This is a genomic window from Bifidobacterium sp. ESL1130, assembly GCF_058507935.1.
The window spans coordinates 1,672,473-1,730,143 of sequence record NZ_CP196379.1 but is presented as its reverse complement, the minus strand read 5'-3'; the positions used below and the strand labels follow the sequence as shown (position 1 = coordinate 1,730,143).

Sequence of the window (57,671 nt, the reverse complement as noted above, 5' to 3'; positions counted from 1 at the left end):
CACTGATTCCTTCGGTGAGGATGGCCGTGGCTTCATGAATGCCGACAATGCCTTCCCGCGCGGCGTCGACATCATGCTGTCCACCTACGGCAAGGGCCCCAACGTGGTGAAGGACAAGAAGAACGCCACGTCGGTCAAGTCGCTGCGCCAAGCCAGCCGTCACATCCTCTACGCCGTCGTCAACAGCGGCGCCTACGCGGAGGACAGCTCGGCGATGAAGACCCCGGCATGGAAGATCGCCTTGGTCGTCGTCGACGTCATCCTCGTACTGCTGCTGGCAGGCGTGGAGATTGTATCCATCCAGCGCTACCTGCGTCGTCGTCGCGGATAGCGGCAGAGACGAAGGTATGACGGCATAGTGCCGTTCTGTGGGCGAGTGCTTCGGTGCTCGCCCACTTGCGTTATAGCAGGTGCTTACGTTTGCGCGCGTTTGCTTATGGCAATGGTGACAGGCAGCGGGGCCGAGTCTAATGTCGCTTCGTTCCGCCGATTATGCGCAGGCCATGCCCGTGCAACGCCGTGCTGTGAAGGACGACCCAGATGCGGTGCTTGGTAGTTCGCAGACCGGGGACACTATGCGCTGTGAGTGAAGGCTTGGGCGTTGTCTGGCGTCTCCTCTTCGATTCATGCGTGCAAACCGACAAGTTGAGTATGGCGGTTCTGTGCGCTGCGTGCAAGCTGATTTAATAGCGTTGAGACATAGTAGTAGTGAAGCGCAAAGTGGCACTGAGTGGCGCATGCGCAGCGATTCGCGGAGGGTGCAATGGAACTTGAGCAACTTTCTGTAGCAGAGAAAGCGGCGATGCTTTCTGGTGCTTCCGAATGGGATTCTCGTGGCAACGAGCGAGCAGGTATTCCCAGTTTCGTGATGAGCGACGGGCCGCACGGCGTTCGTCGTCAGCTCGGAGCTGGCGACCACCTCGGTCTGGGTGGCTCCAAGCCTGCCACATGCTTCCCCACGGCAGGCACCGTGGCCAACTCTTGGGACCCCGAACTGGCTGAGACCATGGGCGAGGCGTTGGGACGCGAGGCGCACGACCTGGATGTGAACGTGCTGCTTGGCCCTGGCATGAACATGAAGCGCAACCCTTTGTGTGGCCGTAACTTTGAATACTATTCCGAAGACCCTCAGGTGGCCGGGCATATGGCCAGCGGTCTCATTCGAGGCATCCAGAGCAATGGTGTGGCATCCTGCCCGAAGCACTTCGCGGTCAACAGCCAGGAGCTGCGCCGTCAGGCGTCGAACTCGATCATCGACGAGCGTACACTGCGTGAACTGTACTTGACTGCCTTCGAGATTGCGGTCAAGCAGGCTCACCCATGGGTCATCATGACTTCCTACAACCAGGTCAATGGCGTCTACGCCCACGAGAACAAGCACCTGCTCACCGACATCCTGCGCAAGGAGTGGGGCTTCGACGGCATGGTGGTCTCTGATTGGGGCGGGTCGAACTCGGCCGTTGCCGCGGTCAAGGCCGGCGGTTCTCTGGAGATGCCGGCTCCCGGCTACACTTCGGTGCGAGAGCTCACTGCCGCGGTCAAAGCCGGCACGCTTTCCGAAGACGATATCAACGCCCGTGCCCGCGAGGTGGCGAAAACCGCCGAGCGCACCCGCTTCGAGGGTGTGGGTCGTGATGACCTGCTCTCGGACGAGGTGGCGAAAGCTCATCACGACGTGGCTCGCAAGGTTGCAGAAGGCACGAGCGTTCTGCTCAAGAACGACGGTACGCTGCCCCTCAAGCCTGGTGCGCGTGTGGCGGTGATCGGCGACATGGCCAAGACCGCACGCTATCAGGGCTCCGGCTCTTCCAAGGTGAACGCCACGAAGGAAGAGAACCTGCTCGACGAGCTCAAGGCGATTGACGGAGTAGAGGTCGCCGGCTATCAGCAGGGCTATGACCGCCAAGGTGAGCCGAACCGCGCACTCATTGAGGATGCTGTGGCATTGGCTGCCGCTGATACCACCGATGTGGTGGTGGCTGTGGTCGGCTTGGATGAGCGCAGCGAATCTGAAGGCCTCGACCGCTCCACCATGGCCATTCCCCAGGTGCAGAATGATTTAGTCAAGGCGTTGGCGGCCACCGGCAAGCCTGTCGTCATCGTGCTCGTAGCCGGTTCTCCGGTGGAGCTTCCCTGGTTCGATAGCGTGTCCTCCATGCTGTACATCGGTCTGTCGGGTCAGGCCGGTGCTTCGGCCACCGCACGTGTGCTCACCGGCAAGGTGAACCCGTCCGGTCATTTGGCGGAGACTTGGCCTCTCAAGTATGAAGACTGCCCAAGCGCCGAGTTTTATCCGGCCGCAGATCGCGATTCGGTATACCGCGAAGGCCTGTTCATGGGCTATCGCTACTACGAGACCGCCGGCGTTCCGGTGCGTTTCCCCTTCGGCTTTGGTCTGAGCTACAGCTCGTTCTCCTATTCCGATTTAAGCGTGGACGACAAGGGTGCCACCGTTTCGGTGACCAACGATTCCGCAGTGGCCGGCGCTACGGTGGTGCAGCTGTACGTCTCAGGACCTACCGGTGGCATGATTCGCCCGGCGCGCGAGCTCAAGGGCTTCAAGAAGATTTTCCTCGAAGCGAGGGAAACGCAGAGCGTGCGCATCGATTTCGATGAGACCACGTTCCGCAACTTTGATACGGCTTCCGACTCGTGGTGCACCGAGTCTGGCGCTTGGACCGTGATGGTGGGCGGCGACGTCGAACATCTTCCGCTGTCGGCTTCTCTCGATGTGCGTGGCGACAAAGAGCTGACCCCGGCTGATCCGGCCTTGGGGCACTATGCGACCGGTCAGGTCAAGCAGGTCACCGACCAAGAAGTGAACGCCCTGTTTGGGGGAGCGCTTCCTGAGCCATACCAGCCTGAGGTGTTGGGTGAAAACGATCCGATTTCCTCTTGGGTCACATCGAAGGGCTTTGTGGCACGACATGTGGCGCAGTTCCTGACAAACCGCGAGAAGAAGGTGCGTCAAAAGACAGGTTCGCCTGATCTGAACACGCTGTTTATTCTCAACATGCCTCCGCGCGCCATGTGCAAGATGACGCAGGGCATGATCGACCAAGACATGGTGCAGGCAGTTGTCAAGATCGCCAACGGTCACACCTTCCGCGGAGCAGGTTCGTTCATTGCGGGATTCTTCCGCAATTCCTCAGCCAACAAGCGCATGGCCAAGGAGCTGGGCGAGAAGTGAGACTCTCGGCTGCAAGCCGACCCGAACGCACAATTTTGATAAGAATGGAGCAATGACGTGAGCAACGAGAACAGCAACAACGCTGGCAGCGCAGACACCGAGAACGAGGGAACCGGCTTCATGGCCGCGTGCCGTCGTCTCATCGCAAAGTACCCGAACCTGTGGGAGTTCATCAAGTTCAATGTGCTTTCCAACATTTCCACCATCACCCGCTTTGTGGTGGTGTGGATCTTCACGGCCGTCTTCGTGACCGCCATGCACATGACGCAGCCCTTCCAATTCCTCATCTTCAACTATTCCACGCCTGATACCAACGGTTTGGGCGGATTCCTCACCTTCCTCATCGCCGAGGTGGCGGCTCAGGCCGTCAACTTCGTGGTGCAGATGAAGTGGGTGTTCAAGTCCGACTCCAGCTTCAAGGACGCTGCGTGGAAGTACGTGATTCTGGCCATCATCATCGTGATCTGCAACCTGGTGCTGCCGGGTTACGTCACCAAGCTGTGCACCAGCTGGGGCTGGAACAATGCCATCTCCTCCACCATCTCCTCGGTGGTCAACACCTTGCTGGCCGTCATCATCAGCTACCCGCTGCTCAAGTGGTGGATTATGCCGAAGAACAAGGAAGAGAAGAAGGACTGAACGTCTAACTGACACGTTGCCCTGTTGTGGCAGTGGTTGCTATTGAAGAGCCTGTGGAATGTGTATCGACATTCCACAGGCTCTTTGTTTTGCGAGGATGTAATGTCCGCTGCAGTTGGAATGGTTGGAAGCGCGCCTCTGATAGGCAGAATATGTGATGTATAACACACCTTGTAGAGTGAGATTTGACTTCGCTGCGTCATGACAATGAATTTCAGTGTGAGTGGCATATGTGCAGTGAAGCGTTGTAATCCTTGCTCTAGGAGGTAGAGATGGAAGGTCGTTTAGACGGTAAAGTAGTGATTATCACCGGGTCGGGTTCGGGGATGGGTGCCGCTATGGCGCGTCTGTTCGCGAAGGAAGGTGCCAAGATTGTCGGCGCTGACATCAACCTGGAACGTGCAGACGAGGTAGCGCACGACGTGCGTGAAGCTGGCGGAAGCATTGAAACCATCCGTACCGATGTGTCCAAGCTCGAGGATATTCAGGCCGTGTTTGCTTTGGCCAAGGAGAAATTTGGCGGTGTGGATGCCGTTGTCAACAATGCCGGCATTATGGACGACATGTCGCCGGTGGGGGAGATGAGTGACGAGATGTGGCGCCGTGTCTTCGCCATCAACACCGATAGCGTTATGTATGCGACTCGAGAGGCAATCAAGGAGTTCCTGCCTAAGAAGAGTGGCGTCATCCTTAATATTGCCTCGGTGGGTGGTACCAACGGCGGTCGTGCCGGTGCGGCCTACACGGCGGCTAAGCATGCAGTGGTTGGATTGACAGAAAACACCGCTTTCATGTATGAGAGGGAAGGGATTCGCGCCAATGCCATCGCCCCAGGCGGCATCAACACCAACATCTCGGAGTCGATGAAGAATGTCAATGAGTTTGGCATGAATCGGCAAAAGGCAGGCATGGCACTTATGCCTGGTGTGGGGTCGTCACAGTCCATTGCACAGGCTGCGTTGTTCCTGGTGAGTGACGAATCCGAGTTTGTCAATGGTGCCGTTGTGCCGGTAGACGGAGGATGGACCACATTCTAACGCGTCTCAACTGGTGAGCGCGTTACATCCCCTTAATCGAATTTATGTATGCTGTATCACATAGTGCTTGTTTATCCAGCGGAACCGTTTTGTCTGTTGGTCTCAGGGCACACCCATACCAACCCCAGCGAAAGTGGGCTTTATGAAGGAAGAACAAACCAAGACCGGTGAGTTGTCTCGGACGGCGCGCAGCAGTGCTCCGCTCATTGTGGCATTGATGGCCGGTTATTCGGTGGTGTACATGGATAAGAACATGATCTCCACCGCCATCATCCCTATTTCCAAGCAGTTCGGCCTCGACTCGAGCAAGACCGGCCTGATCATGTCGCTGTTCTTCCTGGGTTACTCGATCATGCAGATTCCGTGCGGCTGGCTGGCTGACCGGTTCGGCGCCAAGCGCGTGCTGATGACCTCCATGGTGGTCATCGCCGTATTCTCCTACTGCTTCGGCGCGGTGGGTAGTATTGCCGGGCTCGGAGCCGCAGGCAGCCTGGCCATGTTCATTGTTATTCGCTTCTTTGCCGGAATGGGGCATGGCGGCTACCCGCCAAGCTGCACCAAAGCGGTTTCGGAGAACTTCGAGCCCAGGCGCCGCACGTTCGTGCAGTCACTCATCCTTTCCACCTCCGGTATCGGCGGCATCCTGGCCTTCACCTTGGGCGCTCAGCTCATTTCCTACAACTGGCAGCTGGCCTATGTGTTGCTCGGCAGCCTCTACTTGGTCTCGTTCGTACTCATTGCGTTCTTCGTTCCCAAGGATTGTGGCACCAAGCCGGCTGTGAAGGCTGAAACACAGGATGCCCCCGCCAAGCTCGGGTTCCGTGACGTCATCACTAACCGCAATGTCATCGTGCTCTTCGTGGTCATGCTTCTGCTCAACGTGGTGCTTTATGGCAACATGTCTTGGCTGCCCAGCTACATCACCGCAACGTTCAAGCTGAGCGTGGGGCAGGCAGGATGGATCTTGGCCGGCAACTCGGTGTTCTCCACCATCGCCACCATCTTCTCCGGCTCTCTGCTCTCCAAGTTCTTCTTGGGGCGTGAGAAGAAGGCCATCACGTGGTCCGTCCTCATCGTGGCAGTGCTGCTGGTGCTCTTTGTCACCTCGCACAATTTGGTGCTCACCATCGTGCTCATGGTGTGCATCAGCATGCTCAGTACCCTTGCTTTCACCGGTGTGTTTACATGGCCTCACAAGATCATGGACGCGCAGGTCATCGGTTCGTCAATCGGCATCATCAACACCGGTGGCACCTTGGGAGGCTTCCTGGCTCCCATGATTATCGGTGCCTTGGTGACGGGGGGCAACTTCACTCCCGGGTTCCTGTTCATGGCGGGTGTCGGTGTGGCGGCTGCAGTCGTGGTGCAGCTCGTGCGCATCGAGAAATAACATGACGGGCTCGCCCTTGCGGCGGGCCCGCACTGATATGTGTGGTAATCAATCATTCACAACCCATTGACTCGTCGGGCCAATGGTATGAAAGGTGGCGGCCATGGCTGCAACACAAGACAAACAACGTATTATCGACATCGTCGATGAGAAAAAAGGCGAGTTCATCGAGGCTTCGGACCGCATCTGGGAAACCCCGGAGACCCGGTTCACTGTCCCCAAGTCGGTCGAGCAGCATTACAAAGTGCTGGAGAACGAAGGGTTCGAGATCACCAAGGGCGTGGCCGGTATGGATTACGCCTACATCGCCACGTACGGTTCGGGCAAGCCGGTCATCGGCATCACCGCGGAATACGATGCGCTCGACAATCTCAGCCAGGAGGCCGGCAACCCGCAGCGCAAGCCCGTGATAGACGGCGGGGCAGGTCAGGGCTGCGGCCACAACGTGCTGGGCACCGGTGCGCTTGGTGCCGCGGTGGCGCTCAAGACCCTCATGGAAGAGCGGAACCTGAAGGGCACGCTCAAGCTCTTCGGCTGCCCGGCCGAAGAAAGCGGCTACGGCAAGGCCTTCATGGCGCGCGACGGCGTGTTTGATGACGTGGACGCGGCGTTCACCTGGCACCCAGCGGACAATACCGCGGTGTGCGGCGGTTCGGGCCTGGCCGTCATGCAGGCGAACTTCGCTTTCAAGGGCGTCGCCTCCCACGCTGCGGCAGCGCCCGACCAGGGCCGTGACGCGCTCGACGCGGCCACGCTCATGACGGTGGGTGTGCAGTTCCTGCGCGAGCACATCATCGACGAGGCTCGCGTCCACTACGCCTACACCGACGCCGGCGGCGAGTCCGCCAACGTGGTGCACCCCTCGGCCAACCTGTACTTCTTCGTGCGTGCTCCCAAGCTTGATCAGGCCAAGGAAATCTACGACCGCGTGGTCAAGATCGCTGAGGGTGCGGCCATGATGACCGACACCGAGCTGAGCATCGACTTCGACTCGGCCTGTGCCAACTATGTGCCGAACCACCCGCTCAGTGAGGCGATGGACTTGAACCTCCGCTTGGCAGGCCCGCTCGAGATCACCGATGAGGAGCAGGACTTCGCTCGTTCCATCGCGGCAAGCAACGCCCCCGGCGCTACTGAGCGCATGGCTGCCCGGGCCAGGGAAGCCTTCCCCGGCAAGAGCGACGAGGAGATTGACCAGATGGCCCGCGCCGGCATCGTCACCGAGATTTTCCCGCTGACCTACCCCACGAGCACCAAAGGTCAGGCCTCCACCGACGTTGGCGACGTAAGCTGGTGCGCGCCCACGGCGCAGTATTACGGCGGTTTCGAGCCGCAGGGGGCCAGTGCGCACTCCTGGCAGTGGGTGGCCAACGGCCAGTCCAGCATCGCCCACAAGGGCTTGGTGCAGGCAGCCAAGACCATCGCGCTGACGGCCTACGACGCGCTGACCGATGCGGATCTGTTGGCAAAGGCCAAGGAAGCGTACGCTCAGGACTTCAAGGACGAGCAGTACAAGTCTGTGATTCCCGCCGACGTGCAGCCTCACGGGTGATGTGACTACTCGTATGGCTCTTCGTTGAGGGGCCGGTTGGGAGCCGGCTGAGAAACCGAATAAAGCGGCAGGTTGACTTATTTGTCAGCCTGCCGCTTGCGTTATGTGTGACTGATACGTGACTGATGTGTGGATGATGCGCGACTGATACATGACTGATTAAACAGTGACTGATTGAATCATGACTGATCGAATCGCGTCGGGTGGGAATTGTTATGCCGTCTCCAATTGCTGTTTGGGCAGGAGCACGGTGAGGGTAAACCACTGGTTCTGTGCTTTGATGGTGAGGGTGCCGCCATACTGTTCGGCGATGTGGCGTATGGACTTCACGCCGTAGCCGTGTGAATGGTGGTCGGCCTTGGTGGTGCGCAGGTTGCCTTTCCCATCCTTCTTCAGCTCGGTACGGTAGTAGTTCTCCACGCGAATGACCGTGAAATCGCCGTATGTGTAAAGCGCCAGTTTGATGAGACGGTGCTGCGGGTCGTCAAGCTTCGATGCCGCTTCGATGGCATTGTCCAAAGCGTTGCCGAATAGGGTGGCGATGTCCATGGAGCTCAATGTGTCAAGCAGCTTGCCGTCCGCAACGGTGGTGAAGGTGATGCCTTGACGATCGCACGCCTGCATCTTGGTGGTGAGAACCACGTCGAGTACCGGGTTGCCAGTGTGCTGCTGTGCGCTGTACTGGCGTACCGAATCCTCAAGTTGTTCGAACCCAGCCGCCACATGCTCGGGGTCGACTTCGGCTCGCAGTGCCGTTATCTGGTGTTTCAGGTCGTGAGAGATTCGCCCGAGTGACTCTATGTTTTCCTTGGACTGCAGGTATTCGCGGTGCTCGCTCTCACGCTCGGCATCAATGGAAGCCAGTTCGGCGCTGACCTGCTGCGCCCGCAGCTGCTCCTGCTGGGCGTAGAGCACGGCGTAGCCGCACAGATCCACCAGTGTGCGGATGTAGAACACCTCTTGTCCCATCGTGCCGGAGAAAGGCGTGTTTGTGGAAACGAAGCTCAGGTTGCTCATGGCAAAGGTGACGATGGTGATGGCGATGGCTCCGAATGTGGCGGAGAGCGTGGGATTGGTGGGGGCGGAACCGTCGAAGTTGCGGCGTTCCAACGTCCATGCCAGGATGAAACAGGTGAGATAAGTGACCACGAGCAGCACAGTGTTGAAGCCCATCAGGCGGTGGTCATGCAGGTTCACGCCCGCGAACATGGCTAGTTGCCAATGTAGCGAGGCCACCAGTTCCGCAAGTACGAACGCCCGGGCGGTGATATAACAGCCTTCGCGCAGTGCTGTTCCGGTGGCGAGCATGATGATCGTGTACATTACGGCGAACGCCAGCAGCATGCCGAACATCCAAAAGAGCGCCGGGGCGATGCCGTTGATGTATTGTACGGCGATGATGACAGGCAGACCCAAGGCGGCCACGGCAATGGTACGTGCCTTGGAAACCCTGCGGTTGATCACCAGCAGATAGACCATGCACGCCGCCCATTCGCTGAGGGCCGTGAATACGCGGGGAATGTCTGGCAGGGCGTTGGTGATGGTTTCGTTCATGGCAGCCTACTTGTTGGCGGTACCGCTGATGTAATCGGCTAGAGCGGCGACAAAGGCTTTCTTGCGCGGCCTGCTGATGCGCAGGCGCTCACCATTGCTCATCAGGCACTCCTGGTCTTCTATGCCGGCAACGTGGCGCATGTTGACCAGGTAGCAGGAGTTGGAACGGAAGAAGTCGTGCGGGCCGAGCTGTGCCTCCAGCTCCTTGAGTGTGGAGGTGATGGAGATCTTGCTGTTGGAATTGTGGATGATGATGTTGTGGCGTATGGATTCGATATAGAGAATCTCCCGCAGTTCCAAACGGGTCTGCTTCGATCCGGTTTCCACAAGGATGGAGTGGTGGCTGCGCCGGCGTGCTGCCTCAATGGACCGTTTTAGCTCCTGGCTGAAAGCAAACCAGGGTACCGGCTTGAGCAGATAGGAGAGAGCCTGGACCTCGTAGCCGTTGATGGCGTACTGGGCGGCGGCGGTGATGAAGATGATGGCCACCTCGTTGTCCACGTTGCGGATTGCTTTGGCGGCTTCCATACCGTTCATCTGCTTCATTTCGATGTCGAAGAGCAGAATGTCGTAGATGGGGCGGTATTGTTTGACGATTTTTGCTCCGTCGTCGAAGACGGAAACCGTGAAATGTTCATCGTTCTCGCGCTGGTAGCGATTGAGGTAGTCGAGCACCTGCTGGCAGGCTGCGGGGTCGTCTTCGATCACTGCGATTCTGATGTCGTGCACCACTCCTCCTTATCTCATCCGTTCGGCGCATTGGGTATCGGCGGCATTGAGGCGTTCATGATTGGACGTGATGCTGCAACGGTACGTTTATACAGTTTATTAGTAACCGTCTATTTATAGCACGATTACTCTTTATATATACCCATTGTAGGGGAAGATGTGCGTTGTATCACGATTATGCGCTCTTGGTGGAGCGTTGCTGATGTCAACTGTGGGCAGGCAACTGTCGGTTGAGAACTCTAGTCTGGAACACATGGATATGAATGTGATTATCGGCGTGGTCGTCGTAGCAGCGGTTGTTGTGGCGCTCATCGTGGCCGGTGTTGTTGCAAGTCGTACACGCAACAAACGTGCAGCCTCTTCTGGTAGCGGTACCGGCGGTGAAGGTGGGAACCGTGTCAGTGACGATGGCGGCACCGATGGTGGCTCTGAGGGTAGTGCGGAGGGTGACGAACCTGTTCGCAGTGAAACGAACCTGAAGCCAGGGGAAGAGACTGAACAAGACGGTGATCGTCCCGAGTCTGCCGGTTCACGCGCCACACGTCTCAAAGCCAAACTCGCCAAGTCGTCCAATCCGTTCGGCAAGGCGCTGTTCAACATTCTTGCCAAAGACAAACTTTCCGAGTCCGATTGGGAGGATGTCGAAGACACGTTGCTGCTGGCCGATGTCGGCAGCGAGGCGAGTGAGACCTTGGTTCAGGGGCTGCGCACCGACGCACGCGTGACCGGTACTGCCGATGCGGCTCAGGTACGAGAGGCGCTGCGCTCCAAGCTCGTGGAACAGGTCGATGCCATTTCCGGCGAGACCGTGACTCAGGCTGAGGGTGAGAGCGCTGCATCCGGAGCGGTGATTGCTCCCGATCGCGAGCTTAACGCCAACAAGCCCCAGGCTTCTCGCCCCAGCGTCATCATGATGGTGGGAGTCAACGGCACCGGCAAGACCACGACGGCCGGCAAGCTGGCACGCCTGTTTGTGGCACAGGGCAAATCGGTGATGTTGGCGGCTGCGGACACCTTCCGTGCTGCCGCTGCCGATCAGCTCGAGACCTGGGGTGCCAAGGTGAACGTGCCGGTGGTGCGCTCGCACAAAGAGGGGGGCGATCCGGCTTCCGTGGCGTTCGAAGCGTCACAGCGAGCCAAGGAGGAGAATGTCGATGTGCTCATCATCGACACAGCCGGACGGCTGCAGAACAAGTCGAACCTCATGGACGAACTGGGCAAGATTCGCCGGGTCACCGAGAAGAACCTGCCGGTGGATGAAGTGCTGCTGGTGCTTGACGCCACCACCGGCCAGAACGGCATGACCCAAGCCAAGGTGTTCGCTGAGGCGATTGGATTGACGGGCGTGGTGCTCTCCAAGCTCGACGGCTCGGCCAAGGGTGGTATCGTCATCTCGGTGCAGCGCGAACTCGGCGTGCCGGTCAAACTCGTCGGCTTGGGCGAAGGGCCGGACGATCTGGCTCCCTTCGATGCAGCAGGGTTCGTGGACGGCATCCTGGCCTGAAACGACCGCTGTGTGGATTGCGCCATCAACGTGTCGCACCACGTTTAGGCGTATCGTTACGTGGGCGTAACGGCGGCGTAATCGTGCGTAATGTGGCGTAATGCCGTCGTCATATGAGCGGCGTTCTATGGTTCCCATCCCGTAGCCGAGACTGAAGGGGAATCATATGAACAACGGAATCGATACCGGCAACGCCGCGTGGATGCTCATGGCGGCATCCATGGTGTTCCTGATGACACCCGCCGTGGCGTTCTTCTACGGCGGCATGGTGCGCCGCAAGGCCATCCTCAACATGCTGCTGCTCTCCGCCGGTGCTCTGGCGGTTGGCTCCATCGTCTGGGTGCTGTGGGGCTGGTCCATCGCCTACGCCGGCGACGATATCGGCGGTGTGTTCGGCTCTCCGGCCTCGGGCCTGCTGCTCAAGGACGCGGTGAGTGCCCAAGGCGACAGCGGGGCGCTGGGTGCCACCGAACTCAACGCCAACGGCCACTATCCGATCACCATCGACGTGGCCTTCCAGATGGCGTTCGCCATGATTGCGGTGGCGCTTATCTCCGGGGCGCTCGCCGAACGCATCAAATACACCACATGGCTGATCTTCGTGGCCTTGTGGGTAACGTTCGAATACTCGCCCATGGCACACATGGTATGGAACGGCGGCCTGCTGTCCGCCACCGGTGCCATCTCTGAGGCGCTGGGTGCGCCAGCGCATGATTTCGCTGGCGGCACGGTCATTCATATCAATGCCGCTGTGGCAGCGCTGATGATCGTACTGCTCACCGGCAAGCGCAAGGGGTTCGGCAAGCGCACCATGCGCCCGCACAACGTGCCGTTCGTGATGCTGGGTGCGTTCCTGCTGTGGTTCGGATGGTTCGGGTTCAATGCCGGTTCGGCGTTTGCGGCGAACGGCACCGCAGGGTACGCATGGGTGAGCACGTCGGTGGCGGCCGGTGCGGCCATGCTGGCATGGGGGTTCACCGAACGTGTGCGCACCGGTCATTACACCGCCATGGGCGCTGCCACGGGAATGGTGGCGGGACTGGTCGCCATCACTCCGGCAGCCGATGTGGTGGGGCCGTTGTGGGCCATCGTCATCGGCGCTGTGGCCGGGGTGCTCACATGCCTGGCGTGCGATGTGAAGTTCCGCTTGGGCTACGATGACTCCCTCGACGTGGTGGGCGTGCACGGCGTGGGCGGACTGGTCGGCACGGTGATGGTCGGTCTGTTTGCCCAAGGCACCGGTCTGTTCACAGGCGGATCGTGGCGGCAACTTGCGGTACAGGTGCTGGTGTCGCTGGTGGCGGTGCTGTATTCGGCGGCCGTGACGTGGGTCATCGCGTTTGCGCTGGAAAAGACGGTGGGTTGGCGCGTCAGTGAGGATGAGGAGCTGCTTGGCGTGGACGAGGCTCGCCACGGAGAGTTCGCCTACGGTCTGTTCGGGGGTCAACTTGCGGATGAAGTGTGAATGAGTAGCTATCCTTCCTGTGCTGGCTGGGTAATGAATGCCAGACGTAGGTAGGAAGGTGCTGTTGGTGCCGTCGTATGCGTTGCATGCGGCGGCACTGGCGTTTGGTCGTGCGGGGGAGTGAGTAGGGGGGCTAAGGTCGGCAAGTATCCGTGTGCGGGAGACTGCATGCGGATTTTGTTTTGTCTAATTATGAAGAAGTAATTCGTTATGGGCATAGTGAGATGTATCATAAATGTGTGATTGGTAACTATGTCAATACGTAATGCGGCACCAAACTCGGCAAATTGAAGCCGTGCTTGATGTAATGACGGCATTTTGTGCAAATTTATACCTGACATTTGTCTAGTATTGCGATATTCTTATTATCTGGCGTAAAGAAGGCGAATTCTTTTCATGCTAAAGCTAGGCAAATAATAGAAAACTGTACATACTCAGTACATGCTACGTGGCGCGCGGTGTGACTTTGCCTCCGGTACATGGCCATGCTGCACAGCCTGAGGGGCGACTGCCTATTGGCGCGAAATGCCATCGTGAGTCCCCTCGTATACAAGATTTCCCAATCAGTTTCAGGGAAAAGGAGAAATATCAATGAACATGCAATCACCATTGCGCAAGCTTGCAGGAGCGGCTGTAGCGGCCGCTTCCCTGCTGGCTCTCGGTGTGCCGGCCAGCGCGTTCGCTGCCGATGTCCCCGCGACGCCCAAGCCGATCGCCATCAGCGACTCCGGCAAGGAGACCATCGCGATCACCGGTATCAGCGCCGCAGTGAAGGGCCACAGTTTCAAGGCCGTGCGCGTAGGCGAATACGCCAACGCCGAAGGCACTGCCGACGGCAACCTCACCAACGTCGCCGTCACTACGGTAAGCGACTTCAACGAGGCCGCCACTTCTGCGTTCACCAGCGTTGCCGGAGCCGGTCTTGACCCCTCCTACGCGGGTAACCCGATCGGTGCGGTGTCGTCCAAGTGGCTCGGCTACGGCACCACCGGTGATGACACCACCTCAAACAGCGGCACCGCTTCCAACGCATGGGGCAAGAACGGCAAGCTGCGTGCCTTCGTCACCAACTTCTCGAAAGAGAAGGCCCTCACCTCCGCATTTGACAGCACCTCCAACGCCGAGGTGACCTCTGCGGAATCCGGTGCCAACACCACGGTGACGCTCACTGGCCTGAACCCCGGTGTCTATGTCGTCAAGGATGTCACCCCGACCTCGGGCGCAGGCAAGGCGGCGGATTACACCAACGCCATCCCCATGCTGGTGAGCACCGGAGTCACTTCCGGCAGCACGGTCTACAACAAGATCAACGGCACGGACCTGGGCGTGATCACGATGAAGAACGACACGGTGCCGTCCATCGTCAAGACGCTCGACTCCAGCAAAAGCAACGATGCCTCCATCGGCGGCAAGCTGCACTACCAGCTGAGCAGCAAGGTGCCGCTGACCACCGGCTTCGATCACTACATCTTCACCATGACCGATACCCCGAAGCAGGCGGGCCTGAGCTACAACAACGACGCGGTCGTGACGGTCGGCTCCCAGACGCTGTCCAAGAGCCAGTACAACGTCATCGTTGATACCGATGCCGCCAACAACACCAAATACGTGGTCTTCGACCTCTCCTCGAGCATCCGCAGCTTCACTTGGCAGGATAAGATCACCGTCACATACAGCATGACGGTCAACGACAATGCGCAGGGCGGTTCGCTCGGCAACGGCGTCACGCTGTCCTTCAGCAACGACTCGGACAAGCAGCCGACCTCAGACAAGCCGACCATCAGCGACGGCAGCAACGGCAGCACGGACAACGGCCTGGTCAACCCCAGCGATCCGGGCAACGGTTCGGTTGACACGGTCACCGACAAGCCAGATGCGGAGCATCCGAACGCGAACTCCACCGCATACCTGCGCTCCTTCACGCTGGCAAACAAGGACAAGACCAGCAGCGCTCCTCTGCAAGGCACCTTCCAGGTGAGCCAGGGCGACACCAAGGCCGCCGCTCCCATCAAGTTCCTCCAGCTCTCGGACGGCTCGTACAAGAAGGCCGCCGCTCAGGGTTCCCCCTCGGCCACGGCTGATCTGAAGCCCGCACAGGACGGCACGCTGAAGGTGGACGGTCTGTCTGACGGCACGTACACGGTCAACCAGACCGCGGCTCCTGCAGGCTACTCCGACATGTTCAAGCCCAGCTTCACCGTCACGCTTTCGGGCGACTCCAGCGATCCCACCATCTCCGTGGCAACGAACACCGGCGACATCTGGGGCTTGGTCGAGGAGCGCAAGACCGCTACGAACACCAATGACGGCACGAACGCCATCGTGGTCTTCAACGTCACCTCCATCTCCTCGCTGCCGATGACCGGCGGCGCCGGCGTACTGCTTGCAGTCGTCGTGGCGCTGCTTCTGCTGGTCGTCGCTGTGGCGCTGATGATTGTCAAGCGTCGTCAGGCGGCTACTCTCGCAGGATTGCGCTGAAACTAGGCATTTGAGGGAAGCGCATGACGGTTAGGCAATAAAACCGGATGAGCTTCCTGCTCTGCTTGGCGAACTCATATAGGCGGACGGTCTACTTCACGGTAGGCCGTCCGCTTTTGTATGGAAGGGTGTGGGGGAGCGGGATGTGCGCTGTGCTTCTCATCACTCTATAAAACAGCCAAAGAACTAGAATTTGTATAGCAAAGTGCGCTCTGTGATTGCTTCCACAAAGAATCAGTGAAGCACGTAACACGGTAAATATATTAAATCATCTGATTTGTTTAATATTCCTTTCTTCTTTTATGGGTAAATAGTGATATATTCGTAATTGTCTACGCAAGAAAGCTCACTCTTTGCTGAGGACTGATATGTTTGACTAATAAAGAACGATGCTTTGCCTAAATAGCGGTCGGTATGACGCGAACGGTACACGGTAAGTCTGTGGATGCACCACAGCACGTCGCGCAATCATCTGTCGGCCTGCGATTCATGCACACGCGGGCATCGCATATTTCCCGATGAAGTGTTAGGGAAAAGGAGAAAGATGATGAGTATCCGATCAAGGTTCCGCAACATTGCGGCAGTGGCCGTAACGGCGGCCACCCTACTGGCTCTGGGGGTTCCGGCCAGTGCATATGCGGCTGATGGCGGCGAGTCCGCTTCCGCGCCCGTCGCCTTTTCGGACGACAACAAGGTGGCCATCGCCATTACCGGCACAAGCGCGGCGGTCAAAAACCACGTGTTCAAGGCTGTGCGCATCGGTGACTATGCCAGTGCCGACGGCGTTGCCTCCACCGGCACACTCAACCATGTGGCGGTCACTACCGAACCGACGCTCGTGTACGCCGCCCAAGCGGCAAGTGACGGCATTGATGCCGATGCAAGCTATGACGACAATCCGGTGGGAGCAGTGGCTGCCACATGGCTCGGTTTTGCGGCGCCCGGCAGCGAGGACACCATTTCGAACAGTGGCACGGACAAAGACGCGTGGGGCAAAGACTGTACGCAAGCCAGCGATGGCGAGGAGTGCGAGACCGGTGGCCTGCGCCGGTTCGTCACGCGGCTGATTCGGCAGCGGGACTTCAAGGCCGCCATCAAGGACACCGCCGCAGCGCCCGTGACGTTCACCGACGCCGGTGCCAACAGCACCGCCACGATCGCGGGTCTGGCTCCCGGCATCTACGTGGTGGAAGACACCACGGGGACGCAGCCCGACGAGACCCATACCAACTCGATTCCGATGCTGGTGAGCACAGGCATCACCTCCACTGCAGGGGTGAGCTACGGGAACATCAATGGGCAGCCCCTGGGCACCATCAATATGAAGAACGACGCAAAGCCCACCATCACCAAACAGCTGGACACCTCCAAACACAACGATGCCTCCATCGGCGGCACACTGCACTATGTCATCACAACCCAGGTGCCGCTGACCACCGGTTTCAGCGAGTACATCTTCGCCATCACCGATACGCCCAAGCAGCCCGGCCTGACCTACAACAGCGATGACACCACGGTGACCATCGGCGGCAAGGTCATGCAGGAGGGAATCGACTATCAAATCGATTTCGACGGTGCCGCCAATGACGGCAAGGGATATGTCACCTTCAACCTCTCGTATGGCATTTGCACCAAGGTATGGCACGATCCGATCAAGATCGAGTACAGCATGACCGTCAACGATCAGGCTCAGCCCGGTGCGCTGCAGAACGGCGTCACGCTGGCCTTCAGCAATGACAGCGCCCATCAGTCCAGCGGCACTGGCGAAATCGACGGCGAGACCGGTCAGATTAACACGGATCCAGTCAGCGAGAACGGTTCCTTTGAGACCGTCACCAACGACCCGAGTTCGACCCCCACTGCCTACTACCGCTCGTTCACCTTAGTCAACAAGGACAAGGCTACGGAAACGCCGATTCCCGGTGGCCCGCAGGGCGCCACGTTCCAAGTGAGCTCCAAGGGCGGCAAGCTCATCAGGTTCCGGCAGCTGGCTCCGGGCTCCTACCGGAAGGTCGTCGATCAGTCGGATGACAGCGGGGATGGCGAAACCTCCACCACCGTCAACCTGCAGGCTAACAGTCAGGGACAGCTCACGGTAGACGGACTGGGTGAGCAGGCCTATGATGTGGCGCAGACCGAAGTTCCGGCCGGGTACGCCGCATCGTTCAAGCCATCCTTCGAGGTCACGCTGTCCGGCAACGGCGCTGACGGGCAGGTGTCCAACACCGGCGACATATGGGGGCTGGTCGAGGCGCATCGGGTACCGGTGGCTGCCGACACCGCCATCGTGGTGCACAACGTCACCGCTGTGTCCCAGCTGCCGTTGACCGGTGGTGCCGGTGTGGCGCTCGCGGTTGCGGTCGCAGTGCTGCTGCTGATGGTCGCAGTGTCGCTCATGATGTTCAAGCGTCGTCAGGAGGCTGCGGCGGGGATACGCTGATGGCGCGACGCTTGGCTTTGATGTAGGCCTCTTTAATTGGCTGAAACAGTACAGGCTCCGTTCTGCAATCGCGGAACGGAGCCTGTAGTGTATGTGCTGGTATCAACTAGTTACTAATAACTGTCAGCTGTCAATGACGATTAGTGCAACAGCCGTCGGTGCAGCCACAATGCCAATCCCAAGAATGCAAGCGCGATGGCCGCTCCTGCAATGGCGAGGCCGAGAGCTGTGGTATTCGCTCCGGTAATCGGCAATCTGCTGAGGGGAGGTGCTGCGTAGGTGAACTGTTGGATGATCGGGGGTTGCGCGTCGCCGTTGGACCAACTTATGGTCATGTCGGTGGTGCCGCCGTGATAGGCCGGCGTGGTGACCTGCCATACCTGCTTGGCGTTGTTCCAGGCCAGGCCGACGCCTGGCTTGGCGGTGCTGCCGGTGCCGAACGTGACCGCGGTGACGGTGACGAGCGGCAGACTGACGGTGACGGGCGTGCTGCTGCTGTCGGTGGTGCCGTTGCCCAGCTGGCCGTTCCCGTTGTACCCGAAGGCATGGGTGGTGCCTTCGTCGTCGATGTAATAGGAGGCACAATCGTTGATATCTATGTCTACGGCCTTTACCGGCTGTCCCAGACTGTCGTCGACTGCGGTGGGTGTGCTGTTGGGCCGGGTGGTGCCGTTGCCCAGCTGCCCGTACTGGTTGTTGGAACCCCAGGAATACAGAGTACCGTCGGCACTGCGGGCAAGGGCGAATCCTCGGTTGGCTTTGACGGTGGTGAAGGAGGCTCCTCCGGCCTGGACCCGCACCGGAGTGGGCTGGTCAACGGTGGTGCCGTCGCCCAGGGCACCGTTGCTGGAGAAGGTGTTGCCGCTTGCGGTGGTAGTGCCGCTGTTCTTGCCCCAAGCCCATACGGTGCCGTCGCTTGCTATGGCGAAAGCGTCGTTGTAACCTGCGCTGATGGACGTGAAGGTCATCCCCGATGGTGTGTTGACTTTGGTGGGGATGAGGGCAGTGCCTGTGTATTGACCGTTGCCGAGCTGCCCGTTGGTATTCGATCCCCACGAATAGATGAGGCCGTCGTCACCCAGTCCCAAGGCGAAGTTGCCGCCGGCGCTCACCTGGGTGAACCGGACGCCGGAGGGTTGAACGACTCTGACGGGGGCTGACCGGTTGATGGTGGTGCCGTCGCCCAAGGTGCCCACGCCGCCGGCTTCATCGCTTCTTGAGGCTTGGTTGTTGTTATTGCCCCAAGCCCATGTGGCGCCGTCCGAGCTGATGGCGAGCGAATACTCGTTGTTGCAGTACGTAGGGTCGCTGATGGAGACGGTGTTGAAGTGCACTCCGGCCGGTGTGGTGACTTTGCTCGGGGTGCTGAGGTTTCCGGAAGCTCCTGAGATGCCGGTGATGCCGCCTTCGGCGTAACCCCAGCTGTAGAGGTTGCCGTCGGAGGCTTTGGCTGTGGCGCTGCATGCTCCGGCAGCAAGTTTGGTGAAGGTGGTGCCTGCTGGCGTCTTGGTGGGCGTGGGAAGTATGCTCCCGTTGGAGTCGACTTTACCGTTGCCGAGTTGGCCGAGGTGGTTGAGACCCCACCCGTAGGTTTTCCCGGTGGTGCTCCGCACCAATGAGTAGTACCCGCTGGAGCTGATTTGCAGGAACTTGCTGTTATGCGGCGGGGTGATGCCGACTCGCGTGCCGCCGCTGGCCGGGCCTCGCGTCGGGTCGGCGCTGAATGCACCCCACATGGCGGTGATGGTGATGTTCCCGGTGACGGGTTTGTTGAAGTCGTAGGGGGTGGTGCCGTCCAGGGTCCAACCGTTGAACAGGGCGTTCTCTTTGGTGGGAGTGGTGCTCGGCCATGTGGGGGTGCTGCCCTTGAGGACCTGTTGGCTGGCTGGTGGTGCGCTGCCGCCTGCGGTGTTGAATGTGACCGTATATGACGGTGTGAACGTGTAGGTGTAGGGGATGGTGACCGCGGGCTGCGGCACGTCGGCATTGGTCCAGTTGACCGTCATGGACACGGTGCCTGCCGGGTGTTTCGGGCTGTGGACGATCCAATGGCCGTCGGCCTCATGGAAGCCGAGGTCGATTCCTGCGGTGGTATCGAAGGTGACGGAGGTGACCTTTGCGTTGATGGAGTTGATCCTGAGCGGGACATTGCTGTTGGTAGTGTTCGAGGTACCGAGCTGACCGTAGCCGTTGCTGCCCCAAGCGTATAGCTCACCGTTGGTGGCGAGGGCGAGCGTATGCATGTTGCCGCCTGCCATGATGCCGGTGACGCTGAGGCTCCTTTGGACTCGCTGCGGCACGCTGCTGTTGTCGTTGGTGCCAATGCCCAGCTGCCCGGAGGTGTTGTATCCCCATGCGTAGAGGGTGCCGTCCTTGGTTCTGGCCATGGAGTGGTTGCCTCCGGCGGCGATGTCGGTGATGGTGGCTGCTCCCGGGATGGTGACCTCGACCGGCGAGTTCTGGTTGGCGGTGGTGCCGTTGCCCACTTGACCTATGGTGTTGTATCCCCACGCGTAGATGCGCCCGGTCGAGGTGAGGAGAAGATTGTGATAGTTGCCGGCTGCGATGGACTTGATGCTGGGGTTGCCGGGGATGGTGATGGGTTTGGGGCTGTTGTTGCCGTGGACGGTGCCGTTGCCGAGTTGTCCGTAGGTGTTGTCTCCCCATGTCAGGACGTTCCCGGTGTCGGTGAGGGCGAGGTTGTGGTAGAAGCCGGCTGCGATGGACTTGATGGTCTGCTTGCCGGGGATGGCGACTGCTTTGGGTCTGCTCTGAACGGCGAGGCTGGTGGTGCCGTTGCCCAATTGGCCGTAGTCGTTGTCTCCCCATGTGTACAGGGTGCCGTCGTTCGTCAGCGCCATGGACATATAGCCTTTGGCGCTGACGGCCTTGAAGGTGAGACCTGCGGGGGTGATGTCGGTGGGTCTGGTGCTGTTGCTGGTGGTGCCATTGCCCAGTTCGCCATGGGAGTTCGATCCCCACGCATAGATGTGCCCGGTGTCGGTGAGGGCGAGACTGTGGTAGAAGCCGGCTGCGATGGACTTGATGGTCGGGTTGCTTGGGATGGAGATGGGTGTGGGCGTGGTCTGATTGGCGCTGCCAGAGGTGCCGTTTCCTAGTTGCCCGTAGTTGTTGCCGCCCCACGTGTAGAGGCGGTTGTTGGCGGTGAGCGCTATGGAATGTATGGCGCCGGTGGCGAGCTGTGTGATGGTGCCGCTGATATGCGGCGTGAGGTTGATTCTGGTGCCGCCTTGGTCCGGGCCGGAGGTGTTGTCAGCGGTGAAGGCGGGTTGATCGTCGTCTTGCGCGTGTGGGGCGGGTGAAGGGTCGGTGGTGCCGTTGCTGTCGTTGTCGGCATGGCCGATTTTGGTGGAGGCGTCGATGTTGGCATCGATTGGGTCGTCGCTGCCAAGGGTGGCGTCGGTCTTGTCGTTGTGGTCTGTTGTGCTGTCCTTGCCGGTGCCATCGGTGGGTTTGCTGCCGCCAGCGGTGAGTGTGGATTCGGGCTGCGTGCCGAGTGCTGGCTGGTTGGGGGAGGTGCTGTTCTGCGGCGATGAGGGCAGGGGCTGACCGGAGGTGGTGTTGGTGGAGTCGGCATTGCCGGAGCCGTGCGTGGAAGGCATTGCGCTCTTAGTACTGTTTGACGTTGCGCTCGGTGAGGCGAGATGCGTTTCGGTGGCGTCCGCGCTGGGGGCTGTGACGGTCAGGATGGCGGTGCATATGGCCGCGGTGAAGAAGGCGGTTGCATGTGAAGAGCGGCGTGTATGCTTCGGAGAGGATGAACGATTATCGGTACTGTGTCTCATGTGCGGTTTCTGTATGGTCTTTTTCTGGTATGGAGATTTTCAACCACAGTGTCTAGTGCTTGCCAATCTTGTGTCTAGTTTCTGCGTATAGAGGCAATATAAGAGTAGTGCATAAACGTCAGATAAGATGCATTCTTCTTCGCAATAAGTGCATAGTGCGCTATTCTGTCTAAATAAATTTGCAAACAATGATGGGTGTCACAGTCAAGTGGTTTTTATTTAGTCATCCTGAAAAAGATGTTCTAATTTGCTGACTTGCAGATGTGCGGCATATAACGTTAGGTATTTCGCGCAGTGCGATATGCCCTGCGCACATTAGACTGAGCGGCATGGGCAAGAAGCATAGGGACAGAAACTGGGCGCCGCTGCCGCCGCCGCTGCCGCAGGGTGTCACGGTAGTGGACAATCACACGCATGTGGCGTCGGTGCCTCCGTTTGCAGAGGAACTCAGCCGTCAGGCCGTGGAACGCGGGCAGGGCGAGGTGACGGTGCCTACGGTGGACGAGCTGCTCGACCAAGCCGCGTCCGTGGGGGTGGAGGGCGTCATCGATGTGGGTTGCGAGCTGCCGAACCTGGGCACCGCCGTGCGCATGGCACTCGACCATCCCGGCCGGGTCCACGCCGCCTTGGCCATCCATCCCAACGAATCCGTGCTGCATGGGCACCGCGGTGCCGCCGGGCCCGACGGGCTGCCGGTGACGTACCGGCCGTGGCATGAGACCAGTTTTGACGACGCACTGGCCGAAGTTGAACGCCTGGCTCGCGCCCACCCACGCGAGGTGGTGGCCATAGGCGAGACCGGCATGGATCTGTTCCGCACAGGTGAGGCTGCCAAGGAACTGCAGCGCGAAGCGTTCCGTGCGCACATTGCTCTGGCCAAGGAACTCGACCTGCCCATGCAGATTCATGACCGTGACGCCCATGCCGAGGTCATTGAGACCTTACTGGCCGACGGCGCACCCGAGCGCACCGTGTTCCACAGCTACTCGGGAGACACCGCCATGGCGCAGGTGGCGCGGGAGCACGGATGGTACCTGAGCTTTTCCGGTACGTCCGGGTTCAAAGGCAACGGTGAGATCGCGGCATCGGCGGCCGTGGTGGGACTTGACCACATCATGGTGGAGACCGATGCCCCCTACCTCACGCCCATGCCCTACCGCGGGCGACCCAATGCCCCCTACATGATTCCCTACACGCTCCAGGCCTTGGCCGATGCGCTGGACATGCCGTTGGTGCAGGTGGCGCAGGCCACGCGCGACACCACACGTGCGGTGTATGGAGTGTAGCCTACGGACGGGCGCATGTCTGTCAATGTATTCGTGCTGCGCATGCGCCATGTTTTGTGCGGGAATCTGTCTGTGATGTGGGCGGCTGCGACTGCATGGTGACCGCGTATTTGGTGTTCTGCGGTGAATGGGTCTACACTGGCGCTTTGGTTTGAAGTTTACATGCCCGGGCACGGGCGCTAGGGAACACGACGCGGAACAGGGTTCCGCTGTGGAGGCAAGCATGGCTGGGTCAGGGAAAGCGGAACCATCATCAACCGGAGGGCAGGCGGCTCGCAAAACACAAGGTGGCGCCAACAAGGCGATGTCTGAGACCGAGGCCGAGGTTCGAGCCGCGAAGGCGGAGAAAGAGGCGCTGTTGCGCGCCGACACCTTTACCAACGCTCCCAAAGTCTCCCGGTCCACACTCACGCTCGAGGAGCGTGAGGAGCTCGACAAGCAGGAGAAGGCCGAACAGGAAGAGGCGCAGAAACTCTCCAAGGCCGCGCGCACGCCCATCAGCCGGTGGTGGCGGCGCGTGCAGTCAGGACCAGACAAGGTGAGTGCCGGCATGGCCATCGTGGCTCTTGGCGTGGTGTATGGCGACATCGGCACCTCGCCCCTGTACACGGCACAGACCTTCCTTGCTGGGCAGGGCGGCTTGGGCAACATCGACCGGCAGGCTGTGCTGGGGCTGCTCAGTCTGGTATTCTGGTCCATCACGCTCATCACCACCGTCAAATACGTGTTTGTGGCCATGCGCATCGACAACAAGGGTGAGGGTGGCATCTTCGCGCTCTTCTCGCTCATACGCCACTACGGTAAGTGGCTTGTCATCCCGGCCATGCTCGGTGGTGCAGCCTTCCTGGCGGATTCCGTGCTCACCCCTGCGGTCTCCATTTCCTCTGCGGTCGAAGGTCTGAAGACCATACCCGTCCTCGAGCCGATGTTCAGGGAGAACGGCAGCCTTTCCCTGATGATTACCGTCGTCATCATCGTCATCCTCTTCGCGGTGCAGTCGCGCGGCACCGAACGCATCGGCAAGGTCTTCGGTTCGGTCACCCTCGTCTGGTTCACCTTCCTGGCCCTCACGGGCATCGCGAACCTGCACGGTGACTGGAGCGTATTCCAGGCCATCAACCCCGTCTATGGCATCCGCTTCCTCTTCAGTGGCAACAACGTGGCCGGGATTACGCTGATGGGCACCGTCTTCCTGTCCACCACCGGCGCCGAAGCGCTCTACTCCGACATGGGGCATGTGGGTCGAGGCAACATCTACTTCACATGGCCGTTCATCTTCGTGGCGCTCGTGTTCAATTACTTCGGGCAGGGTGCGTGGATGTTGCGCAACCAAGGCAACCCGGCGCTCGTGAACATGGCGGGAGGGGTGAACCCGTTCTTCCAGATGATGGGGCCGGGACTGCGCCCCGTCGCGGTCATACTGTCCGTGGCGGCCGGTGTCATCGCCTCTCAGGCACTCATCACCGGTGCCTTCACCATGGTCTCCGAGGCCACGCGCCTGAACTGGATGCCGCACCTGCAAGTGCACTATCCCGCGCGTACCCGCGGTCAGCTCTATATCCCGGCCGTCAACCTGGTGCTGTGCGTGGCCACGCTGACGGTGCTCGCCATCTTCAAGGATTCCGAACATATCTCGGCGGCCTACGGTCTGGCGCTCACCATCACCATGATTACCACCACGGTGCTGCTCACCGTCTATCTGTGGTACTCGCGCCACAAGCTTTCCGCGGTCGTCTTCTTCGTCGTCTTCATTGCCATACAGACTATGTTCTTCGTGGCGTCCATGGCCAAATTCCTGCGCGGCGGCTGGTTCACCATGCTGCTCACCGCCATGATTCTGCTCATCATGATCACCTGGAACGACGGCACGAAGATCGAGCGCAGCCAACGCCGGCACATGAAGCAGCGGGACTTCGAGCCGGTGCTGCACAAGCTGCATGACGACTTCCGCATTCCCTATTTTGCCGACAATCTCGTCTACCTCACCTCCGATCCGGACATGCGCCGGCTCGACACCGACATCTTCTTCTCGATCTTCGCCGACCACCCCAAGCGGGCGCGCGCCTGGTGGGCGGTCTCCGTGCAGACCACGGACGAACCGTTCACCCGCGAATATTCGGTTGAGAACTTCGGTACGGATTACATTTTCCGTGTGCGCATTCGCCTCGGGTTCAAGGTGTCCCAGTCCATCCCCGCCTATATTCACCAGGTGATGCATGACTTGTCGGCCACCGGTGAGTTGCCGCAGCAGAAGTCCGTTTATCCCAAGGTCGATGCCGATCCCGACATTGGCACCGTGCGCTACGTGCTGCTGCATAAGGCGCTTATGCCTGAGTCGAAAATCAGTGCGCGTGAGGCGTTCTCCCTCAAGGCCAAATATACGATTCGCCATGTGGCCGGGTCTCCAGTCAAGTGGTTTGGTTTGGCGCCGTACAACCCGGTTATCGAAACGCAGCCGCTTTTCGTCTCCACCCGTCGTCCGCCTCGTTTGAAGCGGCGCGGTCTTAGGCAGCGTCCTGCGTCGGAGGACTGAGTGTAGCCGGGCTGGTCTGGGGACAGTGTCGGGATACCTGGCCGGCACGTGCGAGCTTGTAGCCGTGCATAGGAGATGGTGCGGTTTCCCGTGGGTGGCGAGTTTCGGCTATGCCGTGCTTGTGCTTGTGCTTGTGCTTGTGCTTGTGCTTGTGACTGCGTGCGCACAAATGGTATGTGCGTTTGCTTGACGGTTCGCACATCAGTGTTGTGTTTTCTGTTCGAATCGCTTCTGAAGGCGCTACGTAGCCTTATACTGGAGGTGAATCTGACTCCTAGGAACACGAGGAAGCATGACAACTATTCTGGTCACCGGTGGCGCTGGTTACATCGGCACGCATACCGACATCGAACTGCTGAACAAAGGGTACGACGTGGTGAGCGTCGACAACTACGGCAATTCCTCTCCCGAAGCGCTTGAACGCGTCGAGACGATTACCGGCAAGAGTGTGAAACGCTACGACGGTGATGTGCGCGACGAAGCGCTCATGAATCGCATCTTTGACGAGAACCCCATTGACTGGGTGATTCATTTTGCCGGGCTCAAGGCTGTGGGCGAGTCCGTAGCCAAGCCGATTGAGTATTATGACAACAACCTCAACAGTACATTGGTGCTCCTCAAGGTGATGAAGGCACACGATGTCAAGAAGATCATCTTCTCCTCGTCCGCCACCGTGTACGGCGATCCGGAAGAGCTGCCGCTTACCGAGGACAGCCGTACCGGAGGCACCACCAATCCTTACGGCACCTCAAAGTATTTCCAGGAGCAGATGCTGCGCGACGTGGTCGTCTCGGACCCGAGTTGGACCGTGGTGCTGCTGCGTTACTTCAACCCGGTCGGTGCCCACGAATCCGGGCTGCTCGGTGAAGATCCCAAGGGCATTCCCGCCAACCTCACCCCCTACATCGCCAAGGTGGCGCTCGGCGAGCTGAAGGAAGTGCAGGTGTACGGCACCGATTACGATACTCCGGACGGCACTGGCGTGCGTGACTATATTCACGTGGTTGACCTGGCCAAGGGGCATGTGGCGGTTATCGATCACATCGATGATTCCGGTGTGTTTGTCTATAATCTGGGCACCGGCCACGGGTATTCCGTGCTTGAGGTCATCAAGGCCTACGAAAAGGCAGCCGGCCACACGATTCCTTACGCGCTGAAGCCTCGCCGTCCTGGCGACATCGACGCTTGCTACGCCGATGCGTCCAAGGCTGAGCGCGACTTGGGCTGGAAGGCAGAGCTTGGCATCGACGATATGGCTCAGTCCTCGCTCAATTGGCAGACCAAGAACCCCAACGGATTCCGCAAGTCCTGAATCTGAGGTCTTGAGTTTGAAGTTCTGAATCTGAAGGGCTAAGCCCAAGATCATGAGTCTGAGGTCTTGAACCTGCTGTTGTGCCACTTCTCTCATGGGTGTCGCCGCTACGCGTATGTAGCGGCGACACCCATTTTCGTACTCTGCTCTTATACGGCAGCTTCCCGTAGAGCTGTTGTGGTGTGATAAGGGAGAAGTTGGTTGCTTGGTAGCCAACTCATTCGGCATGAGCTGCTGGGGTGCGTCTAAGAGACTGAGGATGGAGACAGCAGAAGACGGATACGGCAGAGGATGGTGGCCGGTGGGCTACACAATCTTCCTGCTGGCAGCCCACCGTGTGAGTTCCGACCGATTGGAGAGCTGGAGTTTGCGCAGTACCGAACTCATGTGGGTCTCGACGGTTTTGGTGGTAATGAACAGTTCGGCGGCTGTTTCCTTGTAGGTGTATCCGCGTGCGATGAGCCGCATCACGTCCTGCTCGCGGGCGGAGAGTCTGTCGAGCTCTTCGTCCTGTTGCGCGGGACTGGTGCCTTGGAATGTTGACAGTACGAATCCGGCAAGCTTGGGGGAGAAGACCGCATACCCTAGGGCAACCTGTTCGATGGAGCTGACCAGATTGGCTGTGTCGATCGTTTTGGTCACGTATCCGCGTGCACCTGCTCGGATTACGGCACCCACGTCCTGCGGGGCATCAGAGACTGAAAGCGCCAGGAATTCGGACTTTGGAGCAAGAGGCTTTGAACGGGTGAGGATTTCTGCTCCGCCGCCATCGTTCCCGCCGGGGACGTGCACGTCTAGTAGTACCACGTCGGGTTGGGTGGCCGAGATCATATTGACGGATCCGTCCACATCCGCAGCTTGACCGACGACGGTGAAGTGCGGTTGCAGAGAGGCGAGGATGCCTGCCCGGAACATGGCATGGTCGTCTACTACCGCGATGCGAATGTGCTCGTTTGCGCAATCGTTGCTTACCGAATCGCTATCTGCCGGAGCGTCATTCATAGGGCTGTTATCGCTCTGTCTGCTGTTCATCACATCCCGCTTTCCGTGGTATTGGTTGATACGTTGACATGTTCGGCATGCGGTTGTGGTGTCTTGCGTTCCGAGGCGATTGGCATGTGCATGCGGACTTCGGTTCCCCAATCGTTCTTCGAGACGATATCCACCGTGCCACCGCGCCGTTTGACGCGACCTACGATGGATTCTCTGATGCCCAGCCGGTCCGGGGGCACCGCAGCAGTGTCGAACCCGTCTCCGTGGTCTCTTACAAAGACATCCACAAAGGTTTTCCCGGCTTCACAATACACGGATATCGGTTCTTTGCCATGCTGAACGGCATTGAGCAAAGCCTGTCCCGTAGCTCCCAGCAGTGCATCGGTTTGTGCGGAAGGCTGCGCATCGCCAACGGTGATCACTTCGATGGGTTTGCTATGCTCATCCTCGATGCGTGCAGCTATTTCCTTGATGCCGGCATTCACCGAGCGCTCCGGTGCGGCCCGCTCCTGGTAGAGCCACTCTCTTAGATCCCGCTCCTGGCCGCGAGCCAAAGTGAATACGGTCTGTGGTTCATCATGATGCAATTGAATGAGTGCGAGTGTCTGCAAAACGCCATCATGAATGTGGGCGGTGATGTCTGCACGCTCCTCCTCACGTTCCTTGAGCGCACGTTGCACACCGAGGTCGTGGATAAGCCTGTTGAACCATGGAATGGTGGCTACACCTGCAAAAGCCAACAACACCAATCCGGATGCAATCGTTTTCAACGGGTTGCGCAACATTGAAGAGTTGGCAAGAATAAAGAGAGCATACGCTGCAATGATGAGCAGCAAGCTCAGCAGCATGGAGCGGAACTGGCCTTCATCCTCGCCGCCGAATCGGAACCAACCCACTGCGATGCCGCAGATTGCGATAAGTGCTGGCAGTATGGTGCGTGTTGGCAGAGGACTGAGCGCCATCACTGATGCCAGCATAATCGCAGCCAATCCGGTGAATGCGAACAAGGCCGGCTTGGATGCTCGCTCAATGGCGGCGCTGAACCCCTCCTTTGCATGCGAGTCCGAATCTGATGACGTGTGGATCGTCGGTGAGTCAGACGGCCCATAAGCAGACCCGTTCACGTGTGTATTTGTCTGTGTTTGGGCCTTCTGGCCACGGCCGGCGGTGCGGTCGGTTGGTTCCAGCGGCACAAAAATCCACAAGAACATATATGCCACCAGACCGGCTCCGAACAGGAAAGTGGTAAGGATGAAACAGATACGGATCAACCTTACAGAGATGCCTAAGTGCACGCTCAATCCGCGGCAGACACCGCACAAGATACGGTGTCGGCGCGCTCGCAGCAGCGGTGGCCGCTGGTGCTGCTCTGGTGCGTTGGGCATATGGTTCATACATATATTGTGCATGCTGATGATGATTTCAACATGGGATTTTGCAAAATTCAGGGTAAACTCAGGGTGTTCCCTGATACGTTCTGAGAGTTTCGTGTGCTGTAATGGCATTATGAGCAACACACACAATAATCGATGGCAATATGAGTCCGGTCGTTTCTTCACCTGGATCCGCAGAAGCGGATTGATGCGTGGCGGTGACCGCTGGGTCGGTGGCGTATGCAGTGGTCTCGCCTCGCGATACGGCGTCAGCCCGTCATTCGTCAGAGCGGTGGTGGGAGCCTCCTCATTGGTGTTTGGATTTGGTCTCGCATTCTATGCGGTGGCGTGGGTGCTGCTTCCCGACGTTGAAGATGGGCGTATCCTCGGCGAGGATACGATACACGGGGAATGGAGCTGGACTTTGATCGGTCCAATCATTCTTTTGATTATGGCAAGCTGGATGCCGGGGCTTGGATTGTTGATTTTCCTTACTGCTGTCATCGTGCTGTGCATTATGGTCAATACGCTTGTCCATCAAGCAAGGGAAGGCGACAACGCTCCTTATCGTGGTAATTCATCCAACGCTTCTCCACCTGCCGCAGATGCCTCGTTTGGCAGTTCCACCAGTGCTCAATACGGAGACTGGAGAGACGGTGCAGCCATGAATGGCAATGCTTCTGCCAGCGTGCGGTCTGAGTCTGAAAGCAATGGGATGCGTGACGGAACAGGGCAGCCCTATCAGTCGGGCAATGCGCAATGGAATCAATCCGGCAGTGCTGCTGGAGATCAGGGAACGCCGTACATGCCACAAGGTGGTGCGGCCACTGCACCTTTTGGTACCACTTATGTGTCGACTCCAGTGTCTGCGCCTCCACGCAAGCGCAAACCTAAACGTTTGCGTCGGCGTCCTGCAGGAGCTGTTGTCACACTCTTGTCTTTCGGTCTGGTGTTCCTGATTGCTGCCGCAGCTTGCGGGTCCATATTGTTCGGCAATGCATATTTCAGCGGCGTGCTGCAAGTCATCGGTGTCGCCGTGGCCGCGATGTGTTTGGTGGTCGGTATCGTCATCGTTATTCTTGGAGCACGTGGGCGGCGTGCCGGCGGCATGAACGTTTTGGCTGTTCTTGTGGTGTGCGCTGCAGTGCTGACATCCGCTTTTTACGGTACCCTCGTCGCCGAAGGGTACGAGTCGCTACCGTACAAGCGCAGTTATAACAGCGAAAGTGTGGACGGTTCCGTGTACAAGTCTGTGACACAAGACGGAATGCAGCGGCTGAACAACGGAGTTTCATATTATGGAACGGATTACGACAGTTCTGTGCTTAACCTTGACCTCAGTGAGTATGCCAAAACTGCCGGTACGCATAAAATGACACAGGAAAACGGGGAGACTGTTGATTCCGGCTGTCCCACAGGGCGCATCAATCTGACCGCATACAACGCGCAGATAGTGGTGACGTTGCCTCGCGGTTGTTCGTTCATGCTGACCAATGTTCGCAAGGGGCTCGTAGGTATCTACAATAGGCAGGACGGTAAGCAGGCACACCTCATCTCGGAGCATGACGGATCTCGGAAGGTCGAGGTGTATAGCAAAGACGATCATCGAGATCTTGGTGGCTTTGAATGCGGCGTAACGCCAGATGCTGACACGGACGATAGTGATGGAATAAACCTGGAGTGCAAGGACTCCGATGGGTATTACTATTTTGGCAGTGTAGACGCTGATAAGCATATTTCGATGTATGGCCGAACGGGTAGAGGGTACTGGTATGACGGGATGCCGTTGAGCACCCTGATTCCGGGCGCACGTACGCTTGGCTCGCCGTATGGCATGATGACCAGCGACGGGTTCAATATGCAGCTGCATATGAGTCAGCAGAGTGACAATCGCCCGCTTCCCAAAGAGAGCGAATACCAGTGGATGAGCGAGAACGGTACCATGCCGCAAAACGGTCCCGAACTTATTATTTCAGCCAGCGAACTGGTCCAGGCGCAAGTCCGAGTCCTGTACCCGGATCAGGCGGGTCAGCAGTGATCGTGCCTGAACACGGCAGCGAGCAATCCCGATGGGCACCTAGAACCAATATTCACCAGACCGCAGCACACTTGAAGGAAGACATCATGACAGACTCCCATAGAACAGAGCACTCTGTGCAAGAAGAACATGTGCAAGAAGAACATGAAAGCCATGACCGCGACGTTCATGATGGCACGGAAGATATGGCTACCGAACAGCTATCGACGGCAACAACTGTAGACGAGTCAGCGGATACCATGCCGATAGGAGGCGATCAATCCGAGATGGAACATGCTGACACAGACAAGGAGACAGATACAGCCGCAAACACAGCCACATCCGCAGGTACAGACGCATTCACCGACACAGCTGCAGTCGCAGGTACAGAAACATTCACCGACGCAGCTGCAGCCGCATTCATGGACACGACGAATACCACATATCAGCATCAGTATGATGGTCAGCGTCAGAATGAGAATCAGCAGCCTGACCGGCAACCGCAGCAAGTGCCTTTCTACCAGCCCAATGTCGGTCAACAGCCTGTGCAGCAACCTGTGATACCGGCAAAAACGGGACCCAGCACGGTCACCATTGTCGGGGGTGCCCTAGTGTTAGTGGTTGGTGTACTGCTGTTTGCTGTCACTATGTGGTTCCCCGACAACCAGATTCAGGGTGTCGGGCAGAGCTCCAAAGTGCTGGTCACGGCCGGACTTGCGTTGATAGGCATCCTGTTGCTGGTTATTGCGTTGTGCTGTGGCATCGTCGGCGCCATACACAATCGTGCAGCGGATAAGCAGTCACGATTCCAGCCTCAGCCTCAAACCCAAGCTCAGCCGCAGTACCAGTCCCAACCTCAGTACCAGCCTCAGCCACAACCTCAATCCCAGTATCAAACTCAGCCACAGTCGCAATCTCAGGCTCAGTCTCAATCTCAACCGCAGCCGCAGTATCAGCCCCAGTCTCCTCAATCGCAGATGCAATTCCAGCCGCAGCCGCAAACGCAACAGCCTGATGACGCCGACACTGCTGGAAACCCATCTCGGCAATCTCAGCAGTGCGACTGATCTATGGTGTTGCTGCCCGCTTGATCTCTTGCGTTGCTGCCCGCTGTCTCTTACCAGATGAATAGTCCGAAGAACGACAACAGCAGCAACGTCAGAACAGCTGCGCCGAGGGTCAATACCATCGTGCTGGTGCGCGCTACTCCCCAAGATGAAGTTCCGGTCAGTTTGTCTGCGTCTGCGGCAGCGGAATCGGCTGCAGTAAAGCCTCGATGATCAGCACTGGTCTGCTTATGGTAATGGTTGCGCCACAGCGCCACCAGCAGCCATGACAGCAGTAGCACATCGACGAGAGCTAAGACGTGCAAGCCAACCCAACCACGGTGAAGTGTCGCAGTATCTTGCGTCAGTTTCATAGCGGCACTTACCGCTATGCCCGCATAAGCGAACACTTCCAGCAAACTGGCCAATGCGGCAACGCCGGTGAGCGTGAGCGGGACCGCAATCCGCTTCGGCACCTTGTGCGGTGTGCGCTGCCGGAGGCGTGAAGAGAATAGTGCACGGATGACCTTGCAGATACCGATGCATATGGCAAGCACGATAGCCAGAACGAAGCACACCAAGGCTGCGGCGATTCCTGCAGCCAGCACGTTGATGGAGGTGATGAGCCCCGGCCGTGTGCTGGTCGGAGCGGCATATTCCTGATGAGGCTGTGACCCTGCAATCAGCGGAGTTGACCACTGGCTCGCCGTGGCGCCTGCAGTAGCGCAATTCGTCCAATCGTCCAGGTTCCTGGTGTAATGAGAATCGAGAGGAAGACCGGGTTTTGATGTTTTCGCGCCTACGCGCATCTGATGGTTGGCCGGGTAGTAGCGCAAGGTGACGTTGCTGTTGCCGGCCGTCTTGGCGGTTTCGGTAATGAGTTTGGCGCCCTGCTCAATGGGCATGGCCGGATCCTCAGTGCCATAGTTGATGAGCAATGGCATGGTGAGATGATGAAGGTACTGTTCCGAAGGAAAATCCGCATAATCCGGGCCGAACGGGGCAAGGTTCATGCTGAGAATGCTGTCCACGGTGCTTTTGAGGCCATCGGGCGCTCCAGCCAAGGACAGGTAAGAGTTAGCTGCCATGGCCATCTGATGCCTGCCGGACAAGGCCGGCGGTGAGGTGAGGATCATGAACGCGATGTTCGGGTCGATGGCCGCCATGGCCTCACTGATCCACGTGCCCTCGGACTCGGCATACAGGCCTGCCTTCGCGGGATCGACTCCCGCTTGGTGCCGCAGTACATTGAGGGATGCCTCATAGTCGTGGGCCATGTTCTGATAGTTGCGATGAGTTAGAGTGTAGGTGTCGAGGCGCTTGCTGGGCACCAAGGTGACGATGCCGGCGGTGGCCATGGACCGCGAAAGATCTTCATACACTTCAGCCGCTTTGCCGGTGCCGGCACCATGAATGAACAGGCATGCGGGTCTGCCCGATGGGGCGCCGATGGGTTCGCGAATAATGGCATCTACGCTGACCCCCTCAGTCAGCGTTACACGAGTGTTGATGGTGCGAACATCATAGGTTCCTTCTTGAACCGGGTGCATGTTCTTGGCCCGAACCTCGGTGTTGCGCTCACTGACCGCAATATGGTCCGTATACGGTTCCGCTCTCCATTGCGGGGCCATGGCCTGGCCGAGCGCACTGAATATAACCATAAGCACGGCTAGGGTGGCAAGATAGGGGAGTGTTCGTTTCAGCAATCGCATGAGTGTCACTGTAACTCACCGCCTCTAGGTGTGCGCTTACCGCGTTGCGCGAGCGTAACGAGCGGCGCCTGAACAACGATGGTTTGGCGGTGCAGATGATGGTGTGGTGGCACGGTTGTCTATATGTAGCAGCGCACCATCACTGTGCAGACATGCATGTTATTGCGCCGCCTCAGCCTCTTCCAAAGACGAAAAGCCGCCCAACAGCACCGTATTGCGAATGGTTGCCTCGCTGAGATTGGCATTGTTGGCACCATACTGTTCCACAAGGTGCTCGTACAACGCCAACGTGGCATCGGAATACGTGCCCAATTCCCCGCGCAGGTAGGTTTCGAACGACGTGGTGTCAGCGGTGTCTTCATCCGATGTCAGTACGCGCATCGATTCACCGAGGTTGTGGTAACGCTCGCGGAATTCAGATGCCCACTTCACTTGTTGCGCAATGATACGTTCCTGTTGGGCGATGCGCTGGGCCGACAGCTGCGGTATGTACGGTTCGATGTTGTGGTGGTATTCGTTCGGTGCGGTCGATTCCATCATGCGTCCGTATTTTTCGGTGACCAGGTTGCGCCCTACCCGTTCGGCCTCTTCCAGATCCGCTTCATAACTGGACAGCAGCGGCTCGTCCCACGTGAGGAATTGGCTGAGGCGCATTTGGTAGAACATGGGCCAGTTGCCTTGGCATGCCGCCCGTCCGCCCTCATTGGTGGTGTCTTGGAACTGATTCCATTCATGCTGGATAATGGATTCCCGCAGTTGGTCCATGTGGATATCCTCCTTGGTTGGCGTGGCCGCTGGGGTGGCCGCCGTCGGCGCGGTTGCCGCTGGCATGGCATGGTCTGTAGTGATGGAGTTGATGCTGTCGGTACTGGACATGGTCTTCCTTTCGTTGCCGAGGTTTCGGTCTGTCTGGGAAAGGTCGGCTCGTGACTTGCACACGGATCTTTGCAGGTCCGTGTGCTCGTTTCTGCGGGTTGTATGTGCTGTGTGGTGGATTGCAGGGCCTGCGGTTGGTCAGTTTAGTTGGTCAGTCGGTAAGTCGGTCAGTTGGTTGGTTCTTAGTGTGCCTGATATGGGCGGATATTTGGTTATATGCTGTGCAAGGTGGGGTCGTTGCTGCCGATATGTGCCTCCACGTAAGGGCGCTGCCATTCGAGGAACTGTTCGTGTGACTCGGTGAGTCCCTCATCAAGCAGCTCCTGCACGACAAGCGAGCATATTGTTTCAATGGTGCGTTGCAGCTGGTCTTGCAATTGAAGCTGACCATCGTAGTGTGTGGTTGGCCGGCGCGCGCTGTCTGACGAGGCATCGGGTTGCGAACCGGTGAGATCGGAGGTTTGGAGCGGGAACCATGCGGCGCCGCAGATTTGTATCAACGTTTCCAGCAGTTCGCAGATGCCGGGCAGGCGCGCTCCCATGCGTGAGCTGAGCTGCCTCATCGCACGGAACCGCCATTTGTAGTAGGGCAGGTAGCCGGCGCTGGCTGGCTCGTTGATAAGGAAAACCAGTGAGCACGCGCTGTTCACGAACTCGTTCAACGACAGCCAAGCCGCTTGAACGTCACCCCGCTTGATCATGCGCGGCACATTGTATTGCCCCGCTTGTGCCATCATGCCCAGCCGGCGAGAAATCAGAGAGAGGCGCACGTCTTCGGGCATGAGTTTAAATCCCTGCCGCGTCCTGGAGAAGGTGCCCAGCGGGTCTGCAAATACTGCGCCATTGGTGGCCGCTGCAAGTGTAGGCTCGTCGAGCAGCAGCCATTCATGCGGTTTGTCTGCTTGTGGGGCTTGTTGGAAGCCGGTGATCGATGCGAAGAAATCCCCTATGTCAAAGACTCCGACGCGGCGCCCGGCTCCTTGTGCCCGTGCGGTTTGCTGTTTGTGCGAGAATCCCATGAATTCGGTTGGCAGAGCGTTATAGTCGGCTTGCAGCTGTGCGCCGATGGCTTGGTAATCGTCATGTTCCAGCCACAGGCAGAAACCCGGTCCAAAATCGTGGTCCTGTGATTGCGCGTCGTCAAAACCGTAGCATTCCGACCCATGCCCCACCAGTCCTGCGGCGATGCGCCCCCGGTATTGCGGGTAGCGTTCCAGCATGGGTTTTCCGTACGCTTTCCAATATGCGCGTGACAGTTCCAAGCCGCGAATGTCTGCGGTCGCAGGTTGCGCGCTTTCCGGCCGCGCGGTTGCCGGGCTTGTGTCCACTGGTGCGGCAGCGGTTTCCTCGGCAAGCGCGATGGTGTCTTCGACGGCATCCAAATTCGCAGCAGTGGTGCGGTAGTAATCGGTGTTCTTGCCGTAGCATGTTTCGATGACCTGCAGTGCTTGGCGATAGCTGTTGGCAGCCTGCTGCAAATCTCCGGTGGCGAAGCAGGCTTGGGCGAACCCGGCAAGGGCGGAAGCGTAGTGTGCACTATGTTCAAGATGCTCGGTTTGGTAGATGTCCAAGGCAGTCGATGCGTGGCTGAGCGCTTTGCTGAGCAGTTGTTGTTGTTCTTCATGTGGGGCATCGTGGGCTTGCTCGATCAGTACCAGGGCCAGATTGGTGTGGGTTGACGCGGTGTCGATGCTGATGTTCGGTGCCGGTGTTGCAGCGGAAAGGATACGCAACGACTGTTCGAGTTCGCTGCCGGCACTGGTGAAATCGTCGGTTTCGCTGTCGAGTATGGAAATGTTGTTGTGTAAAGCGGCCAAACGTGGGTCGTTCTTTGGGAAGGTCTGTTCGGCGGATTCCAAAGCTTGGGCATAGATGGTTCTGGACTGGTCGTAGCGTTGTGCTGCACGCAATGCCGTGGCGGCGTTGATGAGGGTGGTGGTCCAGGCCTCGCTGCCTTCGATATGCATGGAACGTCCGAGCTCCAGTGCTTGCTGTGCCAGGTGCTGATTGTCTTCGTGCCGTCCACGTGAACGGTAGAATCCCATGGTTTCGTTCAGCACCGTCAACTGACCTGCTTGATCGTTGCTGCTCTGGGCATCGTGCAGTGCCTGCAGCAGGTACGGTTCGGCTTTGGTTGATGCCTCGTGCGCGGAGAAAATGGCGTCGAGCCCACTGAAGAACTGCTCGGCGTTGAAAGGTTGTGTACTGTCCATTTTGCTCATCCTGTCCGCGCTGCCTAGGTCTTCGTTCGATTGTAGACGGGTTGGACGGGTTTTGCAGTCCAAAGACTCAAAAACAGAAGGGAAAGGACTGGCAAAGGCCGGGGTTCATGAGAGGGAGGGGAGGACGGGTTGTCCGCTCGCGCGGGAAGCAAAATAAACGTTTGCCGGGCTGTAATACAGTGTGCTCGGCAAACGCGATATGCACAAAGTGTATGTTGTGTCACACTTCCACTGGCTGCATGCGTTCAAGCGCGTCGGTGTGCGTTTCGTAGCGCCACGTGTAGATGGCCAGCATGAGCACTGCTATGGCTGCGGGTGCTATACCGCCCAACGCCGGAGCATGGTAATCCATGTGGGCGGAGGAAAGCATGAAACCGCCGAGCGCTGATCCCAAGGCATTGCCCATGTTGAACGCAATCTGCACGGCTGCTCCTCCGATGAGCTCCCCGCCGCCAGCACCGGCTTCAGCCATGAGGAGCTGCTGTGGGGAGGCGATGAAGAACATGGCAAAAGCGACAACGAACGTGAGCATTGCGGTGACGACGCGGGAACCGGGGATGAATGCGATCCAGGCCAGACCGATCACTGAAATCATCTGCCCCAAGGCCGCTGTTCCGCCATGCCGCCAATGATCGGCGACACGTCCGCCACCAAGACCTCCGAACACCATGCCGAGTCCTGCCAGCATCATGAGCCACGGTACGGTTTGCGTAGCATACCCGCCAACATGGTTCAACCATGGCGAGACATAGCTCCACCAGCTGAAAATACCGGTGTTGCCGGCAAACGTGGCGGCGATGATGAACCATGGGCCCGGTTTGGTGAGGAATCGGAACTGCCCGGCGAGCCCGGTGTCGGCCACGGGATCGATGTGCGGGAGCCACATCACCATGAGCAGTGCGGTGCAGGCTGCGAGAACCGCCAGTGCCAGGAAGGGCAGGCGCCACGACATATGTTCGGCAATGAGGGTGCCGGCAGGGACTCCGAGCATATTGGCTACCGTTTGTCCCGTTACCATGATGGATACGGCCTGTGCTTCCTTGCCTTTGTCGGCAAGAAGTTTGGCTACGAGCGTGGCGGTGCCGAAGAATGCACCATGCGGCAGCCCTGAGATGAATCGTGCGGCGATGAGCATGCCTGCGGAAGGGGCGAGGAAACTCATAAGGTTGCCGGCAAGTGCAATCAGCATCAGTACGACCAGCAACTGCTTGGGACCGGCCTTTCTGCCGATGATCAGAATGAGGGTGCCCACGCACACGCCCACGGCATAAGCGGTGATGAAGTTACCGGCCGAGGGGATGCTGATATGCAGGTTATGTGCCGCCTGGGTCAGGATGCCCATCATCACGAATTCAGCTGCGCCAAACACAAAGGCGCCGCCGGCGAGTGCAAGCAGACTTTTCTTCATGAGTTCCCCAAACGCGAAAGAATCAAGTGGTGTGGATAGGACGAGTAAAGAGAAACCCCTTGGAGTGCAAGGGGTTTCAATCTGGTCGGGCTGGCGAGATTTGAACTCGCGGCCTCTTCGTCCCGAACGAAGCGCGCTACCAAGCTGCGCTACAGCCCGATTGGTAACAGAATTAGTGTACAGCAGCCCCTCGGCTTTATGCTCAGTGCGTGTCGGGAGAGCCGTGAAAAGAAAGGCGTCATCGAGATAAAACAGTACCAATTGCACGGTTTTACGTGTAGTGACGCTTCGGTACACTCGGAAGCTATGACTGAAATGAATGCTGCCGGAACTCCCGGGAATGAAGAAGAGAACCATACGCCGGCATTGTCGACGGTTGAGCGCGCGCAGCTGCGACTCAAACAGGACGAGACCATCGCGCAGCGAGTCCAGGACGGTGCGTCGCTCGAGGAGGCGATCGATCCGACCAACAAGGAGTTCGGACCGGAAGCCAACCCCGAACAGGTGCAGATGCGCGTGGCCAAACGAGCCATGATGCTCAAGAACGGTGAGCAGCCCTACCCGGTGCATCTTGACGTGACCGACACCATCGAGGCAGTGCGTTCCCGTTACGACGGCACGCTCGAGGCGGGCGAAGAAACGCAGGACGTGGTCGGCATCGCCGGCCGTGTGCTCTTCCTGCGCAACGGTGGCGGGCTGTGCTTCGTGCAGCTTTCCGCAGGCGACGGAACCAAGATTCAGGGCATGATCTCCAAGAAGGAAGTCGGTGCCGACTCGCTCAAGGAATTCAAGCAGATGGTTGACCTTGGCGACCACCTCTTCCTCGAAGGGCGCGTCATCGCTTCGAAAACAGGCGAGCTCTCAATCTTCGCCTCACGCTGGCAGATCGCGGCAAAGGCGCTCCAGCCTCTGCCCGCCCTGCACAAAGACCTGACGGACGACACTCGTATCCGTAAGCCTTACGTCGGCATGATCGCCGACGAGAAAGTGCAGCGCATGGTGCGCCGGCGCTCGCAGGCAGTCACCTCGCTGCGCAACACCTTTGCCAAGAGGGACTTCCTCGAAGTGGAAACGCCTATGCTCCAGACGGTGCATGGGGGAGCTGCGGCGCGTCCCTTCACCACGCACATGAATGCCTTCGACATCGACCTGTACCTGCGCATCGCCCCTGAACTGTTCTTGAAGCGCTGCCTGGTGGGCGGCATTGAGCGTGTGTTCGAAATCAACCGCGATTTCCGCAACGAAGGCGTGGATGGCACGCATGCCCCGGAGTTCACCATGCTTGAGGCGTATCAGGCCTACGGCACGTACGACACCATTGCCGAGCTGACGCAGAGTCTCATCCAGAACGCCGCCATCGATGCGTTCGGCTCCACCAAAGTGAAACTTGTGGACGGCAGCGAATACGACTTTGGCGGTGAATGGAAGCAAATTACGATGTATGGCTCCCTCTCCGAGGCTCTGGGCGAGGAAATCACTCCTGAAACCAGTGTGGATCACCTGGGGGCCATTGCCGACAAGCTTGGCGTGGAGCGGGACGACGTGGAAAACCACGGCAAACTTGTGGAACATCTCTGGGAGCACTTCTACGAGGACAACCTCTACGAGCCCACCTTCGTGCGCGACTTCCCGGTCGAGACCAGTCCGCTGGTCAAGGGACACCGCACCAAGCCCGGCATGGTGGAAAAGTGGGATCTCTACGTGCGCGGCTTCGAGCTTGCCACCGGTTACTCCGAGCTCAATGACCCGGTGGTGCAGCGTGAACGTTTTGTGGCGCAGGCCAAGGACGCGCTTGCCGGCGACGTGGAGGCAATGGACATCGACGAGGACTTCATCGAAGCTCTTGGCGTAGGCATGCCCCCGGCTGGCGGCATGGGCATGGGTATCGACCGTCTGCTCATCGCACTGACCGGCGCGACCATTCGCGATACCATTACCTTCCCGCTGGTCAAACCGCTGCAATAAGAATTGTGTCACGCGCCGTGCAATGTTGTGTACTTGTGTACGGCACGAATCGCAAGGTATTGCCGGATGTGGTGGGCTGTGGTTGTTCCTTCCACACTGTGCGATACGAAAGACGTAGCGTATGGAAATGTATGAGCGGTACGTGTGAACGGTAACTAGGTGAGGATTATGGCAAAACACGCACATAAACGTGGTATGACCAATCAGGTGGTCGAGTCGTCTGCGGCGGTGCCTGTACAGATAGGTGATACCGGGAATGGCCGTGACGGTGAGAGTCAGCGTCCGGCAAACCCCAATGTGAACGGCCAAGGGAGCAATCTTGCCGTGTGGCTTTCCGCCGTGCGGCCTAAAACGTTGCCTGCGTCCGTGGCGCCGGTGCTTGTCGGTGTGGCAGCGGGATACAAAGGGCTGATTACCCGCGGAACCTGTGCCACTTCGCGTCCTGGCGTCGGTGGCTGTGTGGAACGCAGCCTGGTACCTTCCCAAGGGTGGGCGATGTTTGCGGCATTGTCGGCGCTGTGCGCAGTGGTGGCTCTGTTCCTGCAGATTGCGGTCAATTTTGCCAATGACTATTCCGATGGCATTCGTGGCACTGATGCGGGGCGAGGCGATGCCGAGTCGCAAACCTCAAAACCGCAGCGCATCACCGCCTCCGGACTGGTGGCTCCCAAGCGTGTGCTGACCGCGGCGTTGGTCAACGCAGCCGTTGCCTGTGTGGCAGGTCTTGCTCTCATCGTGATGACCGGCACCTACTGGCTGCTGCTCGTCGGCGTGGCATGCCTGCTTGCGGGCTGGTTCTACACCGGTGGCAAACACCCGTACGGGTATGCCGGTTTCGGCGAAGTCGGCGTATTCGTATTCTTCGGCCTGGTGGCGGTACTAGGCACGCAATATGTGCTCAGCGGCGGCATCAGCGTCGATGGCGTGGTTGGAGCGGTACTGTGCGGACTGTTCTCCTGCTCCATTCTGATGGTCAACAACCTGCGTGATGTAAAAGAAGACGTGGTGAGCGGCAAAATGACGCTCGGCGTGCGTCTTGGAGAACATCGCGCACGTACGCTGCTGCTGGTGGTCTACTTGGCGTCGATGGCGTGCACCGTGCTGATGGCCTTTGCGCCGGTGCTGATGGCACGCGGCGAAGTGTGGACGGTTGATTTGGCGGGGCTGGTATTCACCGCCATTGGGTTTGTGGTTGCGGTGCCATGCATCAAGGTGGCGGGAGCTGCCACGCAAGCTGTAAAAAAGAACGATTTTGTCCACGCGCTGCCTGGCTGCAGTGCTTCGGTACTGCTGTTCTCGGTGATGTTCGTCGTAGTGGAACTGGCCATAGTGCTCTGAGCTCTGCCGCTTGTTCCGCATGGTGCGCAGGCATTGGTCTGCCCGTCCCATTCTCCGCTTAGAATGAACACCATGACTTACAAACTAGTTCTGCTCCGGCACGGCCAGAGCGCATGGAATAAAACAAACCAGTTCACTGGCTGGGTGGACGTTCCGCTCACCGAGCAGGGTGTGGAGGAAGCCAAGCGAGGCGGCGATCTGCTCAAAGAGAAGAACGTACTGCCCGACATCGTCTTCACCTCGCTGCTGCGCCGCGCCATCAACACGGCGAACTACGCGCTGGATGAGGCGGATCGCCTCTGGATTCCGGTGAAGCGCAGCTGGAGGCTCAACGAGCGTCACTATGGTGCTTTGCAAGGCAAGGACAAGACGCAGGTGCGCGAAGAGTATGGTGACGACCAGTTCATGGTTTGGCGCCGTTCCTACGGCACCCCGCCGCCGGACATCAACCCCGACGACGAATTCGCACAGAACCACGACCCGCGTTACGCCGGCGACCCGGTGCCTGAATCCGAGGCGCTCGCCAACGTGGTGACTCGCGTGACCCCGTACTGGGAGTCTGAGATTGTCCCCGAACTCAAGAGCGGCAAGACCGTCATGATTGCCGCGCACGGCAACTCGTTGCGTGCCATCGTCAAGATGCTGGACGGGCTGAGTGAGGAAGAGATCGCCAAGGTCAACATTCCCACCGCCATCCCGCTGCTGTACGAGCTGGATGAGGATATGAAGCCGATCAAGCCTCGCGGCGAGTACCTTGACCCCGAAGCCGCTGCTGCCGGTGCCGCAGCCGTTGCCGCGCAAGGGCAGAAGTAAATAAGACACTACACTGGCACAAAGCGCCAAGGGTATAGGAAACGTCCCGTGTTCAACGAGTCTATATGGCTCAGGGAACACGGGACGTTTCTGTTGCGGGTGGCGGCGATAGCTATGAGCCAATGGTACAAGGCAACGTACGCTGCCCTGTACCGCCGAATAGGGTGCTCAGCTTTACTGATCGCGGCTGCTCACGGCTGTCAGTCGTCCTCGCCCTTCGGCTCCTTGCTGGGATCGAACCCGGAGACGATGTATACCACCCGGCGTGCGGCAGAGACCGCATGGTCTCCCAAACGTTCCATGAATCTGGCGAGCAGCACTTCGTCGATGATCTGCTGACGTGTGGCCTGCCAGGTTTCGTCAAGAGCCAAATCGAAGGTTTCCTGATGCAACTGGTCAAGCGTGTTGTCGTCGGCGATGACACGGTCGGCGATGTCGGTGTCACGCTCGGCAAGCATGCCGGTCAACCGATCCGCGGTCATGTCGAGGAATGCTCTCATGGAGCTGAAAATTTGCTGCGTGCGTTCGTCTCTCGGCAGCGGTGAAGCCGGTGCTGTGCGCAGCGACGTCTGTGCAATATGCTGTGCCAGATCGCCCATACGCTCGAATGTTGCTGCAAGACGCAGTGCCGATACCACGATGCGCAGATCGGTGGCCACAGGGCTTTGCTGAGCCAGCAAACGTACGCACTGGTCGATGAGCTGCGCCTCAAGGGCGTTGATGGCGTCGTCGCCTTCCACCACGGTTTGCGCCGCTGCCATGTCTCCGTCAATCAGCGCCTTTCCGGCTCCGTGGATCGCTTGTGCCACAAGCTCGGACATGGTCTCCAAGGCATCGGCCACGCTCTGTAGTTCCTGATGGTAGATTACGCGCATTATTCCCCCAAACGGCGATAGTCCCAACGGTCGAAATATTCCCAAATCAGCAGTACCACGCCGATGGCCGTGCCTGCCACGCATACGACCACGTTGTACTCTACGTTGAACCCGCAGGCGAGCAATACCAGCGAAATCACCAAGGCGAGCACCCAGAGGGCCGTGACAGTAAGGAAAATCTTCCGTAAATCGACGCGCACGGGTTTCGGCGCGGGGCGGCACACGTCAGGGTTGACGATCGGAGCGAACTTCATGCCTTATACTCTAACCTTCGGGGGTACCTATCCATTACCCTATACAGGTGAAGCGGTGAAGGGAAGGCGGATCGTGTACTCAATCAAGCCAGTGGAGAAACGGTATGCATGGGGGTCGCGCACCCGCTTGCAACGTTTGTTTGGCTTGGATGACGCTGCCTCGCTCGCCAATGAGGCACCGGGTTCGGATGTTGACGAATCCCTTAATGATTCGTCGTCCTCTCCTGATCTGTCCAGTGGTGAACCGTTGGCGGAGATGTGGTTCAGCGGGCATGCGCAGTGGCCGTCGTTGCTGCAGGTGTCTTCGTCGCAGAACATCGCGCCAATACCGTTGACGCAGGCTATACGCTCCCAGCCGCAAGCCATGTTGGGAGCTCGCTGCTCAGCCCAGTTCGGACCGGTGCTGCCGTATTTGCTTAAAGTGATTTCGGCTCGCATTCCGTTGTCTTTGCAAGTGCATCCGGTTGATTTTGAGGCGCGTGCCGGCTTCAATGCCCAGAACGCGGCGGGCGTCCCATTGAATGCACCGGAGCGTTCGTTCCGGGATGCGGTGGCTAAAAACGAGATGGTGGTGGCGCTGGAACCGTTTGAGGCGTCGGTGGGGTTTGCCTCTCACGCATTCATGGTAGCGAACCTGGAATTGGTGGACCATCCGGTGGCGCGGCGCATGGTGCAACTTTTGGGGCGAACGGACTGTGACGCCGGGCAGGCGGATCGGATGATGCCTGCAGGAGCGGTGGTATGGCCGCCTTCGCGCAAACGGGTGTTTCGTGCGTTTCATGCGGCGGTGACCGCAGGGCCTGTCGACGGTCTGGTGCCGGCGCTTGAACATGCGCGAACCCGGATGACCGAGACGAAGGGCGCTCGCGCGTTTGCGTATGCGCTTGAGGCGGCGCACGCGTTTGAGGGCGATGCGAGTGTGCTGGCGCTGCTCATGATGAATCCCGTGCAGCTGGCGGAAGGTGAATCGGTGTTCATTCCCGCCGGCACGGTGCACGCGTATATTCACGGCACCGCAGCAGAGATCATGACGAATTCCGACAATGTGCTGCGAGCTGGGATGACGGTGAAACCGCGGGACATCGGCAATCTGTTGCACAGTCTTAACTGCCGTTCCGCACCGCCGATTGATCCCAGTGCCGGCGGATTGCGCACCATACTAGGGGACAGAGTCGTATACCGACCCCGCATCAGCGAATTCATGCTCACCTACGGCAGATTCGGAGAGTCGAAACGTCAATGGTTGGAACGACTGACGGAACGATACGGCAAAATGATGGCCGGGGCTGGGCGTCTGCAACGTCATTATGGGCCGCGCATTGTGCTGTGCACCGAAGGTGAGGTAAGCGTGGCTACGGCGGTGGACGCTCGCGTGCTCACACAAGGGCAAGCGGTGTTTGTCCCGGCCGCGGAAGGTTGGCTGGACATCGGCAAAGTGAACGGCGAATATGCGCAACCTGCGGAGGGTGCGTTCATCTGTGCGTCAACGCAGGTGTGAGCGCTGGCGAAATCCGGTCTTCAAGTTATGCTGATAGAAATATTTCGATTTGCTGGAGACCGCTATGAGCCATGCTTTGCATAAAGCGCCGAAGAGCGCTTCGCGGGCTGGTGTGTTTGGTGTGCTCGGAGCGTTTGCGTCGCACGGTGGGGAGACTGCTCCGAGAGGTGCGCATGTTCGTTCGACAGCAGATGAGGGATCGGCTTCTGTCTCCCGGTCGCCCCTGCGCTTTAATGAAGCGCTTTTTGGCTCGGCTTCTCAGCCGGTTGTTTCACCGTCGGTGCGCCATGCTTCCCGCGGTTCGGCGGCGCTTTCGTTGGATCCCGATGTGTTGCGTGCCATCAACTCCACGGTTCCCAAGACGCGCAAGGCGTTGCGGCAGGAGCGCAAGTCCCGCGCGCGCCACACACAGATTGCGGTGTCGCTGTCATGCGCGGCATTGGTGGGCACGATTGTCTCCGTTACCGCAATGTCCGATAGGCCCGACACGGCTTTGGCTTCCAGCCGGGGAACTAGTGCGGCAGAACATGTAGTCAAGACCGCGGTGCCGCTCTCGCAGACTGCAGGCCGCGATCCGGTGGCATCTGATGCAGGGGCCAAAGGTGAGGAAACGACCGGGACGAACCCTTCCTCCACGCCGGGCGAAGGCCAGAGCGGGAAGAACAAGGTTCGCACGGAGCAGACGTCGAACGATGGTGCTTGGAATCTTGGGCAAAGTGGTTTGGACGTACGCCAGTTGTCCAAACTCACGGCGAAGAATCCTGCCGTGGCAGCATTGCTGGACGGCGATCAGGATGTGCTGCCTTCGGGTTTTCAGCCCGATCATGCGTCTGGAGACACCGGTAACAGCTACGAGTTCAGCCAATGCACGTGGTGGGTATATCAGCGGCGTCATGAACTGGGGCTGCCGGTCGGATCGAACATGGGCAACGGTGAAGCGTGGGCTGCTTCGGCGCAGCGGCTGGGGTACTGGGTGGACCACACTGCTCGGCATGTGGGTGACATCATGGTGTTCGCTGCTGGGCAGGACGGCAGCGACCCGATATGTGGCCATGTGGCCGTCATTGAGAAGATTAACCCCGACGGTTCGGTGGAAACTTCCGAAAGTGGCGCTCCCATGAACGGAAAGACATTCTCGCGCACGTTTACCGCAGCTCAGGTTTCCGCTCACGCCGTGATTCACTACTGACAGGCACAATGCGTGGTACGCTGCGCTGAGACCTTATAAATTCACGCCGCATGTTAGGGTGTGATTATGTCAAGAACTTCGAAGTCACTCACCTCGCTCTTCACAGCGGCTTTGGCGAGCGTCTCCCTGTTGGCGTTGGCGCCGGGGGCCGTCGCGGCCGCACCTGCACCAGTCGAACAGGCTGTAACGGCTTCGAGATCATTCCGTAAAATGAGTTCTGTGCAGCTGAACTTGCTGCAGGAATCCACTTCTTCCGACGTTGATGCGGAGTCGAATTGGGGCGGGGTCGAGTCCCTCGACGTCCCGCAGACTCAGTCGCAGGCGCAAAAAGATGAAGCAGCTCGCAAGGCTGCCGCTGATGAGGCGGCAAAACAGGCTGCGCAGAACGCTGCCGGGTCTGCAAATGCTGGTCGTTCCCGCTCTAGTTCGCAGCCAGGCTCAGCGCCTGTGCCGAATTTCACGGTGACTCCTCCTAACGGAAAGACTGCGTCTTCGGTGCTGTCGTTCGCCGGCCAGTTTGTAGGCAAATCGCCGTATGTCAGTGGCGGTACGTCGCCCCAGGGCTGGGATTGCTCCGGGTTCGTGCAGTATGTGTTCGCTCAGTTCGGTATCGGTTTACCGCGCACGTCCGGTGAGCAGGCCAAGGTTGGTCGACCGGTGGCTGACCTGTCGCAGGCCATGCCGGGAGACATCATTGCCAATGGTCAGCATGTGGCTATTTATGTCGGCAACGGCATGGTGGTGAACGCCATGAATGAACGTGCCGGAACTACGTATGCGCTGGTAAGCCAGGCAATGAGCGGATCCTACTCCATCCGCCGCGTACTGTAGTACGGTCTGGGTTCAACTGCGTACCATATCAAGTTGTAGCCGACGGCTGGCTGTTGTTTGTGCGCCTACGGCTGTCAGCATCGGCCTGCATCGCTGCGCACGTCAAAATCGACTAGTACCATGTCACCTCGCGCATATATGAAACGCGTATGACGTGCTGGTCTGCGCTATTTGCCAAAACGCGGTATCCTTGTATTGAAGGGGCGGCTCAGCCGCACCATAGTTCCAAGGAGGGTAGTTATGGTAAACGACAAGTCTATTTTGGTTGGAGTTGACGGCTCAAAGGCGAGCTACAAGGCCACGTGGTGGGCGGCGAATTACGCCAAGCATGCTGGACTTAAGCTTCAGATCGTGTGTGCATATTCTCTGCCAAGCTACGCTGCGGTTTCATTCGATGCCACCTATAGTTCGGTTGGTGATGACAATGCCGCTCACGCCGACGCTCAAGACATCCTTTCCAAGGCCAAGGCTGTTGCCGCCGGTCAGGGTGTCGATGCGGAAACGTTGATTGTCACCGGAGATCCATCGGCGGTATTCGTTGAGCTGTCGCGCAATTACAACCTCATCGTGATTGGTAACCGTGGCAAGGGGGGCCTTGCCGAGCGTCTGTTGGGCACCACGAGTTCCTCGCTGCCGGCATATGCTTACTGCCCCATTGTGGTGGTGCCGTATACCGATGATGACGGTAACACCATGCATCTGAACAATACGATTACCAAAGTGGCTGTGGGCATTGACGAGAGCCAGTGGGGACAGAAAGCGCTGCAGATAGCCGGCGACCTTGCTGCGGAACGTGGTGCCAGCCTTGATGTAATCGATGCTGTTCCCGGCCTGCAGGGTGTGGTGGACGAAGAGGGTGTCAAAGAATCCTACATGGAGGATTTGGAAGGCATGATCGCTTCGCTGCGTCAGGCTCATCCCGACCTTGAGATCAACAAGGCCATCGTTCCTGAGAGTGCGGTGAGCGCATTGACCAAGGCTAGCGCCGATCATGATGTGGTGGTCGTCGGTTCTCGCGGTCGTGGCGGGTTCACCGGTCTGCTGGTCGGCTCGACCAGTCAGGGGCTGATTCAGCATTCCGAGGGGCCGGTTTATGTGGTTCCGCGTAAGTTCGTCGAGGCAGAGCAGTCGCGTGCGAACAGTGCGCCGGACAGTGTGGACGGTGTCGAGAAGGTGACGGTGGAGACAGCCGATAGCGAGCAGGCCGAGGCTCTCGCATCGTCTATCGATCCGAAGCACTGACTCGCCAGAAGCACTGACTGGCTAGAAGTACTGACTCTTGGCTCGCACCTGTGCGGCTTGGAGCGGTGTTCATATACAAAGTGGTGCCTGCTTCCCTCAAGGGAACAGGCACCACTTTTGTTTTCCGTTGTGGCGCTGGCGCTGCTATTGTGGCATCAGCGTTCTGCATCAACCATCAATCGGTAGGTCGCTGCCGGTTCAGTGGCGTACCGTCACGTCCATGCGTACGGGGGTTTCCTTCTCATACGTGTGCTTGACGGTGCAGGACTTGTCGATATGCCGTTTCACGCGCTCCTGGAGTTTGTCGGCATCTTCGTCGCTCATATCCGTGCCGGAAGCGTCGACTACCACCTGCTCATTGAAGCTGATGTAGGAGTCATCGGTGCCGTCATACGTGCCGTCAACGATGATCTTGGCGCCGGCTCCTTCTCCCAGAGTCCGTTCGACGGGCATTTGGCTGGAAAGCGCGGCGCATGCTGCCAACGCTATCTTGGAGAGGTCTCCAGGGCTGAACTGACCTTTGCCGTGGCCGAACTTCAAGTGTGCGCCGTCGTCGCTGAACGCGTCCCAGGAACCGTCCTTGTTGCGTTCCACCCATAACCTTTTACCCATGAGAGCCTCCTTGATGTATGCGGTCGTTGGAAACGACTGATGTACCCAATGTATCGCCGAGCGGAAACATGTGCAGGTTGTCTCTCAATATTCTGTGATGTATGCTGTTTGCACTTTGCTTCCGGCTTACCGTACACCGACTTTTAGGGCGCTCTGCGTACGGTTTTGCCTTGCCGCACCAAGTTGTCGGGCATGTTCGCAAACCTTGGGCTGGCGCGTTGCCAGCTCAATACCGATTGTTAGAATGGCCTCATGTTGACATCTGAACAGCTTGCAGACATTCGCACACGCATTCCCGCACGTCCCAAGACAGACATTCCTACGCCGTATGAGGATCTGGTGCGCAAAATCCTGACCGAGGGCACATTGAAGACCGACCGTACCGGTACGGGCACAATCTCGCTCTTCGGGCAGCAGATGCGTTTCGATCTCGCTGATTCGTTCCCGCTGCTCACCACCAAAACCGTGTTCTTCAAAGGTTTGGCATACGAGCTGCTCTGGTTCCTCAAAGGGTCGAGCAATGTGCGCTGGCTGCAAGAGAACAACGTCCACATCTGGGATGAGTGGGCTGACGAGAACGGTGACTTGGGGCCGGTGTACGGAGTGCAGTGGCGTAGCTGGCCGGCACCTACGGCCGAGGATCCGAACCGTACCATCGATCAGATCACCAATGTGATGAATCTCATCAAGACCAGTCCGGACTCACGACGCATGGTGGTCACCGCCTGGAATCCGGCAGAGGTCGATCAGATGGCGTTGCCTCCATGCCATGCGCTCTTCCAGTTCTATGTGGCCGATGGCAAGCTGTCCTGCCAGCTGTACCAGCGTTCGTGCGACATGTTCCTCGGGGTGCCGTTCAACATCGCCTCCTATTCGCTGCTCACGCTCATGATGGCGCAGCAGACCGGCCTGGAGCCGGGGGAGTTCGTCTGGACGGGCGGTGACTGCCACGTATACGACAATCACATCGATCAGGTACTGGAGCAGTTGGGCAGGGAGCCGTACCCGTACCCGAAGATCAAGATTGCCAAGGCTGATTCGCTGTTCGATTACCAGTTCAGCGACTTTGAGATAGTCGACTACCGCCATCATCCCACCATCAAAGCCCCCGTTGCGGTCTGAGTGGTTGAGTAGGCTTGTGCCGCAAGTTTGATTTCAAGGAGTGACGAAATGGAGCATGACAGTAGTCGCAGCGGCTATCACGAACCCGAGCCCGGATTTGCCGGGCTTGAGAGTGACGAGGACTGGGGAGACGATGTCGTCAAAACGTTCTCGGTGAACCTGATCTGGGCCTGCGCCCAAGACAAGGACGGGCGCGATGGTGCGATGGGGTTCAAAGGCGGCATCCCGTGGCATTTGGCTGAGGATATGCGCAGGTTCAAAGAACTGACAGTATCCCACCCGGTTATTATGGGGCGCAAGACATGGGACTCGTTGAATGAGAAGTTCCGTCCGTTGCCCAACCGTGACAACATTGTGGTCTCGCGTGATCCGCATTATCGTGCTGAGGGAGCCACGGTGGCTCCTGATATCGAAGCGGCGCTTGATTTGGCTCGACAAGAGGCCATTCCCGATGACGGACTGGACCGCAGCGAGATTTGGGTCATAGGCGGTGCGCAGATTTTCAAAGCCGTCGAGCCGTTCGCCAACAAGGCGTATGTCACGTATATCCAGGGCTGTGTAGATGCCGATACGTATGCGCCCGACATTGAGTCGAGGGTGAGCGAAGGTTCGTGGCATGTGGAGCGCAGCACGGATTGGGCAGCACCTGCCAACCCGGAAGGTACGGTGTGTTCGTACCGGTTTGTGGATTACGCGAAGAATTAATATCATGGGGTCGGCGGTGAGCCGGCCTCATTGGTATTGGAGCAATGCGGGTCGGCTGTTATAGCCGGCACTGCTTGAGCCGAGGGTTCCGGCACGGTGAAAGGACGACGGATGAGTGAACAGGTTCCGTACATAGTGATGACAGTGTGCACCGGCAATATTTGCCGTTCGCCTATGGCAGAAATTATTTTGCGTGCACGGTTTGCCGAGCGCGGACTGGACTCGCTGGTCGCTGTGGAGTCGAGCGGCGTGAGTGATGAGGAGTATGGTCATCCTATCGATCGTCGCGCGCTCAAGGTGCTGCGGGAGCGTGGCTATGAGATTCCGGCCAGTCACTTTGCCCATCGCATTACCAGGGATGAGATTGAGCGCACGGATTTGTTCCTGCCGATGACGGCCTCGCATATGAGCTCATTATTGCGCCAGTTGCCTCAGTCTAAGCGTGGGCAGGTGCATCTGTACCGCAGCTTCGACCCGAACCTGCCGACGCCCAAGCCGGGGCGGGAAAGTGACATCGACTTGGTGGATCCTTGGTATGGTGGTCCGGAAGATTTTGATATTGCCATCAATCAGATTGACGAAGTCGCTCCGTACATCGTTGACTGGGTAGAGGAGCAACTGAAGCAGTAACAGCTTATGGACGCGGCATCAAAACTCAGAAATTGGCGTCGCGTCACATAAGGCAAGAAGAACGTAAAAGGAAATACACTGCACAAGAAGAGAAGAATGGTGGCTCCGAGCGGCGTCGATCCGCTGACCTAACGATTTTCAGTCGTTCGCTCTACCAACTGAGCTACAGAGCCATGGAAAACAAAACCCGGAAGACCGGGCATTGAAATCCTAGCGACTCCGGCCGGACTTGAACCGGTGACCTCCGCCGTGACAGGGCGGCGCTCTAACCAACTGAGCTACGGAGCCGTGTTGCGCTTTCGCAAGCAACGATGATTAAGCTTACCCGAAACTCTGACATCCGCAAGTGCCCGCGTGTCGCGATGTGTCGGCTGTACGCCAAGACTCGATACACTGGCTGCTATGGAAGAACTTCAGCAGCATCAAAGCGCCGATATACAGCAGCAGGAAACTGGCGGTTCCGGCATAGGCGAAGGTCAGGAGTCTCAGGAACGCACGCCTCGCAAAACGGTGAGGTCGTTTGTGCGGCGCTCGAGCCATATCGACGAGCGGCTCAAGCGGGCTCGCGAACGGTATGCGGAAGACTTGCTGCTCAATGTGGGTGACGAGCAGGAATCAGGTTCACTCGGCGTGCGCCCCGGCGTGACATTGAGCCGCAAGTTGGTGAGGGATACTTGGGGCAATGATCACCCGCTCGTAGTGGAGATCGGATCGGGACAGGGGGAGAACGTGGTTGCGGCAGCACAGGGCAACCCCGATATGAATTTCCTGGCTTTGGAGGTGTATGACCAAGGGGTGGCGCACACCATGCTGATGGCGGGCAAGCTGGGACTGCGTAACCTGCGCATCTGCCAGGTGGACGCCTCTGATCTCATGGCAGTGGCTGAGCCGGGGGTGGCGTCTCAGGTGTGGACGTTCTTCCCGGACCCGTGGCCCAAGATGCGCCATCACAAGCGCCGGATTGTGCAGCCGGCTTTGGCGGAACATGTACACCGTGCTTTGGTTGATGGCGGTTCGTGGCGCTTGGCCACAGATATTGAGGATTATGCTTTGCATGTGCACGAAGTGATGGATGGCAGGAGCGATTTTCGAAATGCCGGAGAGCTTCAGGTTTCCTTGCCGGTGGAGCACGTCGGCAAGGGGACGGTGGACGAGGCGATGCATCTTGAGCATGCCCTGTTTACTGAGTCTGAACGGTTCAAAGGCAGAATGGTAACGAACTTTGAGCGTAAGGGGATTGCAGCGGGCCGTGTAATTCATGATTTTGAATATGTGGCGCAGTGAGATGAGTGTTGCATGAATTGCTCGATGCTATATAAAATGCGGTGTTTGTCGGTGTGTCGCGCAATTCGCAACACACCGTTTGCCGTTGGTCTGTGCCGTATTTTAGACTGATTGAGTTGTTGGCCCCCTTCGTCTAACGGTTAGGACACCAGACTTTCAATCTGACAACGAGAGTTCGACTCTCTCAGGGGGTACCGCGCGGGCTGTTCTCAAGTTCGCATATCTCCTTTTCTTTTTCACGTTTATATCGGCTCTGCTGTGTTCGGAATTTGTTCCTCGCGTTCCCTATAATGAGCAGTGGTGATACTGCAAATCGCCGAACGCTGATGGCGTCGATCCCCTTGTGCGGACTTTCCGCAAGGCTGGTGTCCGCTTTCAGCCACAGGACTTTGAAGGTGCCTCGAACGCCGATTGGCGTGGTCGTGAGTGAGACGCGGCGTGAGACCGAGGCCGAAGAAAAGCGTTGCATTGCAGAGTGACGCGAGGAGCATTGTGCCCGTTACCAAACAGGACGGCGCGGATCAAAACGCCGTGGAACAGAACGATATTGCCAAGCCTGCCGCTGCCAAGCGTCAGACATTCTCCCTCTTCCAGGAACCGGTGATTCCGGATCTTGACGATTTTGAGGTGCAACGCGAGGGGCGCCGCGGGAGGAACGAGGACGAGCAGCGTCCTTCACGCCGCCGCAGGCTCAATGCCGAAGAGCGTCGTGCCGCCGACGAGGTCGAACAGATCGAAGAGGATCTCGAGGACGAACGCATAGACTATCGCCCCATCAGCATTGACTACGATGACGATGTTGCCGATTTCATCGACATTGATGACCGTGATGATGCGCCGCGCACACAGCAGCCGTCAAAACGTACGTCGCGCTCTCGTTCCGGCCGTTCCAATCGCTCTGAGCGCGACAGTCGCAACGCGCGCAGCGATGTGCGAGAGGAACCTTCTCGTCATGGACGGCGCGATGAGCGTGACGAACGAGATGACCGTGACGAGCGCGAAGAAGATCGTGACGGACGCTCCGGTCGGCGCAGTCGCGCCGCGGAACGCGGGGGGCGTGTGGACCGCTCCAACCGCAGAGACCGCAATGGTTCTCGCACTCGCAGGAATTCGCGTAACCGAGATTTCGATGACGATCGAGAAGACTTCTTCGACCCGGATGCAATCGATGCCGTCGAAGACCTCGATATTGACATCGACAGCGACAACGATGCGCGCGGCAAGCGTGGTCACGGGCACAGCCGCATTGTGCGTATCGACGACGATAGCGATTTTGACGATCCGTTCAGCGATGATGACGAGTTCATCGACATCAACGAGCGAACAGAGGGCACAGGACGTGACTCGTCGAACCGTAGGCGTGCTGCGGATCGTGAGCCGAAGCGTGGCCGTGGTGCTCAATCCACCCGTTTGAGCCGTCGTGGCGAAGATGAGCGTGACGAGGAACCGGCAGGTGAAACTCGCCGTCGTGTGCGCAAGCATGCCGAGCGTTCAGAGGATGTAGACAGATTCTCCCGAGAAGAGAAGCCTGAGCGCGATGATCGCGACAACGGAGATGATGAGCAAGATGATCGCTCGTCAAGTCGTTCCCGGGTACGTTCACGTTCCCAGCGAGACCGTGATCGCGAGAGCGAAGAAGACGATCAGCCGCTGACACGCCGTCGTCGGCGCCGCCGCACCGATCGTGATGAGAGAGACGAGCGCGAGCCTCGAACTCGTGAAGGCGTACAGGGCTCTTTCACGCGTTCGCGCAAGCAACAATACATCGACGAAATCACCGACATCGAAGGTTCCACCAGACTCGCGGCCAAGAAGCAGCGTCGCAAGGACAACCGCCGTGAGCGTAACCGGCAGAGTCAGATCATGGAACAGGACTTCTTGGCACGCCGCGAGAACGTGGAACGTCTCATGGTGGTGCGTGAGAAGGGGCAGCACACCCAGATTTCCGTTATCGAAGACAACGTGTTGGTGGAACATTACGTCTCCGATATCCAAGAGGTTTCCACGGTAGGCAACATCTACCTTGGCCGTGTGCAGAATGTGCTTCCCAGCATGGAGGCGGCATTCGTCGACATCGGCCAGGCGCGCAACGGTGTGCTGTATGCCGGTGAAGTGAACTGGGATTCCACACGTTTGGAGGGGCAGCCGCGCCGCATCGAACTGGCATTCAAGTCCGGAGATCCGGTGCTGGTGCAGGTCACCAAGGATCCGATCGGGCACAAAGGCCCGCGTTTGACGTCGCAGATTACTTTGGCTGGCCGTTTCCTGGTGCTGGTACCGTCAGGCGGCATGACGGGTGTGAGCCGCAAGCTGCCTGAGAAGGAGCGCACTAGGCTGAAGTCCATTGTCTCTCGCATCGGGCCGAAGGGCATGGGCGTGATTATTCGCACCGCCGCCGAGGGGGCCAGCGAAGAGGCGTTGGAACACGATTTGCAGACGCTGGAACGCCAGTGGGAGCAGATTGAGCAGAGGCGTGAGGAGTTCCGCCACGGCAAGCGGGCCAAGCTGCTGCAGGGTGAACCCGATGTCGCCATCCGCGTGGTGCGTGACATTTTCAACGACGATTTCTCCAAGATGATCGTGGAGGGAGACGAGGTCTATTCTCGCATCGAGGAATACCTCAATACCATGGCTCCGGACCTGGAGAACAGGCTGGAACGTTGGGATCCTGAGGAACACGAAGGCAAAGACGTGTTCGACAAGTGGCAGATCGACTCGCAGCTGCGCAAAGGCATGGAGCGTCAGGTCTACCTGCCTTCCGGCGGCTCGATCGTGATCGACCGCACCGAAGCCATGACCACCATCGACGTGAACACCGGCCGGTTCATCGGCAAGGGCAAGTCGCTTGAGGAGACGGTGACGCGTTGCAATCTGGAGGCCAGCGAGGAGATCGCACGCCAACTGCGCCTGCGCGACATCGGCGGCATGATCATGATCGATTACGTCGATATGGTGATGCCGGCCAACCGTGACTTGGTACTGCGCCGTCTTATGGAGTGCCTGGCTCGCGACCACACCAAGCATCAGGTGGCTGAGGTCACCTCGCTCGGCTTGGTGCAGATGACACGTAAGCGTGTGGGGCAGGGGCTGGTCGAGGCGTTCTCCGAGGAATGCCCCACGTGCAAGGGCCGCGGGTTCATCCTGCACGATGAGCCTACAGTCTCCGCGGATTACGCTGATCCTTACGCACTCAAGGGCGGAGATCCGTTCGTCAAGACCAACAAGCACGGTCACGGCGCCCCCGAGGTACAGGCTCCTCAAGGGTCGAGTGCTTCGGTGAAGGCCAAGCTAGCTCAGATCGCCGCCGCGGCCGTCGCTGCGGGGGACGATGAAAGCGAGAGCGACGATGTTGCGGTTGGTGCTTCTGCATCGGGTTTTGAGGAGTCGGAAGAAGACTGAGTGAAACGCGCCCCGGTACTGGTGAAAGTTAGTACCGGGGACGGTGTACACTTATGAGCTAGTGTCTGGCCGCGAGGCTCAGTCGTGCCGGGCAATATGCTTTTACGAATAGCAAGGAATGGGATATGTACGCGATTGTGAAGGCCGGCGGCCATCAGGAGAAGGTCGAGGTCGGTGACACCATCTTGGTCAACCGTCTCAAGGCAAAGAAGGGCGAGACTGTGGAGTTCCCGGTCGCGCTCGTGGTTGATGGCGCCAAGGTGACCTTGGCTGCCAAGGATTTGGCGAAGATGTCCGTCAAGGCCGAAGTGGTCAACGATGAGGCCAAGGGCCCGAAGATCAACATCCAGAAGTTCAAGAACAAGACCGGCGTTGCTCGTCGCAAGGGTCACCGCCAGCCGCTGTCCATTCTGAAGATCACGGCCATCGCCTGATTTCAGCGCAGTTTCAAACTTAGGTCGCGCACAGCGGCCGATGAACGTATAGAGAACCGAAAGGAAATACCATGGCACACAAGAAGGGTGCGTCCGCGTCTCGTAACGGTCGCGATTCAGGGCCTCAATACCTCGGCGTAAAGAAGTTCGGCGGCGAGTCCGTCGTGGCCGGCAACATCATCGTCCGTCAGCGTGGCACCAAGTTCCACGCAGGCCGCAACGTCGGCGTTGGCAAGGATCACACCTTGTTCGCTCTGTCCGACGGCAACGTGAAGTTCGGCGTGCGTCGCGACCGCAAGGTGGTTGACGTCGTTACCGCTGAGTAGGCGTTAGCGAAAGTTTAAGCTCAGGCCGCATCTCTCCAAGCAGGGGGTGCGGCCTTTTGCATGCCTTAGACACGTTGTACCGGTGCGGGAGCTTAAGTGCAGTAGACTGCGCGCGCTTGTCTATCGTGATGTCGTGTCGGTCTGCCACTGCGTTTCTGTCGGCCACTGCCGTGCTTGCGTGCCTGCGTGACCTCAACGATGAGGCGGTGCCGATAACATCTGCAATGATTTGCGGGTTGGCGATGTGAAGGTGTATGGCTGTCTGCTGTAACAGTGTGACGTTGTTGTTACGACGTCACACTGACAACACGCAAGGTACCGCCGCTCTGCGAGGCCGTTCGGTATAGGTTCAACGGCGGCGGTGGCGTCCGTGCCCATTTCGGTGGTTCACTGGACGATGATGCATCGTGGGTGTCCGCACAGCATGGACCGGTGCCGCCCCCAGCTGCATATGTCTGATCCGGCGCATCAGCATAGCCAAGACGAGAGCGCAGAAGAGGATGAACAGGGCGAGACCTGCGTAGAAATACTTCCCGCCGGTGGCTGGCAATGTGGTGGTTACCGGGAAATAGCTGAGCTTGCCGAGGTTTGA

At 58.5% G+C, this 57,671-nt stretch carries 42 protein-coding genes and 4 tRNA genes (2 of these 46 cut by a window edge); 30 read left to right on the top strand and 16 right to left on the bottom strand.

Features of this window, described 5'->3' with window-relative positions; translation table 11 throughout:
- From ACSYSO_RS06775 to ACSYSO_RS06750, 6 genes are all read left to right on the top strand, one after another.
- Nucleotides 1-331, top strand: the 3' end of a protein-coding gene (locus ACSYSO_RS06775; RefSeq protein WP_491701713.1) for a glycoside hydrolase family 3 C-terminal domain-containing protein. 2,540 nt of this gene lie to the left of the window's left edge; the window shows 331 of its 2,871 coding nt (coding positions 2,541-2,871); the start codon falls outside the window, past its left edge; it ends in the stop codon at nucleotides 329-331.
- A 432-nt stretch (nucleotides 332-763) separates the two neighbouring features.
- Entirely contained in the window at nucleotides 764-3,190 is a 2,427-nt protein-coding gene (locus tag ACSYSO_RS06770; protein WP_491701712.1) for a glycoside hydrolase family 3 C-terminal domain-containing protein, read from the top strand.
- A gap of 120 nt (nucleotides 3,191-3,310) precedes the next feature.
- Nucleotides 3,311-3,829, top strand: a complete 519-nt coding sequence (locus ACSYSO_RS06765) for a GtrA family protein (protein WP_489800035.1) — start codon at nucleotides 3,311-3,313, stop codon at nucleotides 3,827-3,829.
- A gap of 272 nt (nucleotides 3,830-4,101) precedes the next feature.
- Nucleotides 4,102-4,866, top strand: a complete 765-nt coding sequence (locus ACSYSO_RS06760) for an SDR family oxidoreductase (protein WP_491701711.1) — start codon at nucleotides 4,102-4,104, stop codon at nucleotides 4,864-4,866.
- A gap of 142 nt (nucleotides 4,867-5,008) precedes the next feature.
- Complete coding sequence (locus tag ACSYSO_RS06755) at nucleotides 5,009-6,256, top strand: MFS transporter (RefSeq protein WP_489800003.1); 1,248 nt, start codon at nucleotides 5,009-5,011, stop codon at nucleotides 6,254-6,256.
- 103 nt (nucleotides 6,257-6,359) lie between these two features.
- On the top strand, nucleotides 6,360-7,808 hold the full coding sequence (locus tag ACSYSO_RS06750; protein ID WP_489760340.1) for an amidohydrolase: 1,449 nt from the start codon (nucleotides 6,360-6,362) through the stop codon (nucleotides 7,806-7,808).
- 213 nt (nucleotides 7,809-8,021) lie between these two features.
- Here ACSYSO_RS06750 and ACSYSO_RS06745 read toward each other — a convergent pair whose 3' ends face one another.
- Together ACSYSO_RS06745 and ACSYSO_RS06740 are read right to left on the bottom strand one after the other, a co-directional pair.
- Nucleotides 8,022-9,362 carry a GHKL domain-containing protein gene (locus ACSYSO_RS06745; protein ID WP_489760339.1) on the bottom strand — a complete coding sequence of 447 codons (1,341 nt, stop codon included), beginning with the start codon at nucleotides 9,360-9,362 and terminating at the stop codon, nucleotides 8,022-8,024.
- Nucleotides 9,363-9,368: 6 nt separating this feature from the next.
- A complete protein-coding gene (locus ACSYSO_RS06740; protein ID WP_489760338.1) occupies nucleotides 9,369-10,091 on the bottom strand; it encodes a LytR/AlgR family response regulator transcription factor in 723 nt (240 codons plus the stop codon).
- A 157-nt stretch (nucleotides 10,092-10,248) separates the two neighbouring features.
- On the opposite strand from ACSYSO_RS06740, the gene ftsY reads away from it, so the two are divergent.
- The 4 genes from ftsY (at nucleotide 10,249) to ACSYSO_RS06720 (ending at nucleotide 17,978) form a co-directional block, all read left to right on the top strand.
- Nucleotides 10,249-11,595, top strand: coding sequence for a signal recognition particle-docking protein FtsY (gene ftsY, locus ACSYSO_RS06735; protein WP_489760337.1), 1,347 nt, complete (start codon nucleotides 10,249-10,251; stop codon nucleotides 11,593-11,595).
- 166 nt (nucleotides 11,596-11,761) lie between these two features.
- Nucleotides 11,762-13,060 carry an ammonium transporter gene (locus ACSYSO_RS06730; RefSeq protein ID WP_489800004.1) on the top strand — a complete coding sequence of 433 codons (1,299 nt, stop codon included), beginning with the start codon at nucleotides 11,762-11,764 and terminating at the stop codon, nucleotides 13,058-13,060.
- A gap of 591 nt (nucleotides 13,061-13,651) precedes the next feature.
- Nucleotides 13,652-15,538, top strand: coding sequence for an isopeptide-forming domain-containing fimbrial protein (locus ACSYSO_RS06725; RefSeq protein ID WP_489760335.1), 1,887 nt, complete (start codon nucleotides 13,652-13,654; stop codon nucleotides 15,536-15,538).
- 544 nt (nucleotides 15,539-16,082) lie between these two features.
- The gene (locus ACSYSO_RS06720) at nucleotides 16,083-17,978 is read left to right on the top strand and encodes an isopeptide-forming domain-containing fimbrial protein (protein ID WP_489800005.1); all 1,896 of its coding nucleotides are present in this window, start codon (nucleotides 16,083-16,085) and stop codon (nucleotides 17,976-17,978) included.
- 140 nt (nucleotides 17,979-18,118) lie between these two features.
- Here ACSYSO_RS06720 and ACSYSO_RS06715 read toward each other — a convergent pair whose 3' ends face one another.
- On the bottom strand, nucleotides 18,119-21,784 hold the full coding sequence (locus ACSYSO_RS06715; RefSeq protein ID WP_489760333.1) for an RCC1 domain-containing protein: 3,666 nt from the start codon (nucleotides 21,782-21,784) through the stop codon (nucleotides 18,119-18,121).
- A 329-nt stretch (nucleotides 21,785-22,113) separates the two neighbouring features.
- Here ACSYSO_RS06715 and ACSYSO_RS06710 point away from each other — a divergent pair, with 329 nt between their 5' ends.
- The 3 genes from ACSYSO_RS06710 (at nucleotide 22,114) to galE (ending at nucleotide 26,915) form a co-directional block, all read left to right on the top strand.
- A complete protein-coding gene (locus tag ACSYSO_RS06710; RefSeq protein ID WP_489760332.1) occupies nucleotides 22,114-23,070 on the top strand; it encodes a TatD family hydrolase in 957 nt (318 codons plus the stop codon).
- Nucleotides 23,071-23,374: 304 nt separating this feature from the next.
- Entirely contained in the window at nucleotides 23,375-25,603 is a 2,229-nt protein-coding gene (locus ACSYSO_RS06705) for a KUP/HAK/KT family potassium transporter (RefSeq protein WP_489760354.1), read from the top strand.
- A 292-nt stretch (nucleotides 25,604-25,895) separates the two neighbouring features.
- Entirely contained in the window at nucleotides 25,896-26,915 is a 1,020-nt protein-coding gene (galE, locus tag ACSYSO_RS06700; RefSeq protein WP_489760331.1) for a UDP-glucose 4-epimerase GalE, read from the top strand.
- A gap of 306 nt (nucleotides 26,916-27,221) precedes the next feature.
- Here galE and ACSYSO_RS06695 read toward each other — a convergent pair whose 3' ends face one another.
- Nucleotides 27,222-27,917: a LuxR C-terminal-related transcriptional regulator gene (locus ACSYSO_RS06695; protein ID WP_489760353.1), complete on the bottom strand. Its 696-nt coding sequence runs from the start codon at nucleotides 27,915-27,917 to the stop codon at nucleotides 27,222-27,224.
- Between the two features lie 29 nt (nucleotides 27,918-27,946).
- Nucleotides 27,947-29,293: an ATP-binding protein gene (locus ACSYSO_RS06690; protein WP_489760352.1), complete on the bottom strand. Its 1,347-nt coding sequence runs from the start codon at nucleotides 29,291-29,293 to the stop codon at nucleotides 27,947-27,949.
- A gap of 121 nt (nucleotides 29,294-29,414) precedes the next feature.
- Here ACSYSO_RS06690 and ACSYSO_RS06685 point away from each other — a divergent pair, with 121 nt between their 5' ends.
- Nucleotides 29,415-31,319, top strand: coding sequence for a PspC domain-containing protein (locus ACSYSO_RS06685; RefSeq protein ID WP_489760330.1), 1,905 nt, complete (start codon nucleotides 29,415-29,417; stop codon nucleotides 31,317-31,319).
- Between the two features lie 86 nt (nucleotides 31,320-31,405).
- Nucleotides 31,406-32,365, top strand: coding sequence for a hypothetical protein (locus tag ACSYSO_RS06680; RefSeq protein WP_489760329.1), 960 nt, complete (start codon nucleotides 31,406-31,408; stop codon nucleotides 32,363-32,365).
- Nucleotides 32,366-32,415: 50 nt separating this feature from the next.
- On the opposite strand, the gene ACSYSO_RS06675 is transcribed toward ACSYSO_RS06680, so the two are convergent.
- The 5 genes from ACSYSO_RS06675 to ACSYSO_RS06655 all read right to left on the bottom strand — a co-directional run bounded on the left by ACSYSO_RS06675 (nucleotide 32,416) and on the right by ACSYSO_RS06655 (nucleotide 38,721).
- On the bottom strand, nucleotides 32,416-34,056 hold the full coding sequence (locus ACSYSO_RS06675; RefSeq protein ID WP_489760328.1) for an alpha/beta hydrolase family protein: 1,641 nt from the start codon (nucleotides 34,054-34,056) through the stop codon (nucleotides 32,416-32,418).
- Between the two features lie 159 nt (nucleotides 34,057-34,215).
- Nucleotides 34,216-34,821, bottom strand: coding sequence for a DUF4125 family protein (locus ACSYSO_RS06670; RefSeq protein WP_489760351.1), 606 nt, complete (start codon nucleotides 34,819-34,821; stop codon nucleotides 34,216-34,218).
- Between the two features lie 323 nt (nucleotides 34,822-35,144).
- Nucleotides 35,145-37,145, bottom strand: coding sequence for a DUF4037 domain-containing protein (locus ACSYSO_RS06665; protein ID WP_489760327.1), 2,001 nt, complete (start codon nucleotides 37,143-37,145; stop codon nucleotides 35,145-35,147).
- Between the two features lie 229 nt (nucleotides 37,146-37,374).
- Entirely contained in the window at nucleotides 37,375-38,562 is a 1,188-nt protein-coding gene (locus ACSYSO_RS06660) for an MFS transporter (protein WP_489760326.1), read from the bottom strand.
- A gap of 82 nt (nucleotides 38,563-38,644) precedes the next feature.
- Nucleotides 38,645-38,721 (bottom strand) — tRNA-Pro (locus ACSYSO_RS06655).
- A 156-nt stretch (nucleotides 38,722-38,877) separates the two neighbouring features.
- Here ACSYSO_RS06655 and lysS point away from each other — a divergent pair.
- The 3 genes from lysS to ACSYSO_RS06640 all read left to right on the top strand — a co-directional run bounded on the left by lysS (nucleotide 38,878) and on the right by ACSYSO_RS06640 (nucleotide 42,678).
- Nucleotides 38,878-40,527: a lysine--tRNA ligase gene (gene lysS / locus ACSYSO_RS06650; RefSeq protein ID WP_489760350.1), complete on the top strand. Its 1,650-nt coding sequence runs from the start codon at nucleotides 38,878-38,880 to the stop codon at nucleotides 40,525-40,527.
- 168 nt (nucleotides 40,528-40,695) lie between these two features.
- Nucleotides 40,696-41,865, top strand: coding sequence for a 1,4-dihydroxy-2-naphthoate octaprenyltransferase (gene menA / locus ACSYSO_RS06645; protein WP_489760325.1), 1,170 nt, complete (start codon nucleotides 40,696-40,698; stop codon nucleotides 41,863-41,865).
- A gap of 72 nt (nucleotides 41,866-41,937) precedes the next feature.
- The gene (locus ACSYSO_RS06640; protein ID WP_489760324.1) at nucleotides 41,938-42,678 is read left to right on the top strand and encodes a phosphoglyceromutase; all 741 of its coding nucleotides are present in this window, start codon (nucleotides 41,938-41,940) and stop codon (nucleotides 42,676-42,678) included.
- Nucleotides 42,679-42,878: 200 nt separating this feature from the next.
- On the opposite strand, the gene phoU is transcribed toward ACSYSO_RS06640, so the two are convergent.
- Nucleotides 42,879-43,553, bottom strand: coding sequence for a phosphate signaling complex protein PhoU (gene phoU / locus ACSYSO_RS06635; protein WP_489760323.1), 675 nt, complete (start codon nucleotides 43,551-43,553; stop codon nucleotides 42,879-42,881).
- Nucleotides 43,553-43,807 carry a DUF2530 domain-containing protein gene (locus ACSYSO_RS06630; protein WP_489760322.1) on the bottom strand — a complete coding sequence of 85 codons (255 nt, stop codon included), beginning with the start codon at nucleotides 43,805-43,807 and terminating at the stop codon, nucleotides 43,553-43,555. Before ACSYSO_RS06630 ends, phoU begins: the two co-directional genes overlap by 1 nt.
- 73 nt (nucleotides 43,808-43,880) lie before the next feature.
- On the opposite strand from ACSYSO_RS06630, the gene manA reads away from it, so the two are divergent.
- The 4 genes from manA (at nucleotide 43,881) to ACSYSO_RS06610 (ending at nucleotide 48,567) form a co-directional block, all read left to right on the top strand.
- Complete coding sequence (gene manA / locus ACSYSO_RS06625; protein ID WP_489760321.1) at nucleotides 43,881-45,305, top strand: mannose-6-phosphate isomerase, class I; 1,425 nt, start codon at nucleotides 43,881-43,883, stop codon at nucleotides 45,303-45,305.
- A 64-nt stretch (nucleotides 45,306-45,369) separates the two neighbouring features.
- Nucleotides 45,370-46,494 (top strand): CHAP domain-containing protein, encoded by a 1,125-nt coding sequence (locus ACSYSO_RS06620; RefSeq protein ID WP_489760320.1) that lies wholly within the window; start codon nucleotides 45,370-45,372, stop codon nucleotides 46,492-46,494.
- A 66-nt stretch (nucleotides 46,495-46,560) separates the two neighbouring features.
- Nucleotides 46,561-47,325 (top strand): C40 family peptidase, encoded by a 765-nt coding sequence (locus ACSYSO_RS06615; protein ID WP_489760319.1) that lies wholly within the window; start codon nucleotides 46,561-46,563, stop codon nucleotides 47,323-47,325.
- 240 nt (nucleotides 47,326-47,565) lie between these two features.
- Entirely contained in the window at nucleotides 47,566-48,567 is a 1,002-nt protein-coding gene (locus tag ACSYSO_RS06610; protein WP_489760318.1) for a universal stress protein, read from the top strand.
- Nucleotides 48,568-48,765: 198 nt separating this feature from the next.
- On the opposite strand, the gene ACSYSO_RS06605 is transcribed toward ACSYSO_RS06610, so the two are convergent.
- Complete coding sequence (locus tag ACSYSO_RS06605; RefSeq protein WP_489760317.1) at nucleotides 48,766-49,179, bottom strand: OsmC family protein; 414 nt, start codon at nucleotides 49,177-49,179, stop codon at nucleotides 48,766-48,768.
- A 252-nt stretch (nucleotides 49,180-49,431) separates the two neighbouring features.
- Here ACSYSO_RS06605 and ACSYSO_RS06600 point away from each other — a divergent pair, with 252 nt between their 5' ends.
- The 3 genes from ACSYSO_RS06600 to ACSYSO_RS06590 all read left to right on the top strand — a co-directional run bounded on the left by ACSYSO_RS06600 (nucleotide 49,432) and on the right by ACSYSO_RS06590 (nucleotide 51,636).
- Complete coding sequence (locus tag ACSYSO_RS06600) at nucleotides 49,432-50,301, top strand: thymidylate synthase (RefSeq protein ID WP_489760316.1); 870 nt, start codon at nucleotides 49,432-49,434, stop codon at nucleotides 50,299-50,301.
- A 48-nt stretch (nucleotides 50,302-50,349) separates the two neighbouring features.
- Complete coding sequence (locus ACSYSO_RS06595) at nucleotides 50,350-51,006, top strand: dihydrofolate reductase (RefSeq protein ID WP_489760315.1); 657 nt, start codon at nucleotides 50,350-50,352, stop codon at nucleotides 51,004-51,006.
- A 111-nt stretch (nucleotides 51,007-51,117) separates the two neighbouring features.
- Nucleotides 51,118-51,636, top strand: a complete 519-nt coding sequence (locus tag ACSYSO_RS06590) for a low molecular weight protein-tyrosine-phosphatase (RefSeq protein WP_489760314.1) — start codon at nucleotides 51,118-51,120, stop codon at nucleotides 51,634-51,636.
- Nucleotides 51,637-51,733: 97 nt separating this feature from the next.
- Here ACSYSO_RS06590 and ACSYSO_RS06585 read toward each other — a convergent pair.
- A tRNA-Phe gene (locus ACSYSO_RS06585) sits at nucleotides 51,734-51,809 on the bottom strand.
- 41 nt (nucleotides 51,810-51,850) lie between these two features.
- Nucleotides 51,851-51,924, bottom strand: a tRNA-Asp gene (locus tag ACSYSO_RS06580).
- Nucleotides 51,925-52,038: 114 nt separating this feature from the next.
- On the opposite strand from ACSYSO_RS06580, the gene trmB reads away from it, so the two are divergent.
- The 5 genes from trmB to rpmA all read left to right on the top strand — a co-directional run bounded on the left by trmB (nucleotide 52,039) and on the right by rpmA (nucleotide 57,079).
- Nucleotides 52,039-52,920 (top strand): tRNA (guanosine(46)-N7)-methyltransferase TrmB, encoded by an 882-nt coding sequence (trmB, locus tag ACSYSO_RS06575; protein ID WP_489760313.1) that lies wholly within the window; start codon nucleotides 52,039-52,041, stop codon nucleotides 52,918-52,920.
- Nucleotides 52,921-53,042: 122 nt separating this feature from the next.
- Nucleotides 53,043-53,114 (top strand) — tRNA-Glu (locus tag ACSYSO_RS06570).
- Nucleotides 53,115-53,412: 298 nt separating this feature from the next.
- Nucleotides 53,413-56,319 (top strand): Rne/Rng family ribonuclease, encoded by a 2,907-nt coding sequence (locus ACSYSO_RS06565; RefSeq protein ID WP_489760312.1) that lies wholly within the window; start codon nucleotides 53,413-53,415, stop codon nucleotides 56,317-56,319.
- A gap of 125 nt (nucleotides 56,320-56,444) precedes the next feature.
- On the top strand, nucleotides 56,445-56,753 hold the full coding sequence (gene rplU / locus ACSYSO_RS06560) for a 50S ribosomal protein L21 (protein ID WP_489760311.1): 309 nt from the start codon (nucleotides 56,445-56,447) through the stop codon (nucleotides 56,751-56,753).
- 71 nt (nucleotides 56,754-56,824) lie between these two features.
- Complete coding sequence (rpmA, locus tag ACSYSO_RS06555) at nucleotides 56,825-57,079, top strand: 50S ribosomal protein L27 (protein ID WP_489760310.1); 255 nt, start codon at nucleotides 56,825-56,827, stop codon at nucleotides 57,077-57,079.
- 349 nt (nucleotides 57,080-57,428) lie between these two features.
- Here rpmA and ACSYSO_RS06550 read toward each other — a convergent pair whose 3' ends face one another.
- Nucleotides 57,429-57,671, bottom strand: partial view of an RCC1 domain-containing protein gene (locus ACSYSO_RS06550; protein WP_489760309.1) — the final stretch only. The gene runs 4,827 nt beyond the window's last position; the window shows 243 of its 5,070 coding nt (coding positions 4,828-5,070); its start codon lies beyond the right edge, outside the window — the gene reads right to left on this strand; its stop codon occupies nucleotides 57,429-57,431.

Bases quoted from the DNA above. Each gene is read 5' to 3' on its own strand.
- ACSYSO_RS06770 (WP_491701712.1), top strand. From the start codon at position 764: ATGGAACTTGAGCAACTTTCTGTAGCAGAGAAAGCGGCGATGCTTTCT.
- ACSYSO_RS06765 (WP_489800035.1), top strand. From the start codon at position 3,311: ATGGCCGCGTGCCGTCGTCTCATCGCAAAGTACCCGAACCTGTGGGAG.
- ACSYSO_RS06760 (WP_491701711.1), top strand. From the start codon at position 4,102: ATGGAAGGTCGTTTAGACGGTAAAGTAGTGATTATCACCGGGTCGGGT.
- ACSYSO_RS06755 (WP_489800003.1), top strand. From the start codon at position 5,009: ATGAAGGAAGAACAAACCAAGACCGGTGAGTTGTCTCGGACGGCGCGC.
- ACSYSO_RS06750 (WP_489760340.1), top strand. From the start codon at position 6,360: ATGGCTGCAACACAAGACAAACAACGTATTATCGACATCGTCGATGAG.
- ACSYSO_RS06745 (WP_489760339.1), bottom strand. From the start codon at position 9,362: ATGAACGAAACCATCACCAACGCCCTGCCAGACATTCCCCGCGTATTC.
- ftsY (WP_489760337.1), top strand. From the start codon at position 10,249: ATGTGCGTTGTATCACGATTATGCGCTCTTGGTGGAGCGTTGCTGATG.
- ACSYSO_RS06730 (WP_489800004.1), top strand. From the start codon at position 11,762: ATGAACAACGGAATCGATACCGGCAACGCCGCGTGGATGCTCATGGCG.
- ACSYSO_RS06725 (WP_489760335.1), top strand. From the start codon at position 13,652: ATGAACATGCAATCACCATTGCGCAAGCTTGCAGGAGCGGCTGTAGCG.
- ACSYSO_RS06720 (WP_489800005.1), top strand. From the start codon at position 16,083: ATGATGAGTATCCGATCAAGGTTCCGCAACATTGCGGCAGTGGCCGTA.
- ACSYSO_RS06715 (WP_489760333.1), bottom strand. From the start codon at position 21,784: ATGAGACACAGTACCGATAATCGTTCATCCTCTCCGAAGCATACACGC.
- ACSYSO_RS06710 (WP_489760332.1), top strand. From the start codon at position 22,114: ATGGGCAAGAAGCATAGGGACAGAAACTGGGCGCCGCTGCCGCCGCCG.
- ACSYSO_RS06705 (WP_489760354.1), top strand. From the start codon at position 23,375: ATGTCTGAGACCGAGGCCGAGGTTCGAGCCGCGAAGGCGGAGAAAGAG.
- galE (WP_489760331.1), top strand. From the start codon at position 25,896: ATGACAACTATTCTGGTCACCGGTGGCGCTGGTTACATCGGCACGCAT.
- ACSYSO_RS06695 (WP_489760353.1), bottom strand. From the start codon at position 27,917: ATGAATGACGCTCCGGCAGATAGCGATTCGGTAAGCAACGATTGCGCA.
- ACSYSO_RS06690 (WP_489760352.1), bottom strand. From the start codon at position 29,293: ATGCCCAACGCACCAGAGCAGCACCAGCGGCCACCGCTGCTGCGAGCG.
- ACSYSO_RS06685 (WP_489760330.1), top strand. From the start codon at position 29,415: ATGAGCAACACACACAATAATCGATGGCAATATGAGTCCGGTCGTTTC.
- ACSYSO_RS06680 (WP_489760329.1), top strand. From the start codon at position 31,406: ATGACAGACTCCCATAGAACAGAGCACTCTGTGCAAGAAGAACATGTG.
- ACSYSO_RS06675 (WP_489760328.1), bottom strand. From the start codon at position 34,056: ATGCGATTGCTGAAACGAACACTCCCCTATCTTGCCACCCTAGCCGTG.
- ACSYSO_RS06670 (WP_489760351.1), bottom strand. From the start codon at position 34,821: ATGGACCAACTGCGGGAATCCATTATCCAGCATGAATGGAATCAGTTC.
- ACSYSO_RS06665 (WP_489760327.1), bottom strand. From the start codon at position 37,145: ATGGACAGTACACAACCTTTCAACGCCGAGCAGTTCTTCAGTGGGCTC.
- ACSYSO_RS06660 (WP_489760326.1), bottom strand. From the start codon at position 38,562: ATGAAGAAAAGTCTGCTTGCACTCGCCGGCGGCGCCTTTGTGTTTGGC.
- lysS (WP_489760350.1), top strand. From the start codon at position 38,878: ATGAATGCTGCCGGAACTCCCGGGAATGAAGAAGAGAACCATACGCCG.
- menA (WP_489760325.1), top strand. From the start codon at position 40,696: ATGGCAAAACACGCACATAAACGTGGTATGACCAATCAGGTGGTCGAG.
- ACSYSO_RS06640 (WP_489760324.1), top strand. From the start codon at position 41,938: ATGACTTACAAACTAGTTCTGCTCCGGCACGGCCAGAGCGCATGGAAT.
- phoU (WP_489760323.1), bottom strand. From the start codon at position 43,553: ATGCGCGTAATCTACCATCAGGAACTACAGAGCGTGGCCGATGCCTTG.
- ACSYSO_RS06630 (WP_489760322.1), bottom strand. From the start codon at position 43,807: ATGAAGTTCGCTCCGATCGTCAACCCTGACGTGTGCCGCCCCGCGCCG.
- ACSYSO_RS06620 (WP_489760320.1), top strand. From the start codon at position 45,370: ATGAGCCATGCTTTGCATAAAGCGCCGAAGAGCGCTTCGCGGGCTGGT.
- ACSYSO_RS06615 (WP_489760319.1), top strand. From the start codon at position 46,561: ATGTCAAGAACTTCGAAGTCACTCACCTCGCTCTTCACAGCGGCTTTG.
- ACSYSO_RS06610 (WP_489760318.1), top strand. From the start codon at position 47,566: ATGGTAAACGACAAGTCTATTTTGGTTGGAGTTGACGGCTCAAAGGCG.
- ACSYSO_RS06605 (WP_489760317.1), bottom strand. From the start codon at position 49,179: ATGGGTAAAAGGTTATGGGTGGAACGCAACAAGGACGGTTCCTGGGAC.
- ACSYSO_RS06600 (WP_489760316.1), top strand. From the start codon at position 49,432: ATGTTGACATCTGAACAGCTTGCAGACATTCGCACACGCATTCCCGCA.
- ACSYSO_RS06595 (WP_489760315.1), top strand. From the start codon at position 50,350: ATGGAGCATGACAGTAGTCGCAGCGGCTATCACGAACCCGAGCCCGGA.
- ACSYSO_RS06590 (WP_489760314.1), top strand. From the start codon at position 51,118: ATGAGTGAACAGGTTCCGTACATAGTGATGACAGTGTGCACCGGCAAT.
- trmB (WP_489760313.1), top strand. From the start codon at position 52,039: ATGGAAGAACTTCAGCAGCATCAAAGCGCCGATATACAGCAGCAGGAA.
- rplU (WP_489760311.1), top strand. From the start codon at position 56,445: ATGTACGCGATTGTGAAGGCCGGCGGCCATCAGGAGAAGGTCGAGGTC.
- rpmA (WP_489760310.1), top strand. From the start codon at position 56,825: ATGGCACACAAGAAGGGTGCGTCCGCGTCTCGTAACGGTCGCGATTCA.